Annotated in this window: 51 protein-coding genes and 1 pseudogene (2 of these 52 cut by a window edge); 42 read left to right on the forward strand and 10 right to left on the reverse strand. The window is 34.0% G+C overall.

Annotated elements, in window-relative coordinates:
* The 19 genes from recO to CBF37_RS00390 all read left to right on the forward strand — a co-directional run.
* A protein-coding gene (gene recO, locus CBF37_RS00300; RefSeq protein WP_125982813.1) for a DNA repair protein RecO crosses the window boundary here: on the forward strand, positions 1–330 show its 3' end. It extends 471 nt beyond the left edge of the window; only the last 330 of its 801 coding nucleotides appear in the window; its start codon lies beyond the left edge, outside the window; the stop codon is at positions 328–330.
* 256 nt (positions 331–586) lie between these two features.
* Positions 587–1,486, forward strand: a complete 900-nt coding sequence (gene glyQ, locus CBF37_RS00305) for a glycine--tRNA ligase subunit alpha (RefSeq protein WP_125982814.1) — start codon at positions 587–589, stop codon at positions 1,484–1,486.
* A gap of 1 nt (position 1,487) precedes the next feature.
* Positions 1,488–3,560: a glycine--tRNA ligase subunit beta gene (gene glyS, locus CBF37_RS00310; protein ID WP_125982815.1), complete on the forward strand. Its 2,073-nt coding sequence runs from the start codon at positions 1,488–1,490 to the stop codon at positions 3,558–3,560.
* Between the two features lie 117 nt (positions 3,561–3,677).
* A complete protein-coding gene (locus tag CBF37_RS00315) occupies positions 3,678–4,835 on the forward strand; it encodes a PASTA domain-containing protein (protein ID WP_125982816.1) in 1,158 nt (385 codons plus the stop codon).
* 380 nt (positions 4,836–5,215) lie between these two features.
* Positions 5,216–5,419, forward strand: a complete 204-nt coding sequence (locus tag CBF37_RS00320) for a hypothetical protein (protein WP_165866586.1) — start codon at positions 5,216–5,218, stop codon at positions 5,417–5,419.
* 241 nt (positions 5,420–5,660) lie between these two features.
* The gene (locus CBF37_RS00325; protein ID WP_125982818.1) at positions 5,661–6,743 is read left to right on the forward strand and encodes an ABC transporter permease subunit; all 1,083 of its coding nucleotides are present in this window, start codon (positions 5,661–5,663) and stop codon (positions 6,741–6,743) included.
* Complete coding sequence (locus CBF37_RS00330) at positions 6,740–7,912, forward strand: hypothetical protein (RefSeq protein WP_125982819.1); 1,173 nt, start codon at positions 6,740–6,742, stop codon at positions 7,910–7,912. The genes CBF37_RS00325 and CBF37_RS00330 overlap by 4 nt, the downstream gene beginning before the upstream one ends.
* Before the next feature lie 2 nt (positions 7,913–7,914).
* Positions 7,915–8,799, forward strand: coding sequence for an ATP-binding cassette domain-containing protein (locus CBF37_RS00335; RefSeq protein ID WP_125982820.1), 885 nt, complete (start codon positions 7,915–7,917; stop codon positions 8,797–8,799).
* Between the two features lie 151 nt (positions 8,800–8,950).
* Positions 8,951–11,287, forward strand: a complete 2,337-nt coding sequence (locus tag CBF37_RS00340) for a cation-translocating P-type ATPase (RefSeq protein ID WP_125982821.1) — start codon at positions 8,951–8,953, stop codon at positions 11,285–11,287.
* A 117-nt stretch (positions 11,288–11,404) separates the two neighbouring features.
* The gene (gene dnaG / locus CBF37_RS00345; protein WP_125982822.1) at positions 11,405–13,240 is read left to right on the forward strand and encodes a DNA primase; all 1,836 of its coding nucleotides are present in this window, start codon (positions 11,405–11,407) and stop codon (positions 13,238–13,240) included.
* A 12-nt stretch (positions 13,241–13,252) separates the two neighbouring features.
* On the forward strand, positions 13,253–14,404 hold the full coding sequence (rpoD, locus tag CBF37_RS00350) for an RNA polymerase sigma factor RpoD (RefSeq protein ID WP_125982823.1): 1,152 nt from the start codon (positions 13,253–13,255) through the stop codon (positions 14,402–14,404).
* Between the two features lie 132 nt (positions 14,405–14,536).
* Positions 14,537–16,783, forward strand: a complete 2,247-nt coding sequence (gene pcrA, locus CBF37_RS00355; RefSeq protein WP_125982824.1) for a DNA helicase PcrA — start codon at positions 14,537–14,539, stop codon at positions 16,781–16,783.
* 12 nt (positions 16,784–16,795) lie between these two features.
* Complete coding sequence (ligA, locus tag CBF37_RS00360; RefSeq protein ID WP_125982825.1) at positions 16,796–18,817, forward strand: NAD-dependent DNA ligase LigA; 2,022 nt, start codon at positions 16,796–16,798, stop codon at positions 18,815–18,817.
* Between the two features lie 45 nt (positions 18,818–18,862).
* Complete coding sequence (gene gatC / locus CBF37_RS00365) at positions 18,863–19,168, forward strand: Asp-tRNA(Asn)/Glu-tRNA(Gln) amidotransferase subunit GatC (RefSeq protein ID WP_125982826.1); 306 nt, start codon at positions 18,863–18,865, stop codon at positions 19,166–19,168.
* Positions 19,168–20,637, forward strand: coding sequence for an Asp-tRNA(Asn)/Glu-tRNA(Gln) amidotransferase subunit GatA (gene gatA / locus CBF37_RS00370; protein WP_125982827.1), 1,470 nt, complete (start codon positions 19,168–19,170; stop codon positions 20,635–20,637). Before gatC ends, gatA begins: the two co-directional genes overlap by 1 nt.
* Positions 20,637–22,067 carry an Asp-tRNA(Asn)/Glu-tRNA(Gln) amidotransferase subunit GatB gene (gene gatB, locus CBF37_RS00375; protein WP_125982828.1) on the forward strand — a complete coding sequence of 477 codons (1,431 nt, stop codon included), beginning with the start codon at positions 20,637–20,639 and terminating at the stop codon, positions 22,065–22,067. Before gatA ends, gatB begins: the two co-directional genes overlap by 1 nt.
* 23 nt (positions 22,068–22,090) lie before the next feature.
* A complete protein-coding gene (locus CBF37_RS00380; RefSeq protein ID WP_125982829.1) occupies positions 22,091–23,119 on the forward strand; it encodes a diacylglycerol kinase in 1,029 nt (342 codons plus the stop codon).
* A 49-nt stretch (positions 23,120–23,168) separates the two neighbouring features.
* The gene (rlmD, locus tag CBF37_RS00385) at positions 23,169–24,548 is read left to right on the forward strand and encodes a 23S rRNA (uracil(1939)-C(5))-methyltransferase RlmD (protein WP_125982830.1); all 1,380 of its coding nucleotides are present in this window, start codon (positions 23,169–23,171) and stop codon (positions 24,546–24,548) included.
* 363 nt (positions 24,549–24,911) lie between these two features.
* Positions 24,912–25,910, forward strand: coding sequence for a choloylglycine hydrolase family protein (locus CBF37_RS00390; RefSeq protein ID WP_125982831.1), 999 nt, complete (start codon positions 24,912–24,914; stop codon positions 25,908–25,910).
* Between the two features lie 42 nt (positions 25,911–25,952).
* Here the strand turns inward: CBF37_RS00390 and CBF37_RS00395 are convergent, their stop codons facing one another.
* Entirely contained in the window at positions 25,953–26,657 is a 705-nt protein-coding gene (locus CBF37_RS00395; RefSeq protein ID WP_125982832.1) for a ferredoxin reductase domain-containing protein, read from the reverse strand.
* 337 nt (positions 26,658–26,994) lie between these two features.
* On the opposite strand from CBF37_RS00395, the gene gshAB reads away from it, so the two are divergent.
* Both gshAB and CBF37_RS00405 read left to right on the forward strand, forming a co-directional pair.
* Entirely contained in the window at positions 26,995–28,572 is a 1,578-nt protein-coding gene (gene gshAB, locus CBF37_RS00400; protein WP_165866587.1) for a bifunctional glutamate--cysteine ligase GshA/glutathione synthetase GshB, read from the forward strand.
* On the forward strand, positions 28,572–29,144 hold the full coding sequence (locus CBF37_RS00405; protein WP_125982834.1) for a nucleotidyltransferase family protein: 573 nt from the start codon (positions 28,572–28,574) through the stop codon (positions 29,142–29,144). The genes gshAB and CBF37_RS00405 overlap by 1 nt, the downstream gene beginning before the upstream one ends.
* A 46-nt stretch (positions 29,145–29,190) precedes the next feature.
* Here the strand turns inward: CBF37_RS00405 and CBF37_RS00410 are convergent, their stop codons facing one another.
* From CBF37_RS00410 to CBF37_RS00420, 3 genes are all read right to left on the reverse strand, one after another.
* On the reverse strand, positions 29,191–29,712 hold the full coding sequence (locus tag CBF37_RS00410; protein ID WP_125982835.1) for a hypothetical protein: 522 nt from the start codon (positions 29,710–29,712) through the stop codon (positions 29,191–29,193).
* Position 29,713: 1 nt separating this feature from the next.
* Positions 29,714–30,502, reverse strand: coding sequence for a hypothetical protein (locus CBF37_RS00415; RefSeq protein WP_125982836.1), 789 nt, complete (start codon positions 30,500–30,502; stop codon positions 29,714–29,716).
* 120 nt (positions 30,503–30,622) lie between these two features.
* Positions 30,623–32,764 carry an LTA synthase family protein gene (locus tag CBF37_RS00420; RefSeq protein ID WP_125982837.1) on the reverse strand — a complete coding sequence of 714 codons (2,142 nt, stop codon included), beginning with the start codon at positions 32,762–32,764 and terminating at the stop codon, positions 30,623–30,625.
* A gap of 212 nt (positions 32,765–32,976) precedes the next feature.
* Here CBF37_RS00420 and CBF37_RS00425 point away from each other — a divergent pair, with 212 nt between their 5' ends.
* From CBF37_RS00425 to CBF37_RS00440, 4 genes are all read left to right on the forward strand, one after another.
* The gene (locus tag CBF37_RS00425; RefSeq protein WP_125982838.1) at positions 32,977–34,158 is read left to right on the forward strand and encodes a class I SAM-dependent rRNA methyltransferase; all 1,182 of its coding nucleotides are present in this window, start codon (positions 32,977–32,979) and stop codon (positions 34,156–34,158) included.
* Between the two features lie 20 nt (positions 34,159–34,178).
* Positions 34,179–34,937, forward strand: coding sequence for a type I 3-dehydroquinate dehydratase (aroD, locus tag CBF37_RS00430; protein ID WP_125982839.1), 759 nt, complete (start codon positions 34,179–34,181; stop codon positions 34,935–34,937).
* 41 nt (positions 34,938–34,978) lie between these two features.
* Entirely contained in the window at positions 34,979–35,470 is a 492-nt protein-coding gene (ybaK, locus tag CBF37_RS00435; RefSeq protein ID WP_125982840.1) for a Cys-tRNA(Pro) deacylase, read from the forward strand.
* A gap of 270 nt (positions 35,471–35,740) precedes the next feature.
* Complete coding sequence (locus tag CBF37_RS00440; RefSeq protein ID WP_125982841.1) at positions 35,741–35,941, forward strand: hypothetical protein; 201 nt, start codon at positions 35,741–35,743, stop codon at positions 35,939–35,941.
* A 90-nt stretch (positions 35,942–36,031) separates the two neighbouring features.
* Here CBF37_RS00440 and CBF37_RS00445 read toward each other — a convergent pair whose 3' ends face one another.
* Together CBF37_RS00445 and CBF37_RS00450 are read right to left on the reverse strand one after the other, a co-directional pair.
* Positions 36,032–36,787 carry a class I SAM-dependent DNA methyltransferase gene (locus tag CBF37_RS00445; RefSeq protein ID WP_125982842.1) on the reverse strand — a complete coding sequence of 252 codons (756 nt, stop codon included), beginning with the start codon at positions 36,785–36,787 and terminating at the stop codon, positions 36,032–36,034.
* Positions 36,788–36,805: 18 nt separating this feature from the next.
* Positions 36,806–38,083 (reverse strand): BaiN/RdsA family NAD(P)/FAD-dependent oxidoreductase, encoded by a 1,278-nt coding sequence (locus CBF37_RS00450; protein WP_125982843.1) that lies wholly within the window; start codon positions 38,081–38,083, stop codon positions 36,806–36,808.
* Between the two features lie 179 nt (positions 38,084–38,262).
* Here CBF37_RS00450 and gdhA point away from each other — a divergent pair, with 179 nt between their 5' ends.
* Entirely contained in the window at positions 38,263–39,612 is a 1,350-nt protein-coding gene (gene gdhA, locus CBF37_RS00455) for an NADP-specific glutamate dehydrogenase (protein ID WP_125982844.1), read from the forward strand.
* 128 nt (positions 39,613–39,740) lie between these two features.
* Positions 39,741–41,087 carry a glucose-6-phosphate isomerase gene (locus tag CBF37_RS00460; RefSeq protein WP_125982845.1) on the forward strand — a complete coding sequence of 449 codons (1,347 nt, stop codon included), beginning with the start codon at positions 39,741–39,743 and terminating at the stop codon, positions 41,085–41,087.
* A 483-nt stretch (positions 41,088–41,570) separates the two neighbouring features.
* On the opposite strand, the gene CBF37_RS00465 is transcribed toward CBF37_RS00460, so the two are convergent.
* The gene (locus tag CBF37_RS00465; protein ID WP_125982846.1) at positions 41,571–42,005 is read right to left on the reverse strand and encodes a hypothetical protein; all 435 of its coding nucleotides are present in this window, start codon (positions 42,003–42,005) and stop codon (positions 41,571–41,573) included.
* A 236-nt stretch (positions 42,006–42,241) separates the two neighbouring features.
* On the opposite strand from CBF37_RS00465, the gene CBF37_RS00470 reads away from it, so the two are divergent.
* The 7 genes from CBF37_RS00470 to CBF37_RS00500 all read left to right on the forward strand — a co-directional run bounded on the left by CBF37_RS00470 (position 42,242) and on the right by CBF37_RS00500 (position 47,680).
* Positions 42,242–42,574 (forward strand): hypothetical protein, encoded by a 333-nt coding sequence (locus tag CBF37_RS00470; protein ID WP_125982847.1) that lies wholly within the window; start codon positions 42,242–42,244, stop codon positions 42,572–42,574.
* 85 nt (positions 42,575–42,659) lie between these two features.
* Positions 42,660–43,427 carry a hypothetical protein gene (locus tag CBF37_RS00475; protein ID WP_125982848.1) on the forward strand — a complete coding sequence of 256 codons (768 nt, stop codon included), beginning with the start codon at positions 42,660–42,662 and terminating at the stop codon, positions 43,425–43,427.
* 119 nt (positions 43,428–43,546) lie between these two features.
* A complete protein-coding gene (murC, locus tag CBF37_RS00480) occupies positions 43,547–44,884 on the forward strand; it encodes a UDP-N-acetylmuramate--L-alanine ligase (RefSeq protein WP_125982849.1) in 1,338 nt (445 codons plus the stop codon).
* Between the two features lie 39 nt (positions 44,885–44,923).
* Positions 44,924–45,394, forward strand: a complete 471-nt coding sequence (locus tag CBF37_RS00485) for a MaoC family dehydratase (RefSeq protein ID WP_125982850.1) — start codon at positions 44,924–44,926, stop codon at positions 45,392–45,394.
* A complete protein-coding gene (locus CBF37_RS00490) occupies positions 45,387–46,073 on the forward strand; it encodes a Bax inhibitor-1/YccA family protein (RefSeq protein ID WP_125982851.1) in 687 nt (228 codons plus the stop codon). Before CBF37_RS00485 ends, CBF37_RS00490 begins: the two co-directional genes overlap by 8 nt.
* Before the next feature lie 121 nt (positions 46,074–46,194).
* Positions 46,195–46,581, forward strand: coding sequence for a GntR family transcriptional regulator (locus tag CBF37_RS00495; RefSeq protein WP_165866588.1), 387 nt, complete (start codon positions 46,195–46,197; stop codon positions 46,579–46,581).
* A 1-nt stretch (position 46,582) separates the two neighbouring features.
* Entirely contained in the window at positions 46,583–47,680 is a 1,098-nt protein-coding gene (locus CBF37_RS00500) for a DUF5808 domain-containing protein (RefSeq protein WP_125982853.1), read from the forward strand.
* A gap of 72 nt (positions 47,681–47,752) precedes the next feature.
* On the opposite strand, the gene CBF37_RS00505 is transcribed toward CBF37_RS00500, so the two are convergent.
* On the reverse strand, positions 47,753–48,193 hold the full coding sequence (locus CBF37_RS00505; RefSeq protein WP_125982854.1) for a hypothetical protein: 441 nt from the start codon (positions 48,191–48,193) through the stop codon (positions 47,753–47,755).
* Between the two features lie 183 nt (positions 48,194–48,376).
* Here CBF37_RS00505 and polA point away from each other — a divergent pair, with 183 nt between their 5' ends.
* The 8 genes from polA (at position 48,377) to rpmF (ending at position 56,346) form a co-directional block, all read left to right on the forward strand.
* The gene (gene polA / locus CBF37_RS00510) at positions 48,377–51,028 is read left to right on the forward strand and encodes a DNA polymerase I (protein ID WP_125982855.1); all 2,652 of its coding nucleotides are present in this window, start codon (positions 48,377–48,379) and stop codon (positions 51,026–51,028) included.
* A 20-nt stretch (positions 51,029–51,048) separates the two neighbouring features.
* Positions 51,049–51,888, forward strand: a complete 840-nt coding sequence (mutM, locus tag CBF37_RS00515) for a DNA-formamidopyrimidine glycosylase (protein ID WP_125982856.1) — start codon at positions 51,049–51,051, stop codon at positions 51,886–51,888.
* A gap of 9 nt (positions 51,889–51,897) precedes the next feature.
* Positions 51,898–52,497 carry a dephospho-CoA kinase gene (gene coaE, locus CBF37_RS00520; protein WP_125982857.1) on the forward strand — a complete coding sequence of 200 codons (600 nt, stop codon included), beginning with the start codon at positions 51,898–51,900 and terminating at the stop codon, positions 52,495–52,497.
* 126 nt (positions 52,498–52,623) lie between these two features.
* Complete coding sequence (gene nrdR, locus CBF37_RS00525; RefSeq protein ID WP_125982858.1) at positions 52,624–53,082, forward strand: transcriptional regulator NrdR; 459 nt, start codon at positions 52,624–52,626, stop codon at positions 53,080–53,082.
* 18 nt (positions 53,083–53,100) lie between these two features.
* Positions 53,101–54,522 carry a replication initiation and membrane attachment family protein gene (locus CBF37_RS00530; protein ID WP_125982859.1) on the forward strand — a complete coding sequence of 474 codons (1,422 nt, stop codon included), beginning with the start codon at positions 53,101–53,103 and terminating at the stop codon, positions 54,520–54,522.
* A complete protein-coding gene (gene dnaI, locus CBF37_RS00535) occupies positions 54,522–55,451 on the forward strand; it encodes a primosomal protein DnaI (protein ID WP_125982860.1) in 930 nt (309 codons plus the stop codon). The genes CBF37_RS00530 and dnaI overlap by 1 nt, the downstream gene beginning before the upstream one ends.
* 93 nt (positions 55,452–55,544) lie before the next feature.
* Positions 55,545–56,108, forward strand: coding sequence for a YceD family protein (locus CBF37_RS00540; protein ID WP_125982861.1), 564 nt, complete (start codon positions 55,545–55,547; stop codon positions 56,106–56,108).
* Positions 56,109–56,166: 58 nt separating this feature from the next.
* Positions 56,167–56,346 carry a 50S ribosomal protein L32 gene (rpmF, locus tag CBF37_RS00545; protein ID WP_125982862.1) on the forward strand — a complete coding sequence of 60 codons (180 nt, stop codon included), beginning with the start codon at positions 56,167–56,169 and terminating at the stop codon, positions 56,344–56,346.
* 90 nt (positions 56,347–56,436) lie between these two features.
* Here rpmF and CBF37_RS00550 read toward each other — a convergent pair whose 3' ends face one another.
* Together CBF37_RS00550 and CBF37_RS11745 are read right to left on the reverse strand one after the other, a co-directional pair.
* Complete coding sequence (locus CBF37_RS00550) at positions 56,437–57,432, reverse strand: site-specific integrase (RefSeq protein ID WP_125982863.1); 996 nt, start codon at positions 57,430–57,432, stop codon at positions 56,437–56,439.
* A 227-nt stretch (positions 57,433–57,659) separates the two neighbouring features.
* A pseudogene (locus tag CBF37_RS11745) lies at positions 57,660–57,671 on the reverse strand (ribonucleoside-diphosphate reductase) (its annotated part continues 205 nt past the right edge of the window); the annotation flags it as partial.

Here is a 57,671-nt window from a genome sequence, read left to right on the forward strand (position 1 = left end):
TGTGGTGAAACACAGGGACCGTTTGACTACTCTGATTCATATCATGGTCTCTTATGTGAAAAAGATTGGTCTCGCGATGAGCGTCGTTCTCATTTTGATAGCCGTTCAGTTTATTTTATGCAGTTATTTTCTTCAATTCGCTACTCACAAATTAATAACATTAATCTTAGTGATGAGATAAAGCAAAAGATAAGACAGAATATAGATACTTTATATGAAGATTATGTTGGTATTCATCTAAAAAGTAAAAGATTTATTGATCAAATGAAGAATTGGGAAAATACAATGAAATTACCCGAAAAAAATAAAAGATTGACAAATCATCGCTAACTCTTTAATATGGACTTAATCATAATATTATTTATGCAGATAGAGAATGAGTAATCACTGTCGATTAATATCAGCGACACGGGATAGTGTAAGCCGTGATGAGAACGGTAGATGAAGGCACTCTGGAGTAAAATAAATGAAGCTGCCGAGTAACATCGGAAGTAGGGTGGAACCGCGATATTTTCGTCCCTATGTTTTGGTATAAGAGTATACTAAAACATAGGGACTTTTTGTATGAAATTTAGGAGGAAAAAAGATGAGTCAAAAGTTAACAGTGCAAGAAATGATTTTAGCCTTACAAAAATACTGGTCTGACCAAGGCTGCATGTTGATGCAAGCATATGATACGGAAAAGGGAGCGGGGACGATGAGTCCATATACTTTTTTAAGAGCAATCGGACCAGAGCCGTGGAACGCTGCATATGTTGAGCCTTCTCGTCGTCCAGCTGATGGACGTTATGGAGACAATCCCAATCGACTTTACCAACATCACCAGTTTCAAGTTGTTATGAAGCCCTCTCCTCTAAATATTCAAGAATTGTATTTAGAAAGTTTAAAAGTTTTGGGTATTGATCCGTTGAAACATGATATTCGTTTTGTTGAAGATAACTGGGAAAATCCATCAATGGGCTGTGCTGGATTAGGTTGGGAAGTTTGGCTTGACGGCATGGAGATTACTCAGTTTACTTATTTTCAACAAGTCGGCGGACTTGAGTGTCATCCGGTAACATCTGAATTAACCTATGGATTAGAACGTTTGGCATCATATATTCAAGATGTTGAAAGTGTATATGATTTAGAATGGACACATGGTGTTAAATACGGCGAAATTTTTGTTCAACCTGAATACGAACATTCAGTTTATTCTTTTGATGAGAGTGATCAAAGTATGTTGCTGAAGTTATTTAATATGTACGAAACAGAAGCAAAGCGATGTATTGAGAAAGGATTAGTCCATCCAGCATATGATTTTGTCTTGAAGTGCAGTCATACGTTTAACTTACTTGATGCACGAGGAGCTGTGTCAGTAACAGAACGCGCGGGGTATTTATCAAGAATCAGGAATATGGCAAGAGAGTTAGCAAAAACCTTTGTTGCTGAACGTGAAAAATTAGGATTTCCATTGTTACAAAATAAATCTAAGGAGGAAGCGTAATATGTCAAGACAGTATTTATTAGAATTAGGGTTAGAAGAAATTCCGGCTCATTTAGTTACTCCAAGCATGAATCAATTAGCTGAACGTGTTGACAACTTTCTAAGTGAAAACCGTTTGTCCTATGAATCAATGGACTCTTTTTCAACACCTCGACGTTTGGCAATAAGAGTAAATGGTTTAGCTGAAAAACAAGATGATATTTCTGAAAAATCAAAAGGACCAGCTAAGAAGATTGCTTTAGATAATGATGGAAACTGGTCAAAAGCTGCAATGGGCTTTGCCAAGGGACAAGGAGTTAGTCCAGATGCCTTGTTTTTTGAAGAACTAAAAGGGGTGGAATATGTTTATGCGAATAGACATGAGGTCGGCAAACTAGCTGAAGACATTCTGCCGAATATTGCTGAAGTTGTTTCAGCAATGACGTTTCCCGTTTCAATGCATTGGGCAAACTACAATTTTAAATTTATTCGACCAGTTCACTGGATCGTTTCATTACTTGATGATAAAGACATTCCAGTGACAGTTTTCGATGTAGCTAGCGGAAATCAGAGCCGCGGTCATCGTTTTCTTGGTCAAGACACAGTTATTAAAAATGCTGCCAGCTATGAACAAGCTCTGAAGGAACAATTTGTCCTTGTAGACCCTTCACAACGTAAAAGCCTAATCATTCAGCAAATCGGTACTATTGAAAAAGAAAATGGTTGGGTTATTCCTTTGGACGGTGAATTATTAGAAGAAGTAAATAATATTGTCGAATATCCGACAGCATTTGTTGGCAATTTTGATGAAAAATATCTAGTTATTCCTTCAGAAGTTTTAATAACTTCGATGAAAGAGCATCAACGATACTTTGAAGTATTAGATAAAGAGAATAACTTGCAAAATCATTTCGTTTCGGTTAGAAATGGAAATGCAGACTATATTGATAATGTTGCACGAGGTAATGAGAAAGTACTTCGGGCAAGATTGGAAGATGCTGAATTCTTCTATAACGAAGATTTAAAATTAAGTATCGAAACATGTGTTGAAAAATTAAAAAATGTAACTTTTCATGTTAAAATCGGTTCAATTTATGAGAAAATGCAACGAGTTGCCGCAATCAGCCGCTATATTGGTGAACAAGTTGGATTAAAGCAAGAAGAATTAGATGATTTGGCACGTGCAAGTGCTATTTATAAGTTTGACTTGATGACAAACATGGTAAATGAATTTCCTGAACTTCAAGGAATAATTGGTGAGAAGTACGCATTGATTCATGGTGAAAAACCGACAGTTGCTCAAGCAATACGTGAACATTATCTGCCTAATTCAAGTGATAGTGAATTACCGGTTTCTGACATTGGTTCAGTTTTAGCGATTTCTGACAAATTAGATAGTTTGTTAACATTTTTTGCTGTTGGCCTTGTACCTAAAGGATCGAATGATCCGTATGCATTACGTCGCCAAGCATACGGTATTATTCGTATTTTAGATAATAAACGTTGGGCATTTCCAATCGAGGCAGTTGAAGCTGATATTTATCAGCTGATTAATGACAATACCGAACTCTACGGAATTAAATTAACAAATAATTCAGAAGATATCAGTAAATTTATTAAATCACGTGTTAAACAATGGTTATTATCTAAAAAAATCAGACATGATATCATTGATTCTATTATTAATAGCGACCAAGATGATGTAACGGTTATGTTTGACGCGGCAAATATGTTGAAAGAAAAAGCTGAACAACCTCAATTTAAAGCTGCGATCGAGGCATTGACACGTGTGTTAAATTTGGCCTCAAAAAATCCAGAAACTGATTTTATTGTCAATGAAAGCTTATTTGACAATGATGCCGAACAGAAATTACATGATGCTATTGAGAAAATTAGAGAAGATCAAGAAATTCTAACGCTGAAACAACGTTTTGATCGTCTGCAAGAATTAACTCCATTAATTGAAGCCTATTTTGAAGATACAATGGTTATGACTGATGACGAAGCAGTGAAGAAAAATCGTCTAAATCAGTTATCTCAATTAGCTAAATTAACAACATCAATTGCTAAATTAGAAGAGTTAGTTACAAAATAAGTGATGAAACCTTGCTGATATTTTTAATATATTGGCAGGGCTCTTTTTTTCTATAGAGAGTTGCTCCAAAAAATGGTATCATTAGTATGGATATTTTGGTGAGAGGAGGCGAATAAGTTGACTTCTAAAAATGAATTAAATCAAATGGATATACCTAAAAAAAGAAGACGTAAAAAAAGAAAAAAACGTCAGCATACTGATAAGTATTTATCAAACACGGGAACGCACGGAAAAAACAACGGATCAAATCAGCCTTACTTTTATGTAAATGACCAAGGTCAATTGATTAAACGTGTCAAAAGAAAACGTCGTCGTGATGTTTATGCTAAACAATCGGCGTCCAAACCGATTAATTATAAACGGATGATACCTGTAATGATTATTGTTCTTTTATTATCTGTCGCAGTGTTCGCTTTGTTTATGAGTTTTGGCAAGAAAAATGTTGCAGCACCTGATTTTACAGATAAGCATATAGGAGCAGCAGAAAAATGGGCAAATGAAAAAAGAATTCCTTTGACAGTAAAAGAAGTAAAAGATACTACTAGTTCAGATAATGTTATTTTAGATCAAGAATTAGGCTCAAATCGTGACGGATTAACAGTTTTTGTTAACTCAAAAGATAAGAAAGATGCAAATTTAGTCAGGGTGCCTGATTTTAATAAAAAACCACTTGAGGATGTAAAAAAATGGGCAGAGGAAAATAAGATTCAATTAATCATTCAGTCGGTAGAATCAACAGTTGATGAAAACAAAGTTATTACTCAATCTGCTAAACCAGAAGACTTTATTGCTAAAGATACGGTTTTAACGGTGACTGTCTCAAAAAAGTCTGATACAGTGCTTATGCCTGATTTTGAACAATGGTCTTTAAATGATGTTAAAGAACGTAAATTTCCCTTTAATATAACAGTTAAAGAGGAGTACTCGGAATCTGTACCTTATGGTAAATTGATTAAACAATCAAAAAATAAAGGTGAATCAATTGATAAAGATAATATAAATGAAAATATTGCGGTTGTTTATTCTTTAGGCAAACCATTTTTAAAGGCTTATTTTGGTCAACCAGAAGGTGATATAGCAAAGTTTTTATTCGAAGATTATGAAAGTAAAGGTGTAAAAATTACTTATAAAACATATCCAATCGATTCAGCAGCTTTGAAAGGTACGATTATTGCGATGAGTTCTTTCAATCAGTATATACCGATGACCTACCAGGTTTCATTTGGTATAAGTACAGGATATGCACCACCACAAAAGCAATCTATTTGTGACTAAAAATATTTAGAGAAATCTAGGTGTTTTTAGTCTTTTTTGTTTAATATATGACATCTATGTAATTATTATGTAAATAAAATAACGAAAATAACTATAGTTTGTATTTGATAAAGAACGTTGTTTATAAAAATAATAAGGCAAGTATAATTTATTTAAAAACGTTAGTATTATGTCATTAATTGTAGATGTTTTTGACAGGAGAGATAGCTGGAGGTGTGTCCGCTTCAAGTTCCGTGGCTAAAAAAATGAAGAGTTGAAATGTCGGTTCAAAATCAATCAATTTTTTAATCTAAATAGCATATCTGGTTATGAACAAAATTAATCAATATCGCCTAGATTAAGGATTTCAATAATTTAAGATAACAAATTATTTGAGAAATTTGACACGAGTACATGAGGAAGAACTAGAAAGTGAACGCAGTTACCCTCGTCCCGGGAATAAATGTTTTAGTACAATTATTGAGGAATACGCTTTGTCTGAATATCAAACGATGGGTGAAAATATTTTGAGGTATTCTACAAATCAAGAAATCGATGAAGAATACGTCGCTGACAGGATGTTTAATGGTTGGAAAGATAGTTAGGGTCATAACGAGAATATGTTGAAAGCGAAATTTGATGAAGGAGCAGTTGCTGTTTATATAAATGGAAATGTGTATTATGGTGTTACTTTATTTTATACACCATTTCAATAAATTATTTAAAACAACTGATTTTAACATCAGTTGTTTTTTTATTTATAATTCATTCAGATAATGTTTTGTTAATTATTTTTTAATGATATACTAATCTAAAATAACCTATTTTGTTGATGGAGGTGACTTTGTGAGGAATGAATGGATTAAGGAATTTAAACAACCGATGAATTGGCTTTATATTGCGATATGTCTGATTCTTCCGATTATAATTTTTACGGGATTTTCAAAAGATTGGTTTGGTGGGTTTTATCGCCAAAGCAACGCAGATAGATTACAGGTCGATATCGCTTTAATGCAATTTGAAAAAGTAGACGTAAAATATGGTGATGATATATATCAGAATTTAGCTGAACAGGAATCACTCTTAGCTCGCCGTTACAATAGTATGCTTTTTAATCAGCCAGAAAAGTTTAAAGAAGTCTCTTATGAATTGGCCCAAAAAGAGTTGACTGCACGAGAATCAAAGAACTTCTTGGAGATTAAAGATTTTCAACCACCGTTGTATGAGGTTCAGAAAAATAATGCATTGTTTGAATATCTAGTAAAACATAATGCACCATATGTTGTGACACCACTGACGCAAGCGTCATTTTTAATAACGTGTTTATTGATTTTTGGATTGATTTGGTTTCCAATTTGCGCGGTCTTGACGTCAAAAGCACTTACTGATGAATTACAGCATAAAAGTCTGACTAAAACTCAGCCAAATAGTTTTTGGCAAAGAACAAGCCGAAAGCTTCTAAGTAAAATGACCATAATTATTTTTGGTTTAATGAGTTCAACCGCTATCAGCTTATTACTCGTTACTTTTTTTGGCGATGATACGAATGATTTTTCCTATAAAACTATTGTTCATTTTTTAAAATTTACGCTTATTGATAATTGGCAATGGTTAGTTATATATATTAGCTACTTAATAGTTATGTTCCTGTTTACGTTTGTTCTGTCGGTGTTTCTAAATCAAACAAGTAAAAGTTTTTCATTAACTTTGTTAATCGAACTTGCAGTATACTTCTTCATTATCTTAATCGGTGACTCAGGTAAACTTTCACCATTATTTTTTGGATACTACCTTGTTCCCTCTAAATTATTTGAAGGCCGGTTTATGCTGCCTATGATTAATCCACTAACAGGCTTTGCTTATCTAATGATTTTTACGATACTTTTAATTATGGTGATAAATATTGTCAGAAGGAGGAGCAATCGGTGACTTACTTTAAAAGCGAATGTTTAAATTTTTTTACAAACAAAAATAATATTGCTGTTTACATTATACTTTTGGCATTTTCTCTTTTTTATTGGTTGAGTATAGAAAAGCAATACGAATCCAAGGAAATATCTACAAAAAACGAGATACAAGCTAGGGTGGATGTCAGAGATAAGTTTTTAAAGAGTATTCCAGCTGATGAACCACGGGAATTAATGCATCCATCGGTTGTGGAAGTGCTGAATACTTGGCCGCCGATTGTGGAAGCAGAAAAAGCCAGATTAGATGCATTAAACAAGAAGGATTATGTAAAGTATGCTGCAGCAACTGTTGAATGGTATCAGCTTGAACCTAATTTTATCAATAAAAAGTATTTTATTTACGGGAATTATTATGCTGATTTGGATGCAACTTTTGGTCGTCACTCTAACGAACTTAGATTATCTAAAATAAGTCAAAATAATCGTCCAGTGACATTAAATGAAATCAATGATAAGACATCTGCTCAATCAATCGTACGCTCATTAAACTATTGGCTCCCTTTAATTATAATGTTAGCAACTTTATTTTTATCTATGGATTTACTTTCCAAAGATCGAGAACACAAAACAATTTACAGTTTGCTGCCCATATCAAATGTTAGAAGAATTATAATTAAGGGATTCGTTTGTTTTGTTGGCGTACTATTAAGTTGTATTCCTTTATCAATTGGATTTATCGGTATAGGGCTTCAAAACGGTTTTGGCAGTCTAGATTTTCCCGAAGTTATGTTGTATAAAAATTCTGCTGCTATTATTACTATTAAACAGTTCTTAGTATATGGGATGATGTATCTTCTTTTATGGATATTTATTTTAATCATGCTGAGTATCATTATAAACTTATTTATTAAAAACAATGTGTTGGCCCTTTTAGTGTTATTAACTATACCATTTGGAGAATTATTGTATAATCGTGTTGGATACGGTGATATTCACCCGTATATTTCTTGGTTGCCCACTACCTATACTAGAGTAGGCGAAGTCTTGAGCGGTTATCGAGGTATGTACCTCGTCAGTAAAATTGATTTACAGATGACTGGTCTCAAAGTCCTTTCGGTGACAGCGTGTTGTGTATTTATTATTTTGATTCTTTCGGCTTATAGCAAACCGATTGTGCGAATGGAGGATTAAGGATGCTGAAATTAACTGATATTACAATTGGATATGGTAGTAAGAAAATCATCACGAATGTCTCGGAAACATTTACGCCAGGAGAAGTGGTGGGATTAGTCGCACCGAACGGTACAGGCAAAAGCACTTTATTAAATGCAATTATGGGTCAAGTGTCTCTAAAACAAGGTCAGATTGAGTTTAAGCAATCGTTAACTTATAAAAATCAACACTCTCGACGTAAAATTTATCGATTGGTGTCAATGATGCCGGATCAGAATGATTTGTACCCGGAATTAACTGGATGGCGTCATTTAAAAATGTATCGCGGTATTTGGAAAGCTAAAGGAATTGATTTAAAGCAATTGGTAAAGCGTCTTAATATGAGTCATTATGTCTATCAAAAGGTCGGCAGCTATTCTTTAGGGATGAAACAGCGATTATGTTTTGCAATGCAAATAGCATGCGACACAGAAATAATGTTGATGGATGAAGTGATGAATGGGTTAGATCCGAACAATGTTGAATTAATATCGGGACTCATTGATGAGAAAAGGCAAGAAGGCAAGACAATAATTATCGCTTCTCATTTGCTTGAAAACTTATCAGAATATGCAGATCGTATTTTTTTTATAGACAATGCACAATTAGAACTTTTTAGAGATAAGCGAAGACAAGATGAGTCAATCTACTTAAAACTATCAACAGAGGATTTTGATACCCATGCTTTCAATGTTGATTTATCTAGTGTGCTTCGTATTGATCAGTTCGTTTTAATTGATGTGACTGATGCAGACTATCGGAAGCTTCTACTAGAAGAGTGTGAGCGGTATGATATTATTCTTTATACGATTCAACACATGGAACTGCAAGATGCGTATAAAATAAAATTCGAAAATCAGAACTGATAAAAGAGGCGTGCTGTTACTAGGCAGGCCTTTTTAGCATTTTTAAAACTTTTCAGAAAGATAAGATTCTGTTAAAATATGAAGTGTTTTTATTTATTTAAACGAACTGACACTATATAATAGACTAGATAGACTTTAAAATAAGGGAATGATGAGGAAGAAAATGGAAGATAAAATTCAAGGGCTGTCTCTAAAAGAGGTTGAGTCGAGAAAGACAGCTGGCCGACAAAATAATTATGAGGAAAATGTGGCCAAAACAAATAAAGAAATTATTCAAGATAATGTTATGACATTATTCAACTTTTTAAATTTAGCGATTGCCATTTGTTTAGCACTAGTTGGTGCATTCAGTAATTTATTTTTCATGGTTATTATTATCGTGAATTGTGCAATGGGTATTATTCAGGAAATTCGTGCACGGAATTTAGTCGCTAAGTTATCAATAATCAATGAGGAAAAAGTGACTGTTATCCGTGATGGTCAAGAGATGGACATAGCATCAACTGATATTGTATTGGATGATGTTGTTAAGCTATCTACTGGAGAACAAGTGCCGTCTGATATGGTTGTCATTTCTGGTCGTGTTGAGGCAAATGAATCGTTGCTGACTGGTGAATCTGATCTCATTAGAAAAGAAACTGATAGTGAATTATTGTCGGGAAGTTTTGTCTCAAGTGGTCAATGTCACGGAAAAGTAATACATGTGGGTAAAGACAATTATGCAACTAAAATTGCTGATGAAGCTAAAGTTCACAAGCCGATTACCTCTGAATTAGTATCTTCAATTCGTAAAGTATCAAAATTTACGAGTTATATCATTGTGCCTATTGGTGTGATTCTATTTTGTGAAGCTTTATTTTTAAGAGATTCTGATGTTAAATCTTCCGTAGTCACTTCAGCCGGTGCTCTTTTAGGTATGTTGCCAAAAGGGTTAGTACTTTTGATAAGTATTGCTTTAGCTACTGCAGTTGCTAAGTTGGCGAAGAAACAGGTTTTAGTACAGAATATGTATTCTGTAGAAACGTTGGCTCATGTGGATGTAATTTGTTTAGATAAAACTGGAACAATTACTGAAGGTAAAATGCGCGTTCAAAATGTCATTGGGATGCACGTTGAGTATGCAGATGAAATTGATGAGATTATGGGCAGTTATATGTCGCAATCGACAGATAATAATATTACAATGCATGCAATTCGTGAGTACTTTCCAACGGATACAAAATATACAAGCACAAATGTAGTGCCGTTCTCTTCTGATAGGAAATGGGGCGCTATGGTTTTAGACAATCTTGGAACTGTTGCAATGGGTGCGCCTGAAAGGTTATTTGGCAGCATGGAACTTCCTGAAGAAGTTGTTGCTGCACAAAAAGAAGGGTTACGAGTTCTGATGCTTGGTATCAGTCATTCGACAGATTTGTCTGAAACAGGTCTGCCTGAGTTATCACCATTAGCTGTAATAACAATAGATGATCCAATTCGTGAAAATGCCAATGAAACATTGGCTTACTTACGTGATGAAGGTGTAGATATCAAAGTGATTTCCGGTGATAATCCCGTTACAGTTTCCAATGTTGCACGTCGAGCGGGACTTGATGATTATGAATCATTTATCGACTTATCAAAAGTAACATCGGATGTTGAAGTGAAAAAAATGGTTAACGAATATAAAGTGTTTGGCCGTGTATCACCGCAGCAAAAGAAAATTTTAGTTGAAGAATTAAAACAACAAGGTCATGTAGTTGCAATGACTGGTGATGGTGTCAATGATATGCTTGCATTGAAAGAAGCAGACTGCAGTATTGCTATGGCTGAGGGTGACAGTGCAACACGTCAGCTGGCAAATATAGTCTTGTTGAATTCTGATTTCACTACACTTCCAAATGTATTATTTGAAGGTCGGCGTGTGGTAAATAATGTGACAAAAGTAGCCAGTATCTTCTTTATTAAGACAATTTATTCACTGATTTTATCTGTTATCTGTATGTTGACGGCCATGGCATTTCCTTTTATTCCAATTCAAATTACTTTACTTGATTTGGCGATTGAGGGTTATCCCGCTTTCTTCTTACAATTTGAAAATTCTAAAGAAAAAGTAACGACTAAATTTCTGCCAACAGCATTAAGACGCGCGCTGCCTAATGCGTTATTGGTAATTTTTAACATAATCACGATTATGATTATGGGAAATCTAAATGGATGGGCACAAATAGAAACAACAACATTAATGTATTATATGTTAATAGCAGTAAGCTCGATGGCAGTTGTAAAAGCATGTTTACCGTTCAATGCTCTGAGGATTTTCTTGGCAGGAACTACGGTGATTGGTACATATGTGGCTGCTATGCTGTTTAAGGGCTTATTGGAAATTGAACTGTTGCCAATGTCGTTAGTACCGACATTTATTATTTTGATTGTTATTACCTTTATTGGTAAGATTATTTTAGATCGGGTTTTAATAAGAAAAGAATATCGACAAAAGATAGCTTAATTTATTTTCAAATAAAACAAAATATGGTATACTTTATTTTGTAGAATTACGTCAAATGGTCGCTCTTGATATTATCTCGAGCGACTTTTATTGACTGTTTAAATAGGAGTGATGAGTTTGGCTCAATTGATTCCTGAAAATGTGATTGAATCAGTCCGTAATCAGACCAATATTGTTGACGTGATTGGTCAGTATGTCCAATTGAAAAAGTCTGGAAAGAACTATTTAGGCCTATGTCCTTTTCATGACGAAAAGACACCATCTTTTTCTGTGGCTGAGGACAAACAAATTTTTCATTGTTTCGGCTGCGGAAAAGGCGGAAATGTTTTTACATTTATGCAAGAAATTGAAGGATTATCTTTTCCTGAATCTGTTGCAAAAGTTGCTGATTTATCGAATGTCAATGTTGATTTTGATTTATCTTCGACTAAAGATACTTCACATGTTTCTAGTGAAAAGCGTGAGTTGATTTCATTACATGAACGCACAGCAGATTTATATCATCATATTTTATTAAATACAAAAATCGGTGAGAAAGCGTTAGATTACTTGTCGAAGCGTGGATTGGATGAGCAGACGATAAAAGAATTTAAAATCGGTTTTGCTCCGATGGAAAGGCAAGTACTTTCTAAAGTCTGTCAAAATGACCATATACCTGATGTAATCATGGCAAAAAGTGGGCTCTTTTTTGAAACAAATTCTGGTGATTGGCTTGATCGTTTCTATCAACGAATTATGTTTCCGATTACTGATGAAAGAGGTCAAACAATTGGTTTTTCAGGTCGCATTCTAGCTGATGATGCCTTTGACTTAAGTGATCAGCCAAAGTATCTAAACAGCCCTGAAACCGAACTGTTTAATAAGCGACATGTTCTATATCATTTTAGTGAAGCGCGGCAAAGTATTAGAAAAAAAAGTGAAATTGTATTGTTTGAGGGCTTCATGGATGTCATTGCGGCTTGGAACTCGGGTATCAAAAATGGCGTTGCTTCGATGGGGACTAGCTTAACAACTGAACAAGTGACTATGTTAGACCGTGTGGCTGAGGATGCAGTTATCTGTTATGACGGAGATAATGCCGGAGTAGAAGCAGGTATTCGGGCAATTGATTTGCTGACTAGTCAAAGTGCGTTGTCTCTTCAGTTAGTCTCAATTCCTTATAAAATGGATCCCGATGACTATCGACAAAAGTATGGTGAGTCTGCTTTAAAAGAGTTGATTCAAAATCATCGTCAGACTATTTTACAATTTAAATTAGATTATTTGAGACAGGATAAGGATTTATCAAACGAAGTCGATAAACTTAATTATATTGAATCAGCTCTGAATGAAATAGTAAAAAATGCATCGATAATCGAGTCTGATTTAATTTTAAGTAGTCTGTCAAATGAATTTGGGATAGCCAAGGAATCACTGCAGCTTGATTATAATAACAAACGTAAACAGTATCGTCATTCGAATCGAGAACACTATGCTGTGGAAACACGTCCTGCTATGACTATGACTATTCCTGAGAGAAATAAGGCTGATATTGTTGAAAAAGCTGAAATGCTATTGATTTATCGATTATTAAACGAGAAAAGCATGCTTAATTCTTTTCAGAATCAAACGGATTTTTCTTTTTTTCATGATTGTTATCAAGAACTTTTTACGCATGTATCTAGCTATATCAGACTGTATGGGTCAGCACCGATTGCTGATATCTTAAATTACTTAAAAGAAGACGAACTAAAACAAACATTAGTTGAAATTTCTATGCAGGATTTTAGTTCTGAAAGCACGGAACAGGAATTACTGGATTGTTTTGCTGTCATTCAGCGGGCAAAAATCCAAGAAGAAATTAATCAAGCTAAAGAGGAACAATGTCAAGCCATGCAAATGGGTGATAAGAATCTAGAATTTGAAAAAACAATTGCAATCGTTCAATTACAAAAGCAGTTGAAAAATATATAGGGGGCATTCTTTATGGGTATTGAAGGAGTAAATAACCAAGTAACTTACAAGAAAACAGTTGAGGCGTTTATTCGTCAAAATAAAGCCAAAGGTCAAGTGTTTTATGATGAGTTGACGGATACTATTGCTACTCCTTACGAATTAAATGCAGATCAAATGGATGCGTTAATTCAAAAAGTTGAGGATGCAGGTATTAGCGTCGTCGATGAAAACGGCGAACCAAGTGAACATAGTATGCGAGTGGTTAAAAAAACTGAAGAAGCTAAAGAATCGAAAAAAGCAACAAAAGCAACTAAAAAAGAAGAAGAAGAAGATTTACTAGCACCAGCCGGTGTTAAAATAAATGACCCTGTTCGGATGTACTTAAAAGAAATTGGCCGAGTACCATTACTGAACGCTGACGAAGAAGTTGCGTTGGCGCTTAGAATTAAGGAAGGCGATCCAGAAGCAAAACAAGAATTGGCAGAAGCCAATTTACGTTTGGTTGTTAGTATTGCAAAACGTTATGTTGGTCGTGGTATGCAATTTTTAGATTTAATTCAAGAAGGTAACATGGGCTTGATGAAAGCAGTTGAAAAGTTTGATCATGAAAAAGGTTTTAAATTTTCAACTTATGCGACATGGTGGATTCGCCAAGCTATCACACGTGCCATTGCCGATCAAGCCAGAACAATTCGTATTCCAGTTCATATGGTAGAAACGATTAATAAATTAATTCGAATTCAACGCCAACTATTACAAGACTTAGGACGCGAACCGACACCAGAAGAAATTGGAGCTGAAATGGATCTTCCACCTGAAAAAGTGCGTGAAATTTTAAAAATTGCTCAAGAGCCAGTGTCATTGGAAACACCGATTGGTGAAGAAGATGATTCGCATTTAGGCGATTTTATCGAAGATCAAGAAGCAACAAGTCCTGCGGATCATGCCGCATATGAGTTGCTTAAAGAACAGTTGGAGAGTGTGTTAGACACGTTGACTGATCGTGAAGAAAATGTTCTTCGTTTGAGATTCGGTTTAGACGATGGGCGAACTCGAACTTTAGAAGAAGTTGGTCGTGTATTTGGTGTAACTCGAGAACGTATTCGTCAAATTGAAGCAAAAGCTTTAAGAAAATTACGCCACCCTTCACGTTCTAAGCAGCTAAAAGATTTTTTAGAATAAAAATAACGTCAAGTCCCTTTGAAAGAATATCTTTTAAAGGGATTTTTTTAGTTTTTCGTTTGTAAGTAATATAAATATAGCAAGAATTTTGCTATAATAATAAAGATTGAATAAGAAAGGGTGTTCGCATTTATGTCGAATCAGCATAAATTAATTTCAGGGTTGAATCCAAAACAGCAAGAAGCTGTTTTAACAACAAACGGCCCTTTACTAATTATGGCAGGTGCAGGTAGTGGGAAGACGAGAGTATTGACTCATCGAATAGCTTACCTAATAGAAGAAAAAGATGTAAATCCTTGGAGTATTCTAGCGATTACGTTTACTAATAAGGCAGCAAAAGAAATGAAAGAACGTGTTTGCCGAATTATGGGGCAAGAGGGTGAGGATGTTTGGGTATCTACTTTTCACTCAATGTGTGTCAGAATGCTTCGTCGAGACATTGATATTATAGGCTATAGTCGCAACTTCACAATTTTGGACAGTTCTGACCAATTAACTTTGATAAAACGAATATTGAAAGAAGAAAATATTGATCCAAAAAAACATGATCCACGCAGTATTTTAGGGACAATCAGCAATGTAAAGAATGAGCTTTTAACACCGACAGATTACGAAGAACGATACTCGGGATATTATGAAGATATTGTTGCAAAATGCTATGTACGCTATCAAAAAGAACTTCGACACAATGAGTCGATGGATTTTGATGATTTAATTATGCTGACTATTAAGCTGTTTCAGAAAAGTCCGGAAACACTAGCGTATTATCAGACTAAATTTCAATATATTCATGTCGATGAGTACCAAGATACAAATCATGCACAATACACTTTAGTTAAATTGTTATCTAATCGTTTTAAAAACTTATGTGTGGTAGGCGATGCTGATCAAAGTATTTATGGTTGGCGCGGTGCTGATATGCAAAATATATTAAACTTTGAAAAAGACTATCCCGATGCGAAAGTCATCCTTTTGGAACAGAATTATCGATCAACAAAGAATATTTTAGCAGCTGCGAATAGTGTGATTGATAATAATACTGACCGACGTAAAAAAAATCTGTGGACGAATAATGATGAAGGCAACAAGATTATCTATTATCGTGCAGATACAGAAAGAATGGAAGGTCAGTTTATTGTTTCAAGTATTCAGCAGCTGGTTCGTGAAAACAAGAGACAGTATGGTGATATGTGTGTATTATACCGAACTAATGCGATGAGTCGAATTATTGAGGAAACATTGCTGAAATCGAATATTCCCTACAAAATGGTCGGTGGACATAAGTTCTACGACAGAAAAGAAATTAAAGATATTTTAGCATATTTAAAAGTGATTGCTAATGAGATGGATTCACTCAGTTTTGAACGAATTGTTAATGTTCCCAAACGAGGTATTGGAGTAGGAACTGTAGAAAAATTACGTGATTTTTCGGCAATTCATAATTGGTCATTATTGCATAGTGCGATTAATGTCGAATTGTCTAATATTGGCGGAAAGGCGCGTTTATCATTAGCTGGATTCGGGGCTATGATAGAGGATCTTAGTAAAATGATAGAGTTTCTATCTGTAACAGAATTAGTAGAACAAGTCCTTGAAAAAAGTGATTATCTTGAAGACTTGAAAAATCAAAATACGTTAGAGTCTCATTCGCGAATTGAAAACTTAGAAGAATTTTTAACAGTAACGCGTGAATTTGACAAAAAATTTGATAATGATGAATTTGATACTGAGGAAAATGAAGGAAATAATAAATTGACTCTTTTCTTAAATGATCTGGCATTGGTATCGGATCTGGATAATCTTGAAGAAGAAAATGGACAAGTTACACTAATGACGTTACATGCGGCTAAAGGTTTAGAGTTTCCTTTTGTTTTTCTTATTGGTATGGAAGATGGAATTTTTCCTTTATCCAGAGCAATGACTGAAGAGTCTGAGATGGAAGAAGAACGACGACTTGCATATGTAGGGATTACACGTGCTGAAGAGCAGTTGTACTTAACAAATGCATCAAGTCGAACACTATATGGACGGACACAATATAATCGGCCGTCACGCTTTCTTGAAGAAATCGATGATGATGTTTTAGAGCGTCAGGGCGTACAACGTCCTGCTGTACAGATGTCGAATAGAGCAGTTTCATCATCAGGCAGACGCTCGGACTATATTCAACCAGAAAAGAGTATGGTGTCAGCTAAGCAGCAAACAGGCGGCGAAAAAGATAGTTGGCAGGCTGGCGATAAAGCTGAGCATAAAATTTGGGGAGTTGGAACAGTTGTTAAAGTTTCCGGAGATGCGAAAGATACAGAATTAGATATCGCATTTCCTTCTCAAGGGATTAAACGTCTGTTGGCAGCTTTTGCACCAATCAAAAAGGTTTAGGGGAGTAGTGACATGCAAAAGCAAGATATATTGAATAAAATGGCAATTTTAAATGAACAGTTGAAGAGATGGGCAGTAGAGTACTATGAACAGGACGCGCCTAAAGCAACTGATAGTGAATATGATAAGACATATCATGAACTAGTTGAATTAGAAACTGAATATCCTGATTTGATTTCTCCAGATTCAATAACTCAGCAGGTTGGTGGAGACGTTTCAGCAGAATTTTCAAAAGTTGAACACCGTGTTCCGATGCTTAGTCTAAGCAATGCATTTAATAAAGATGATTTAGTCGCGTTTGATAAACGGATTAAAAAATTAACCAATTTACCAATAAACTACATGGTTGAACTTAAAATCGATGGTTTAGCTATTAATTTAAGATATGAAAATGGACAATTCGTTCAAGGCGCCACACGTGGAAATGGAATAGTTGGAGAAGATATTACACATAACTTAAAAACTGTAAAGTCAATTCCAATGAAATTATCACATCCGCTATCTGTTGAAATTCGCGGTGAGTGTTATATGCCAAAAAAATCTTTTATCGCATTAAATGAAGAACGTGATATTCAAGGGGAAAATGTTTTTGCAAATCCGAGAAATGCGGCAGCCGGAAGTTTACGCCAGCTGGATTCTAAAATAACGGCAAAAAGAAATTTGAGTACATTTATATACACAGTGGCAACGCCAGAACTTTTTAGAGCCACAACGCAGAGCGGTGCCCTTGATGAATTAGATGAATTAGGTCTTAAAACGAATCACGAAAGACAGCTTTGTGAAACGATTGAAGAAGTATGGGATTATATCGAAGCTTTCCGTGATCGCAGACATTTGTTGGATTATGAAATTGACGGTATCGTCGTTAAAGTAAATGACTTTAGAGCCCAAGAGGAAATCGGTTATACTGTGAAAGCACCAAAATGGGCGATTGCCTATAAATTTCCAGCAGAAGAAGCAGAAACTGTTATTCGTGACATTGAATGGACGGTTGGACGCACTGGAGTTGTAACCCCTACGGCCATTATGAATCCTGTGAGGCTGGCTGGAACCACGGTGTCTCGTGCCAGTCTGCATAATACAGATTTGATTGAAAAAAAGGATATCCGGTTGTTAGACCACGTTATGATTCATAAGGCGGGAGATATTATACCTGAAGTGACACGTGTACTTTTTGATAAACGTCATGCTGAAAGCCAACCTTACCAAATACTTACCCGTTGTCCAGTTTGTTATTCGGAACTCGAGAAGATTGAGTCTGAGGTCGCTTTACGTTGTATGAATCCAATGTGTCCAGCACAAATCAAAGAAGGCCTAAACCACTTTGTTTCACGCAATGCAATGAATATTGATGGGTTAGGTCCAAGATTATTAGAGCAAATGTACGATCTTTCTTTAATTAAGAATGTGGCAGATCTATACTATTTGACTTATGATCAACTATTAACGTTAGATAAAGTAAAAGATAAGTCGGCTAATAATCTTTTATCGGCAATTAGTTCAAGTAAGGAAAATTCTCTGGAAAGATTATTATTCGGTTTAGGGATTCAACATGTCGGAGCCAAAGCAGCTAAATTAATTTCAGAACATTTTTTAAGTATTGAAGCCATCATGAACGCCTCAAAAGACGAAATCAGTAGTATCGATTCAATTGGTCCGGTAATTGCTGATAGTATTGAAAAATATTTTGAAAAAGATGAAGCAAAAGAAATCATTAATGAATTACGCAGCGCCGGTATTAATTTAAGGTATTTAGGCCAGACAAGTGAAGATGTCCAAAGTATTGATTCCCCTTTTAAGGGGAAAACAATTGTTTTGACTGGTAAACTAGTGGATTATAATCGAAACGATGCGAAAGAAAAAATCGAGTCTTTAGGTGGCAAGGTAACCGGAAGTGTGTCGAAAAAAACAGATATCGTCGTGGCTGGTGAAGATGCCGGCAGTAAGCTAGAAAAAGCCCATAGTTTAGGCGTTTTAGTCTGGAACGAAAAACAAATGATTTCAGCCATTGAAAATAGTTCGAAAGTTGAATAAAATAGAAGGTATGTACTGTTATAAAAATGAAGGAGTGGTTAAGTAATGTCGATTACAAAAGATGAAATACAAAAAGTTGCTCAATTATCTAAATTAACATTTTCAGAAAATGATTTAGAAATGTATACTGAACAAATGGGAAAAATTATAAACATGGTAGAAACATTAGAAAATGTTGATACAGAGGGCGTACCTTTCACTTCTAACGTGACAGAAGAAATCTCAATTTTACGTGAAGATATCGCTTTGCCAGGTGAATCTCGTGAAGAATTGCTTAAAAACGTTCCTGAAACAGAAGATGGTTTTATTAAGGTTCCTGCGATTATTGATAACGGAGAGGTTGGGGCATAATGACAGATTTATATAAATTATCAGTTAAAGAATTAGCTCAAAAGATTCAAGCCAAAGACGTATCAGTGGCAGAAGTAGTTGCTGATTCTTTTTCAAGAATCAAGGCGACAGAGAATAATATCGATGCTTTTATAACATTGAATGAAGAAAAAGCAATGGAAATTGCTAAAGGATTGGATATTGAAGGTATATCTGTAGAATCACCATTAGCCGGTATTCCGATTGGTATTAAAGATAATATTGTAACGAAGGGCTTGCGCACCACTGCAGCTAGCAAAATGTTGTATAACTTTGATCCTGTCTATGATGCCGCAGTCATGTCAAAATTATACGAAGGTGGATTAGTACCAGTTGGTAAATTAAATATGGATGAATTTGCTATGGGATCATCAACTGAAACATCATATTTCAAAAAAACAAAAAATGCATGGAATGCTGATAAAGTTCCCGGAGGTTCATCTGGTGGATCTGCTGCAGCTGTTGCATCTGGTCAAATCCCTGCTTCTCTAGGAAGCGATACTGGAGGAAGTATTCGTCAGCCAGCTTCATTTAATGGTATTGTTGGTATGAAACCAACATATGGAAGAGTGTCACGTTTCGGATTAATTGCTTTTGCATCGAGTTTAGATCAAATTGGACCTATGACACGAACAGTAGAAGATAACGCTCTTATATTAAACCAAATAGCAGGTCATGATGTTAGAGACAGCACTTCTGCTAGGCATGCGATACCGGACTTTACCAGTCAAATCGGAAAAGACGTCAAAGGTATGACAATTGGTTTGCCTAAAGAATTTATGGGTGAAGGGGTACAACCAGAAGTAAAAAAAGCAGTTGAAAAAGCAGCTAAAACATTTGAAGCAATGGGTGCAACGATTAAAGAAATCAGTTTACCATACTCAAAATACGGCGTTGAAGTCTATTATATTATTGCTTCTTCTGAAGCTTCATCAAACTTACAGCGTTTTGACGGTATTCGTTATGGATTCCGTTCTGAAAATATTAAAAACTTAGATGATGTTTATGTGAATTCTCGTTCTGAAGGTTTTGGCGAGGAAGTAAAACGTCGTATAATGTTGGGATCTTTCTCATTAAGCTCTGGTTATTATGATGCTTATTTTAAAAAAGCTGGACAAGTCAGAACATTGATTATCAACGACTTTAAAAAAGCATTTAAAGATGTAGATTTAATATTAGGTCCTGTGTCGCCAACTGTTGCTTATGATTTTGGTTCAGATGCTGATGATCCAGTGACTGCTTATATGCGTGATATTTTAACGATTCCTGTAAACCTAGCTGGCTTGCCAGGTATGAGTATACCTTGTGGTTTTTCAGAGGGCTTACCAGTGGGACTTCAATTAATCGGGAATTATTTCCAAGAAGAAACGATGTATCAAGCTGCTTATGTATTTGAGCAAGCAACTGAGTTTCATAAAATGAAGCCAGTTATTTTAGGGGGTAACGCATAATGAATTTTGAAACAGTTATTGGTTTAGAGGTCCACGTTGAGTTGAAAACAGAATCTAAAATTTTCTCATCTTCTGCGGCTCACTTTGGTGCAGAACCAAATACGAATACAAACGTGGTTGATTTCAGCATGCCGGGTGTTTTACCTGTGATGAACAAACAAGCAATGGAGTTTGGTATGAAGGCCGCATTAGCATTGAACTGTCATATATCTCAAGAAACACATTTTGACCGTAAAAATTATTTTTACCCAGATAATCCTAAAGCATATCAAATTTCTCAATTCGATGAGCCGATTGGACATGACGGTTGGGTGGAAATTGAAGTCGAAGGCAAAAAGAAAAAAATTCGTATCGAGCGTGTTCACTTAGAAGAAGATGCTGGTAAGAATATTCACGGAACGGGTGGGTATTCATATGTCGATTTAAACCGTCAAGGAACCCCATTAATTGAGATAGTATCAGAAGCAGATATGCGTTCACCTGAAGAAGCCTACGCATATTTGGAAGCAGTTCGTTCGATTATTCAATTTACTGGAGTCAGTGATGTAAAGATGGAAGAAGGATCAATGCGCTGTGATGCTAATATCTCCTTACGTCCTTATGGTCAAGAAGAATTCGGTACTAAGACAGAACTAAAAAACTTGAATTCTTTGAGTTTCGTGAAACTAGGATTAGCTCATGAGGAGAAAAGACAAGCTCGTGTATTGCTTTCGGGTGGAGTGATTCAACAAGAAACTAGACGATATGATGAAGCAACAAAGAAAACATTGCTTATGCGTGTTAAAGAAGGGTCTGCTGATTATCGTTATTTCCCTGAACCTGATTTACCTCGTTTTGAAATTTCTGATGAGTGGGTAGAGTCAGTCAGAGCTAGTCTGCCCGAATTACCAGCAGAAAGACGTATCCGCTACACACAAGAATTAGGCTTGCCAGATTATGATGCAATGGTTTTAACTTTGTCACGTGAAATGTCTGATTTCTTCGATGCGACATTACAAAATGGAGCTGACGCAAAGCAAGCATCTAACTGGTTAATGGGTGAAGTATCGGCATATTTAAATAGTGAAAAACTTGAGTTGGAAGAAACAAAATTAACACCTGATAATTTAGCTGGTATGATTAAATTAATTGCTGATGGAACAATTAGCTCGAAAATTGCGAAAAAAGTCTTCCGTGAATTAATTACTAATGGTGGTTCTGCTAAAGAAGTTGTTGAGGCAAAAGGATTAGTTCAACTATCTGATCCAGCACAATTACTGCCGATCATCAATGATATTTTAGATAATAATGCACAATCAGTTGAAGATTTCAAGAATGGTAAGGACCGTGCGGTAGGTTTCCTTGTCGGACAAACGATGAAAGCCACTAAAGGGCAAGCAAATCCAGGAATCGTTAACCAATTATTGAATCAAGAACTTTCAAAAAGATAAGGTTCTTAAGTTAGGAGGAGACAATGAGAGCTCGACTAATATACAATCCGACATCAGGAAAGGAACAAATCAAGAAAAATGTTGCTGACATTCTCTCGATTATGGAACAGGCTGGCTATGAGGCCAGCGCCTTTCCCACAACACCAGAACCGCTCTCTGCGAAAAAAGAAGCAGAGAGAGCCGCTAAGGCAGGTTTTGATTTATTAGTAGCTGCTGGTGGTGACGGGACTATTAATGAAGTTATTAATGGTATCGCACCACTTGAAAAGCGACCTAAGATGGCGATTATTCCGGCTGGGACTACTAATGATTTTGCCCGTGCTTTACATGTTCCTCGAGATAATATGATTAGTGCGGCTGAAGTTATTTTAAAAAATCAAACCATAAAGACAGATATTGGTAAAGCAGAAGATACTTATTTTATGAATATAGCTGCAGCTGGTCATCTGACCGAATTAACATATGAAGTACCATCACATTTAAAAAGTGTTTTTGGTTACTTAGCATATTTAGTTAAGGGAGCTGAGATGCTTCCGCGTATTAAACCGATAAATGTTCGCTTAACTTATGATGGTGGTGTGTATGAAGGAGAGGCATCTATGTTTTTCCTTGGTTTGACCAATTCAATTGGCGGTTTTGAAAAAATATCACCTGATGCGCAATTGAATGATGGCATGTTTTCATTGATTATTGTTAAAACAGCTAATATTTTGGAAATTATGCGTTTAGTAGCATTAATGATTAATGGTGGTAAGCATATAAATGATCCTAAACTTGAATATATTAAAACATCAAAACTTCATGCAGAAACAATTGATAAAGATTTCAAGATGATGATTAACTTAGATGGTGAATATGGTGGCGATGTTCCCATGACTTTTATTAATTTAAAACAACATATTGAATTCTATGCAAATTTAGATGATCTACCTTACTCGGTTGAAGAAGATGAATTAGAAGATGCTTCAGATAAATTTATACAACAAGTTGAGATGTTGACAAATGAAGATATAGATGGTGATGGTGAAGTTAGTAAAGGAGACAAGGCGTAGTGCTTTGTCTTTATTTTTTATGGGGTGAATACCCATTGAAAGGATAATTATGAAAAATAATAATGTAAAAAATTTAGTGATAAAAAAGAATGACGTAGCTGTTGTTGAAATATCAGATTTAACTCATGATGGTATGGGTGTTGGGAAAATTGATGGATATCCATTATTTATTGAAAATGCTCTGCCTGGAGAGGTTGTTCAAATACAAGTTGTAAAGACGACTAAAAAATTCGGTTTTGGAAAAGTACTGGAGATTCGAGAAGCGAGTCAAAATCGTGTAGAGGATGTTCAAAATCATTTGATTCGGACGGGTATTGCACCTCTGCATCACATGACTTATGAAGCACAATTAACATTTAAAGAAAATCAAGTTGAGAATTGTTTGAAACGAATAGGTAAACTAACAGATGTTCAGGTATTACCGACAATCGGTATGGATCACCCGTTTGCATATCGTAATAAGGCTCAAATCCCAGTTCGAAAAATCGATAATCAGCTTGAGTTTGGATTTTTCCGTAAAAACAGTCATCATTTGGTTCCTGTTTCAGATTTTTTTATTCAAGAGCAAGAGATTGATGATGCTTTAGTTGTGTTGAAAAGTATTTTAAAGAAATATCAGGTAAAAGCATATGATGAAGAAAATGATACGGGAAATTTGAAAAATATTATGATTCGTCAAGGTCATTACTCAAAAGAAATGATGATTGTTTTTATTACTAAGAAAAAAAAGGTTTTCAAAATTGATGATATCTGTCAGCAGATTATCAAAGAATTGCCAAAAGTCAAATCAATTATGCAGAATATTCAACCAGATCAATTAAATAATATTTTTGGTGATGATACATTTTGTTTGTATGGTCAAGACTATATAACTGATACACTTCTAGGAAATACTTATAAAATATCGGCTAAATCTTTCTATCAGATTAATACAATTCAAACAGAGAAGCTTTATTCAAAGGCTTTTGAATTAGCTGATTTAAAACCGTCAGATGTAGTTATAGATGCATATTGCGGGATCGGAACTATTGGCTTATCAATTGCGAAGAAAGTTAAACAAGTTTATGGTGTTGAAGTTGTCAAAGATGCAATTACAGATGCTAAATTAAACGCTGAACTGAATCACATAAAAAATGCTGAATTTATCATTGGTAAAGCAGAACATGTTTTTGAAAAATGGAATGAAGATGGAATTCATGCTGACGTACTTTTTGTTGATCCACCAAGAAAAGGTCTAGATCCAAGTTTCATTGATGCATCAGTAGCAATGAAACCAGAAAAAATTGTCTACGTTTCTTGCAACCCTAGTACGCTGGCTCGTGATTTAGCAATATATGAAGAAAACGGCTATCATGCAAAAATTGTTCAACCTATTGATATGTTTCCTCAAACTGCACATATTGAGAGTGTCGTATTATTAAATAGATAATAATATTATGTAAACTATAAAAATGAAGAATAAACATTTAAAAAGTATTATTTAGCTTATAGTTTAAATTTAAATCTCCAAAAAATGGCATAATGTTTTCCAGATGCAAAAGTAGTCGGGTCGAGTAAGCTAAACGAGTATAAGACGATTTTTATTGAATCTTACCAATCATAATTGTTATAAATGACTGTTTATCTAAATAGATAGACAGTTTTTTTGTATTTTTATACCTATTTTTTGATAACTGTTATTATTTATTAATTATTTACTTAAAAAACCAATCTTTGTTTGACAGTATCTGTTCATAAAATATATACTAAATTATAGATAGAGAGCGATTTATAAATCTTAGGAGGTATAATAATGTGTACATCAATTAATTTAAAAACAAAGGATAATATAAATTTTCTTGCCAGAACAATGGACTTTTCATTTGAATTAGATGCAAACCCGGTATATATACCAAAGGGTTATCAATTTAAAAGTGATGTAAAAAGCGGGACAACGATTACGTCAACGTATTCATTTGTTGGAGCGGGACGTAAATTAAAAGATTATGTATTTGCGGATGGTGTGAACGAAAAGGGAATCGGCTGTTGTGCACTCTATTTTTCTGATTTAGCTGTTTACGCGGATCATGATGATACGGCTAAAATGAACCTAGCACCTCATGAAGTTGTTTTCTGGGCATTAAGTTCAATCGGTAGTTTAGACGAATTAGAAGAAAAGGTTAGTCAAATTAATATTGTCAATGAAGCAAGTCCTTTTTTAGGCTTTGTTACGCCACTTCATTGGATTTTTTCTGATGAAAATGGACGGTCAATTATTTTAGAAGTAATGAATAATAGTGTTCATTTTTATGAAGATGTAACTAATGTTTTTACAAATTCGCCTGAGTATACATGGCATCTAACGAATTTAAAGCATTTTTCTTATTTACAAACAACGTCACGTCCTATCGGGAATTTTGGTGCTTATAAACCTGGATCTGACGGTGCAGGAAGCGGGTTACTTGGTATGCCGGGGGATTATACATCAGAATCTAGGTTCGTTCGCAGTGCATTTATGAGAGAGCATATTGAAGAAACAACGGGCACTGAACAAGGATTAAATGCAATTTTTCATATTTTAGCGACTTGTGACATTCCTAAAGGAGTCAAAAAACATGATAATGGTGCATTAGATTATACTCAGTACAAAGCAGCAATGGATTTGACTAACAGAGATTATTATATGATGGATTATTATGATTCTTGTCCAGCAAAGATTTCTTTGGCAGAGTTAGATAAAAAAAATAGTCCTGATCCAATTGAGTTCCAGTTAAGCAAGAGGCAAACAGTAATTAATTTAACTAATCAATAAATAAAAAAGTCGCTTAAAGATATCATCTTTAAGCGACTTTTTTTAAATAAATTTTTCAAGTTGATGTGGATGTTTATCAAGGAAAATCTGATTACTTGATATATTTTGTTTATATAAAAGTGATATAGTATCAACGATAAAATTATCACTGCCCACAACATAAAAATCAGCTGAACTATTCTTCATTGCGAGTTCATTTACTTGCGTGTAATAAGCGGTACGATTATTAACCAAAAGGCTGGTTATCTCTTTTGGCAGTCTAGATTGTTGTAAGTTATTAAAGATTATATGATTAGTTGAATCAATTGCCAGTAAGGTAATCTGATTAATACCTGCTGGATTTGCTAAGTAATCCAATATAAGGGGACGGACTGTTGCTATGGCAACACCAGATATTAAAAAAACAACGTCGCGATGTTTGCGTCTTAAAGGTATATTAGAATGTGTTTTGAATAATGCTACTTGATCTCCAATCTTAAGTTTAGACAGTCTTTCTTTAAAAATAGATAAAGAATCTTTTTTAAATCGTGTAGTGATACCGATTGTATTTTCTGAAGGAAGAGTTGATATTGACATATGTCTAATAATCTCTTTATTCGGCAACTCACCTAAATTAAATCCTTCTAGAGCAAAGTGTGTGTGTGCTCCTGGTTCCCAATTAAAATTATCGGGAATTGCTAAATGAAATGTCTTTACTTCAGAGGTTTCATCAACGATATTTAGTATCGTAGGCCAGTAAATTTGCATAAAGTCTCCTTTTTTAATTATTTATCATTTGCGTACAATCTTACTATACTATAATTGATAATCATTCTCAATTATATTTTAATTATTTTTTTGACAGACTATTAAAAGACAATTATATTTTAATTATTTTTTTGACAGACTATTAAAAGACAATTATAGTTAATATAAAAATAAAAGGATTTAGTAAAATGGAAATAATAATAGCCACGATAAAAAAAATATAGTTAAGGATTTTTTAAATACTAGTTATAGTATTACTACAACTTATCAAATATTTAGTGAAGTTGACAATAATATTAGAATTGCAGAAGACGTGTTGTTTTGGCAATCACATGAAATGATCGAAGTAAATCTTCCAAGTAGTAAACTAACAATCACTATACCAAAATTGTCGATTCAAGAAAATCCGGATGATTATTTGCTAGCCATCCAGGATGTTGTCCATAAAGAATTAGGAATAAATAAAAAAATAGGGATAACTTCGGAAACTAAGCAGCAGTTTAATTTTTTTATTGATATGGAACTTCTCCAAAAATATACCGGAATAACTGATATCGGTTTTTTCAAGGGGCAGCTGTCTGAATCACTAAATAGTTTATTAGTTCGTCACATTCCTGAAATAACAGCTGAGCTAAAATTGCTGTCTAATAATGAATTAAGTATAAAATTTAGTAATATTTTACCTGATTCAACTGAAATGAGTGGTTTAAATCTTAAACAATTTCATATTTGTTACGAATTATTAATATTTACCTGTTTAAACAAAGAACAAAAATTCGGAGAGATAAATCAGAAAATTATTAAAAATCTTGCTGTTCAATGTGAGAAGTTATCAAGTGCTGACCTAAAAAATTCAGAAGTTGTTATCTTAGATAATTTATTTAACAAAGTTTGGCGTGATCCATTTGATTTAGTAGGCTTTTCTGACCTTGAGTTGTCAACTAAATTAATGTTAAGAGATGCTGTTAAGTTAGGTATATCATTTGAATTAATCGACCGGCAAGCTCAAATTGTTAAGTTAAGTTTGGGTGACCATATAGAATATGTAAAAAATACTAATATGACGAGCAAAGATTCTTATATAACACCAATTATTATGGAAAATAAGACAGCGACTAAAAGGGTTTTGCAACAACATAATTTCAATGTTCCAAAAGGCAAGGAGTTCAATAATATTGAGATGGCCAAGGATAGTTTTACGAATTTTGTGAACATCCCAATTGTTATAAAACCCAAAACAACAAACTTTGGTTTAGGAATCTCTATTTTTGAGGAAACATATACGCAAGATATGTTTGACGAAGCCTTAAAGATTGCATTTAAAGAAGACGACAGTATTTTAATTGAAGAATTTATATCTGGTACAGAGTATCGATTTTACGTGTTAGATGGACAAGTCGAAGGAATTACATTAAGAATTCCTGCCAACGTTGAGGGTGATGGAGTACACACAATTGAGGAGTTGGTTGCAATCAAAAATCAAGATCCATTACGAGGTACTCATTATCGAAAACCGTTGCAGTTGTTACATTTAGGTGCAGTAGAATTATTAATGTTAAAATCTCAAGGCAGTACACCATTAACTATTCCGAAAAGTAATGAGATTATATTCTTACGTGAAAACTCTAATGTTAGTACAGGAGGCGATTCAATCGATTTTACAGATAAAATGCCTAACTGTTATAAAGAAATTGCTGTTGAAGCTGTTCAAGCACTAGGAGCCTATGTTTCAGGGATAGACTTAATGATAGATGATTATCATAAGTATACAACGAAATTAGATAGTGGTTATGGTATCATTGAAGCAAATTTTAATCCGGCTATTCATATGCATATGTTTCCTTTTAAAGGAAAATCGAGACCTTTGGCTCAAAAGTTATTAAAAAAACTATTCCCAGAAATCGAGTCTAAGTGATGAAAACTCGACTTGATATTATTAATTATGTGAGGGACAATCGCGAGTTGATGGAGATTATACATATTATTGAGAATCTTGATTTAGAAGATTGCTGGCTATGTGCAGGGGCTGTACGTAACGTTATTTGGAATTATTTATCGGATAAAGTTCCAAAGTTTCATTTTTCATCTGATGTCGATATCATTTTTTTTGAAGAAGAAATCAACCATCAAAAGGTTAGGCAAATTGAGACTAATTTAAATAGAATTTATCCAAAATATAATTGGGAAGTAAGAAACCAAAAAGAAATGCATTTATTAAATCCCAACACTGTACCTTACAAGAATAGTTGTGATGCAGTATCTAAGTTCCCGGAAACATGCACTTCTATAGCAATCAGATTGAATAAAGATGGGGATGTTGAGTTGTTTGCACCATATGGAATTGAAGATTTAGTTAATTTCAGAATTTGTGCGACACCTTATTATTCGGAAAATAAAAAGCGTCGTCAATTATACAATTCACGAATTAGGTCTAAAAATTGGCAAGAGTATTGGCAACAATTAGAAATTCATTTTCAAGATGAATAAAACAGTACCGGCAACTATTAATTTAGATGCCGGCATTTTTGTATGATTAAGATAAAAAAATACATTGATCATAATATGGTGATTGTAGTAATTCTTTTGAAGATGTAACGATTAGAATAGTCGTTTGCTCTTTTGCTACAAAGTAATGCAAAACGGGCAACAAATCTTCTATAAATTTATTTGAAACAACATAATTAGCAAGTTGATTGATTAATATAGACTGTTTTAATGCGATAGCACGCATAATCTGTAGCACCATCTGTTGATTTTTTGAGACATCTTTTGCAAATTCAGTTAAAATTGAAGAAGGTAATTTAAATTTCTGACTATATTTACGAATAAAATATAGGACAGTTTCGCTATTCTTTTTTTTAATTCCTAATAAAAGATTATCTTGAATAGTCAAAAAAGGTATCATGTCTTGTATTGGTAAGCTGTATGTGTTTGTGGGTAAATATGCATTAATTTCTGTCGAAAAATTTTGATTATTATTATCTAATAAAACGACAAGACGATTCTTGATATCTTGATTTAGGTTAATAGATTGTTTTAAAAATGAATTTAGCATATTAAACACTCCCAGTATCTTTATGAATTAATAGATATGAAGCAATTCCTAATGTTAATGACCAAATACAGATAATTAGTAATAAACTGTATTGATGAAAAATATTGTTTAATGTCTCTCTAAAACTATGGTCACTCATTTGATTGAGAAAAATTGTATCTTCATTATATGGTAAAAGAGCACTTTTTTTATTGGAAATCTTTATTTCACGATTTTCTAAAATAGGCTGTTCATTTTCGGTATCTATCATCTGCTCAATTATGAGGTGCTGTTTACTAATTTGATATGTATTGAAAAATTGATTTATTTTAACAGTACCTTTAATAAACGGAGCTTGTAATAAACAGATTAAAAAAGTCAGAATCAAAAAACTTACAATTGAACTAACTAGTGTTTCGAAAATAAAGTATCCAATAATTTTAACTTTTGCTACACCGCTGTTCAGCATATAAATTATTTCAGATTTTCGTGTATTTGCAATAAAATAGCCAAGAAAGAAAATGGACATAAAGCTAAGTATAATAAGAAAAAAAAGAATTCTATTATAAAATTTTAAAAGGGCAATATTGTTCTGTGCTAATGTATGTTGAATATTTTGTTTGGTTGACTCTGATAATTCATTTAAGAAAGCCCATTTATCTTCAAGTATTTGATTGGAGTTTAATTGGACAAATCTTAATTGATAAATGAGGATCAACATAAAGAGCAACACAGTAAAGATTACAAAAAAAGCGATAGTTAACTTTTTATGATACTTCATTGAGAAGTATATTTGTTTAAGTGATATCATATTCTATTGCCTCCACATTAGAATTATACTGACAGATTGTGAACAATATATGAAAATAAAAGCATAAAAAAAAGAAAAAGCTTATTAGATTAATTTTAATCTAATAGGCTTAATAAATATTTATTTTTCAACGTTTGTACTTGATGAATTATTAATCTTAGCATCGGGATGATAGTCTAAGTATGTTTTGGTTTCGAACATGTCAATTGTTGATTTATTATCATGTTCACTATAAACACTAGTTGATTTGGCTCCTTTTTCTTGTTCGATTTTTTCCATTTTTTGCAGACCATTTTTATAGTCATATTTAGTTGGATCAACTGATTTCAGACCACTTTCAGTATAAAAACGCAATAAATCACCGTTTGTCAAAGCATCAGAAACTTTAAGTTGTGTCGAAGCTTTTTCACGAAGTCCATCTACTTCCTTAAGTTGTTCTTCTGTAGGATTTTCAACTAATTCACCAGTCTCATTCAGATAAATTGATTGACCGATAACTGTATATTTTGGTGTCACAAATGTTCCATTTCTAAAGGCAACAATTTGGTCTTTATCTTTAGAGAAATAATCTTGCCCTAGTTGCATATATTTGGAACTGTCAATACCTAATAAATGAAGCATGGTTGGCAACATATCAACTTGACCGCCGTATTCGTGATAAATTTTACCTTTGTCTTGACCTGGTATGTGATACATCAAAGGAACTCTTTGCATTTGAGCATCATCATATTCAGTCCATTCATCTTTTGATTTACCGACTAATTCAGCTAAATATTTATTACGTGAATTAGAAATACCATAGTGATCGCCATACATAATAACCATAGTATTATCATAAAGTCCAGATGATTTTAGATAATTAAAGAATTCTTCAATTGCTTTATCAAGATAATTAGCAGTTGCAAAATACCCGTTGATCGTGCTATCGGGGGTATTTGCATGTGGGAAGCCACCTTCATCACCTTTAAGTTGTGAATATGGATAATGGTTTGTCACTGAAATAAATTTAGTATAGAAAGGCTGTTGTAAGTGCTCTAAATATTGAACAGATTGTTGCATAAATGGTTTATCATGTAGCCCGTATTGGAAACTGTTATTTTCATTGACATCGTAGTAGCTTGAGTCAAAAAAGTAATCATAGCCTAGATGTTTATATGTTTCGTTACGATTCCAAAATGATCCGTTGTTACCATGGAAAACAGCACTTGTATAATTACCATTTTGTTTTAATATATTTGACGCAGCTTGGAATGTGTTTTTATCTCCTAGTTGTGTAAATAATGGACCTTGACCAAGTCCAAAGAATGAATTTTCTAATAAAGTTTCAGAATCGCTTGTTTTCCCAGACCCTACTTGATGGAAATTATTATCAAAACTGAAAGTTTCATTAGAATGATAAAGTTTATTCAAGAACGGCGTTACTTCATGTTCCACGCCATTTTCATCTTTCAATTTGTAATCGATTAAGAACTGTTGGAAGCTTTCTAAATGGATGTAAACAACGTTTTTACCCTTTGCAATACCAAACATGTCATCACTCGGTTTGGCATAGTGATCTTTAACGTAGTTTTCCACGTCCATTAAATCATTTTCACTAGCTTGAGCACGACGCTGGCTGGCATTATACGTTTGTACACCATCATAAACAGTAAAAGCGTTCATACCCAAATATTTAACGATATGATCACGTGAGAATGTTCTTTTTAATAATTCAGGTCGATCAGCTTCTGCTAATGTTAAGTTAATGGAGAACATTAAAATAGAAAAACTGGTCACAGCAACAGCAGTTCTTGCTTTGATTGGTCGTGGGTCGATTTTAATTACTTTAAAACCAAGCAAACCGATTAAAGTAATTAAATCAATCCAATAGATTACATCATACGGGCGGAACATTTTAGCAGCACTTTCACCTAGTCCAGAGCTAACTTTTCCAGCACCTAACATGGTGTTTACAGTTATAAAATCAGTAAACTCGCGGTAATAAACAACATTTGAAAACAACAAAAGTGTTGTAAAAAAATATATTGCGAGAAGCGCGATATATGATTTTTTTGGACTTCTAATATACAATGCGGCTGAAAAGAGGAAAATGGTTGTCGCAATAGGATTTATATACATAATAAATTGTTGAAATCCGTTTTCTATGCCTAAGTTAAATTCAGTTGTATAGGCAATTGCTGTTTTAATCCAGAATAGAACTGCCAATAACGCGAAAAATCCTAGTCTTGTATTCAACCAATTTTTTTTATAGTTATGTTTCAATTAATAAACTTCCTTTCTAAAGTAAGTCATCGTTCACGATAAAATGAACACACGAAACAATTTTACTGTTTAAAACCAAATGTGTCAATTTATTTATTGTTTAAGTGAATTTTTAGAAAAAGATTTGTAAACAAAACTTTTTTTAGTCTATATTTGGGTGATATAGTATAATATAAAGTATCAGACAGAAGAATTGAGGATTATTTGATAAAATGAAGAAAATTTTAATAAATGATAAAGCTAAGAAACGTTTTAAACAGGGGTATCCGTTAGTTCATCAAAATGATTTGGTGAATGATACTGATGCCATGTTAACAGAGTGGGTTGAATTTGTTACCTCAAGTGGTGAATTTATTGGGTATGGGTACTTGGGACAACAAAATAAAGGCAGTGGATGGATTGTTAGCTTTAATAAATCTTTACCTATTAATGAGGAAACTTTTCAACGTATCTTCAGTGATGCTTTTGTTCATAGACAATCGTTTTTTGAGAGTAAAGTTACGGATGCCTTTAGAATTTTTAACGGTGAAGGCGATGGACTGGGAGGTTTGACAATCGATTGGTATCAAGGTTTTCTTGTAGTTTCATGGTATAATGAAACTATCATCCAGAAAAAGGAACTGATTATTCATGAATTAACCAATATCCTTAATGAACAAGTTAAAGGTATTTATGAAAAAAATCGGTTTAATAATGATAAATATCCTGAAACACAGCATATCTATGGATTAACTGCGATAGAGCCGTTAATCGTTAAAGAAAATGGTGTTTTGTATGCTGTTTATTTAAATGAAGGTCTGATGACCGGAATCTTTTTAGATCAGAAAGACGTACGCAATCGATTGATTGAGGGATTGGCATGCGGCAAAAATTTACTGAATATGTTCAGTTACACTGGAGCTTTCTCTATTGCTGCATTGGCTGGTGGAGCGTCGCATACAACTAGTGTCGACTTAGCTAAACGTAGTATTGATAAAACAAGAGAAATGTTTATCATCAATGGAATAAATCCAGATTCTCAAGATATTATTGTTATGGATGTTTTTAATTATTTTAAGTATGCAACAAAAAAAGAAAAGACGTTTGATTGTATTGTTTTAGATCCGCCGAGTTTTGCCAGAAATAAGAAAAAAACCTTTTCTGTTGCGAAAAATTACAGTGAATTAGTTTTTGATGCTGTCCAAATTCTGGAAACCAACGGTGTCTTAATAGCATCAAGCAATGCCGCCAATGTGTCTGTCGAAAAATTTGAGCAAATGATTGAAAGTGGAATTAAGAAAAATCAGCGAAATTTTAAATTGCTTGATTTTTATCAACTGCCTAGCGACTTCAAGACAAGTCCAGCATTTAAAGAAGGTAACTATTTAAAAGTATTTATTTATGAAATATATTAAACTAAGTGGGGTCGGAAAGTATGTCTAATTTGAAAGTCAGAAATTTAAATTTTGGTGAAGGACAGCCTAAAGTTTGTGTATCATTAATTGCTAAAGATTTTAAAGAATTATTTTCAGAAGCTGCTCGTTTAAATAAATTAGAGTGTGATATTATCGAATGGCGTGCTGATTATTTTATGTACATAAATGATATTAAGTATATGCGTAAAGCTGCTTATTTTATCAGATATGCAATCGAAGATAAACCGCTTATTTTTACATTCAGAACATATGAAGAAGGTGGTGGTCAATCTGTTGATAATGAATATTATTTTGAGTTGAATCGATTAATGATTCAGACGGGATTAATAGACATGATCGATTTAGAGCTGGCTAAAATGTCTAGCCAAACATTGGATTTAATCTCGTACTCTCAAGCAAATAATGTGAAAGTTTTGCTAAGTAATCATAACTTTATCCGTACACCAAAAAAACAAATTATTAAAGACATTATTCAAGATATGTCAATGTTGGGTGCGGATATCTGTAAATTGGCTGTAACACCAAGTGATATGACAGATGTACTAACAATATTGTCTGCATCAAATGAAATTAAAACTGACCATCCAGCTATAAATTTTGTACTTATAGGAATGGGGGACGTAGGACAGTTAACGCGAATGACTGGGGAATTATTTGGCTCTATTATGACATTTGCTTCAAGCGGCACTAAGAGTTCGGCTTCCGGTCAGATGACAATCCCAAAATTACGACAAGCAATGAACTTAATGAGTGAGTAATAATTAAAATTTAAAACGAAAGAAAAGAAGTGACTAATCATATGTCTAAGAAAAAACAACCGCATAAAACCAATGCTGTCCGATTTTTAGAGCAGAAGAAAGTATCTTTTGAAACAGAAGAATATTCATGGACAGAAGAACATGTCGGAGCAAAAGATACTGCAAAAGAATTGGGAATCCCTGAAAACGAATTATTCAAAACTTTGGTAACAGTTGGTAATAAGACCGGTCCTGTTGTGGCAGTCATTCCAGGTAATAAGGAATTAGATTTGAAAAAGTTAGCAAAAATAAGCGGAAATAAAAAAATTGATATGCTGCCGATGAAAGAATTGGAACCGTTGACTGGTTACATACATGGCGGATGTTCTCCAGTAGGAATGAAAAAACAATTTCCAACATATTTTGCAATTGAAGGCAAGTCATTGCCGATTATTCGTTGTTCTGCCGGAATGAGAGGATTACAATTATCGATAAATCCGATAGAATTGGTAAAAATTGTGGGCGGACAATTTGCAGACGTTACCAATGATTAATTTTAAAACCGCAATTTTTTTCAGATAACGCTTTATTAACCGACCTGATGGTGTGCCTTTCATTATGACTGCAGATATCATTTGGGCGAATCAGTTAGAATTGGTTCGCCGGGTTATGATGATGGCCGCATAGCTGCTAAATTGATAGATACAGAAAATGTAATAACCCAGCTTATTAGTTTAAACGTTGGGTCGTTGAGCTTATTTCTTTAAATACGAAGAATAAAACCATCAAAAGATTTTAATAGCAGAATAGAAGCAGCATTAACTTTGAAAGAATTAGATGAGATTGCTAATGAGGTTAATCAATACATAAAATCAGATAGTTCAACAACAATTTCAATCAGTCAATCAACATCATCTGAAGCAGCAACTAGTTCAACAGCAAAACAGATTATTTTGACATCGACTGAAACTTCGATTCGTCAAGTTGCCGTAGCAGAATTAGGATTGGCTTTTTTCAAGAAATAGAAATAAGAAATAAACAATATTAAAAAGCGCAAGGTAATCATTTAAAGTGATTATCTTGCGCTTTTGTTTGTTAGAGATAAAGGTATCTTTTTATTTTGAACACTCAAAAGTGATTGTCTGATTACTATTTGCAGGAACAGATTGGTAATCATAATCTGCACTAATTATAATGGATTTAAAGCCAATCTTTTCTAAGAATAAAGTCAGTTCTGATAAACCGTACCAGCGTAACGTAAAATTTTGGAGTTCGGTTGCATCTAATTGTCCATTTGTCCACTTTTCATATTTAAGCAGTGTAACTATTTGCTGTTTTAACCAATCAATTTCTAGTGTTTTGTATTCCAATGTTATTCCTTCAGAATCATTTAATGGATAAATTGATGTTGTCGTTTCATTTAACTCAGGATAATAAGGTAGATCTATATCAAATATAAATTTCCCACCATCTTTTAATGAGTGGTAAAGATTTTTTAAAATAGATAACGCTATATTCTCAGATGGAAATAAATTAAAACTAGACGAAGGCATTATAATTGCAGCATATTTTTTGTCGAAATGGTAATTGGCTAAATCACCACAATAAAGTGTTGCTTTCAAGGAATTATGATCGATTTCTTTTCGACATATCGATAACATCTCTTCTGATAAATCTATACCGTCAATATCATAGCCACTTTTCAGCAAGGGGATAAGAACCCTTCCTGTACCACAACATGCCTCAAGTATAGGGCCTGACACATGTGTAAGTCTACTTTTATAATAGTCGATATCTCCATTTAAACTAAATCCCGTCGGTTTTGTTATTTGATAAACTTGCGCGGCTAAGGGGCCGTAATTTTTATACATCGTTATGCATCCTTTCATTTATTGATAATTAAAGTAACTAGAGATTGTAGCAGCATGAACACCAGCAGTATGTCCTGTTACAAATGCGGCTGTAATATTATATCCGCCGGTATAGCCGTTAATATCTAATAGTTCACCAGCAAAGAATAAACCATTGATTAATTTACTTTCCATTGTTTTAGGAGTAACTTCTTTCAGATTAATACCACCCCCAGTTACAAATGACTTATCTAAAGGGTAGGTGTCGTAAACCTTAAAATGAAAATTTTTAATAAGTTTTACAAAATCTTCAATTTGCTGTTCTGTTAACTGGTTTATTGGTAAGGAATCATCAATGCTTACCTGTTCCAGCAGAAATTCCAAAAAGCGTTCTGGAAGTATTGGCTTTAAGGCATTTTTTATTGCTTTTTTTGGTGTGTCTTTTTGTATTGAGTGAATCAAGTGAATTAAATGATTCTCTGTCTGAGATGGTAAGCTATCTAAACTCATGTCAACCTTCTTATTTCCTTTTGCTAGTTGCTGATTGATAAACATACTACATCTCAGAGCGGCTGGTCCTGATACGCCAAAATGGGTAAAAAGCATATCCATTTGATGCGTAACAATAGGCTTACCTTTTTCATTTAAAACAGACAGACGAATATTTCTAAGAGCAAGTCCTTGCAAGCGTTTATTTTTAATAAAAGGTTCATCTGATTTAATTGGTGATTCTGTTGGGTACAGTGGTGTTACGGTATGACCGAGCTGCTTTGCTAATTTATAGCCATCTCCAGTGGAACCAGTGTATTGATATGTTTTTCCGCCGGTAGCAAGTATCAAACAATGCGTGTTCAGTAAGTTACCATCATCTATTTCTACAGCAGATATCTGTTTATTATTTGTATTTATTTTTTTTACTTCAGTACCTAAAATAAAAGTAACACCTAACTTTAAAGCATGCTGAACTAATCCATCAACAATGGCTTTTGACGTATTAGCAACAGGAAACATCCGTCCGTGATCCTCCTCTTTGAGAGGAATATGATTACTCTCAAAAAAATTCATAATATCGTAGTTGTTGAATTGAGAAAAAGCACTATATAAAAATTTTCCATTACCCGGAATAAAGCTGATAATGTCTTCCGGTGGACGATTGTTAGTAACATTACAGCGACCACCACCAGTTAATCGTAATTTTTTTCCAGGACGTTTGTTTTTATCGATTACTGCGACTTTTGCTCCTTTTTCAGCAGCAGCAGCAGCAGCCATCAATCCACTTGTACCTGCACCAACTATGATTACATCAAACATTGTCATAGTGAAATCCTCCTTACATAATATGTTCAGTTTATCATAAAGTTATTTAAAAGGAATATCAAAAATAGAACATATTATGAGAAAAATATAAGTATTATTAAAAAAAGCTCATTTTATTACTGTTGTTTTTCAGTATTTTATGTATACTAATAGTAATTATACTGAAAGCGAGTGATTACATGGTAAATGTAAAAGAGTATTTACAGAATATTAAAGAAAAAACGCATCATAATTATGGGCATCAAGTAGAGTTCTTACAAGCAATCGATGAATTCTTAGAGACAATTTACCCGTTTTTAGAGGTTAATCCAATTTACGTAGAAAAGAATATTCTAGAAATGGTTCTGCTGCCAGAACGTTTGATTGAATTTCGTGTTCCTTGGATGAATGATAGTAATGAATGGAAAGTAAATACTGGTTACCGAGTTCAGTATAATTCAGCAATGGGGCCTTATAAAGGTGGGTTAAGGTTTCATCCATCTGTTAATCAAAGTATTATTAAATTTTTAGGATTTGAACAAATATTTAAAAATGCGTTGACATCTCTGCCAATTGGCGGTGGAAAAGGTGGTAGTGATTTTGATCCAAAAGGAAAATCTGACGGTGAAATTATGCGTTTCTGTCAAAGTTTTATGCAAGAACTTCAAAAACATATCGGGGCTGATACCGATGTTCCTGCGGGAGATATTGGTGTTGGTGGTCGTGAGATAGGCTATTTATTTGGTGAATTTAAACGATTAAATGGTTATCAGGCTGGGGTTCTAACTGGGAAGCCATTGGCGTATTGGGGTAGTTTAGCAAGAACTGAGGCGACCGGTTATGGTTTAGTTTACTTTGTACAACATTTATTGGCTGATTCAAAGGATTCATTCAAAGGTAAGAAAGTAATGGTGTCTGGAAGTGGTAATGTCGCTATTTACGCTATTCAAAAAGCACAATCTTTAGGTGCTTTAGTTTATGGTTGTTCTGATTCATCAGGATATGTTATTGATACAGACGGAATTGATGTAAATTTATTAAAAAAAATAAAAGAAGTTAAACGTGAAAGAATTTCAGTCTACGCAAATCAGCGTCCAAATGCCGTTTTTTATAAAAACGAAAATATTTGGAATCATGAAATGGAATATGACATAGCTTTACCTTGTGCTACTCAAAATGAAATTTACGAATTACAAGCGCAAAAGTTGATTGATAACGGTATAAAAATCGTTGCGGAGGGTGCAAATATGCCGACAACATTACCGGCGACGGAGCTATTGAGAAAAGAGGGGATAGTCTATTGTCCAGGTAAAGCATCTAATGCAGGAGGAGTAGCTGTTTCAGCTTTGGAAATGGCTCAGAATTCTCAGCGCCAGCCTTGGTCATTTGATCATGTAGATGCTGAGTTAGATAAGATTATGAAAAATATTTATGAAAACTGCCGAGACACTGCGATGGAGTATGCCGAACCGATGAACTTAATGGCCGGTGCAAATATTGCTGGTTTTGAACGTGTTGCCGCTGCAATGCTCAGTCAAGGATTAGTATAAAATAGTATCTATGAAAAAAAATCAGAATGTTACAGTAACATTCTGGTTTTTTTAATGATTAAATTCATAAAAAGTGGTAGAATACAGAGGAAATGTGTTCTTTTACACATAAAAATAGGAGGGTTACTATGTCACATATTAATTTTGATTATTCTAAAGTTAGTAAATTTATCGGTGAGCATGAACTAGGTTACATGCAAGCTGAAGTTACTGCAGCTCACAAACAATTACGTGAAGGAACTGGAGCGGGTAGCGATTTCTTAGGTTGGGTCGATCTACCAGCTAACTACGATAAAGAGGAATTTGCACGTATCAAAGCAGCAGCTGAAAAAATTCAGTCTGATTCTGAAATTCTTGTTGTTATTGGTATCGGAGGATCATATTTAGGAGCAAAAGCAGCGATTGATTTCTTAAATAACTCTTTCTATAATTTAATTGATAATGACGAAAGAAAAGCACCTCAAATTTTCTTTGCAGGTAATAGCATAAGTTCAACATATTTAGCTGATTTAATAAATGTTATTGGCGATAAAGATTTTTCTGTTAATGTTATTTCAAAATCGGGAACAACGACAGAACCAGCTATCGCTTTCCGTGTCTTCAAAGAATTATTAGTTAATAAATATGGTAAAGAAGAAGCCAATAAACGTATTTATGCAACTACAGATAAAGCTCGCGGAGCTGTTAAAACTGAAGCTGACGTTGAAGGTTGGCAAACCTTTGTCATTCCAGATGATATTGGTGGTCGTTTCTCAGTTCTTACGGCTGTTGGACTATTGCCAATTGCTGTTACAGGTGCTGATGTTGATGGTTTAATGGAAGGTGCAGCAGCGGCTCGTTTAGATTTTGCGAACGACGATTTGAAAACAAACCAAGCATATCAATATGCAGCTTTACGGAATATTTTATATCGTAAAGGAAAAGTAACCGAATTATTAATCAATTACGAACCAAGTTTGCAATATTTCTCTGAATGGTGGAAACAATTGTTCGGCGAATCTGAAGGTAAAGATCAAAAAGGTATTTATCCTTCAAGTGCTAACTTCTCAACTGACTTACACTCATTAGGTCAATACATTCAAGAAGGCCGCCGCAACATTTTTGAAACAGTTATTAAAGTTGATAAAGCGCGTCATGAATTAACGATTCCTGAAATGACTGAAGATTTAGATGGACTAGGCTATATTCAAGGAAAAACGATTGATTTTGTTAATACAAAAGCATTCCAAGGTACTTTATTAGCACATACAGATGGTGATGTACCTAATTTTGTTATTAATATTCCACAATTAGATGCGTATACTTTAGGCTACACAATGTACTTTTTTGAAATTGCAGTTGGTATCTCAGGTTACTTAAATGGTGTTAATCCATTTGATCAGCCAGGTGTTGAAGCATACAAAAAAAATATGTTTGCTTTATTAGGCAAACCAGGATTTGAAGATCTAGCTAAAGAACTAAACGAACGTCTGTAGAAATAAGTTACCAAATTATAAACTCAAGGTAAACAGTCTTTCCGTATTAATTTAACAGAGATTGATATGGAAAACTCGGACCTTGAGTTTTTTTATTTATTTTACATATTGTTGATTTGTTGATTAAATTTTACTACTACTAAATATTAATTATTCTTGCTTATTTAACAGCTCTTTTATAGTTATAATGATAACTAATCGAATTATCAGCATTATATTGACTCTCATAATGTCTGATCAGCCATAAAATTATACTTTTTATCCCACATTAAAAGAAATTATTTATTAAAAGAAAATATATCAGAAAGTACTTTTTAAAAGATTCATTCTTATAGTCGTGTTTTAAACGAAGTAGAATAACCGGTAACTTTCATATTCTACAATCCCATATTATATTACATAAGATTATATCTCAATTGTATAAACGTACGTTCTTTTTTTGGTAATAAAAAAGCTGATTAATTAATAATCAGCCAAAATTTATTATTTTTTAGGTTTTAAAACGAAGGGTTCTTTGTTATCACCATCAGTTGGTGTAAGAATAATATTATCTTTTTCGCGAGATAACTTAAAACGTTTTTTAAAACCTAATTCAGAATTTTTTAAAACCAACTCATCTTTTTCAATTTTATAGTTACTTTGGACAATTGTTGAATCACGTAATGTTTTTGCTAGTTCATCACTTAAGTCGTCCAAATTATCTTTATTGCTAGATTGTACCATATTTGTATCGGTATCATTTTTAATCGTTAGTTTATTATTTTTGAAGGATATAACAACTGGTACCTCTTCACCGTTCTCGTTTTCATAAGCTGTCCAATCATTTTTCGTGAGACTTTCTTTATCAATTTTTTGACTACAGCCGGCGAGCAAGATGATACCAACAAATGCGACTATAATCAACCTTATCTTTTTCATACTGTGACCCTCCTAAATTGTAAATATATCATTTTTGATAAATAGTACTTATTACTTATATTTTAAGACTTGTTGCACCAAAACGCAAAAGTTTATTTAAACATTTGTGATATATACGACTTATATTAGAAGATGATGATTAAAAGAGTTTTGATTGTGATAATAGAATAAAAGATTAACATTTTTTCAAAGATTTGATATAATCAACACATAATAACTGCTAGGAGGTGTAGCAAATGACAAAAAAAGAAACACAAAAAAATTACAAACCGGTTTTATATGTTTTATTAGCAGTTTATTTAATTGAATTAGTTTGGTTTTTTTACTCAAAAATTATTGTTAAATTAATTAATCATCAACCAATTGATGTAGCTTCTAAAGAATTGGCTATTATTTTAGGTATTGTTTTATTGGTAATATTGGTAATTTTTATGTTGAAAAAATCTCGAAAAGTTGGTAGTGTTTTAATTGCTGTACTTATTATCAGCGTTATAGGATTCTGTATTTTTGCACCACTTTTTGATGTATACATACCAGTAATATGGGAAATATTTCATAAGTTTTTTTAGTGTTTAGCTGATTTAAGTAGCTAAACTTTTTTTTAAAATACACTTATGATAAACTAAAAGTAGTTAACTTAAAGGAATGATACAAATGGTAAGGCAATCAGATAAGAGAAAATATTTTCGTTTTCCCGCTTATGATGATAACGAAGGTGTGAAAAGAAAAAGTCAGCGTAATCGTGAAATGTTTGATGGATTTCTTAATGATGGTTTTGATAATCGAAGGAAGCAACATCAGCAAATACAATCGGTAGAGATAGATAGAGTGGAAATGACGGATGAGCCTGATTACTTTGGTTCTGATCGCATGGAGAATCAAAAACAAGAATACAGCTCTGCACCTAGAAAATCTATTAGTACAGCAAAAACACCATTTCATGATAAACAAATTGTTTTACCTGATAAACAGATAGCCCGCAAAAACTATTCATCTGATAGTACTCAGGAGAGTCTTCAATCAGAGCAAGCGGATTTTTCAAATAAATTTATCGAAACGGACCGTCTGGGTATTGCACGATATAAAAAGCATACTCGTCCTGGAAGAAGTTTGGAGTCAAGTTATCATTTGCCAGGTGAAAATCCTGAGAAAATATTTACGCCTAAATATATTCCTGCTTCTACAATTAATGATAGCGTACCTGCTAATAATCATGATGAATTGAAAAACAAAGAACGTATTTCTGAAAGCTTAAAAGAAATAGCAGAATCCAATCGTTTGATCATGGAATTTGATAGTGATATGCTTGATGAAGATAATGAAATTTCAGATGAAAAGGCGAAACATCAACGTTTGGACAAATCACTTTCAGGTATTATTGCGAATGAAGATACATCATCCACAAATCAGTACTTTAATTAGACTTACATTGATTTAGGCAATGTAAGTTTTTTTATTGAAAAAAATAGTAAAATATATGATAATAGTGTGTGCGTATCATTGATTAGTGAAACACTAAGTTTAAAGAAAAGAGGATTTTTATGGATATTCATAAAAACAATACTTACCATTTTGTAGGTATCAAAGGATCGGGTATGAGTTCCCTTGCATTGTTGTTACATCAAAAGGGTTACAAAGTACAAGGTTCAGATGTAGCAGAATATTTTTTTACACAACATGAATTAGAAAAAGAAAATGTCCCAATTATGACATTTGATGAAAAAAATATTGATGGTGATTTGGTTATTATTGCAGGAAATGCGTTTCCTGATAGCCACGTAGAAATAAAAGCCGCTTTAAAAAAAGGATTACCTGTTATTCGCTACCATAAATTTTTAGGTGATTTTATTCAAGATTTTACAAGTGTTGCTGTAACTGGTTCACATGGCAAAACAAGTACAACAGGTATGCTGGCACATGTTTTATCGGGTGTTGCACCTACAAGTTATTTGATTGGTGACGGAACAGGTCATGGTGAACCAGATGCAACGTTCTTCGCCTTTGAAGCGTGCGAGTATCGACGTCATTTTCTATCGTATCAGCCTGATTATGCAATCATTACAAATATTGATTTTGATCATCCTGACTATTATAAAAGTATTGAAGATGTATTTGATGCTTTTCAAACATTTTCAGCGGGTGTGAAAAAGGGGATTGTTGCTTTTGGAGATGATGTTAATTTACGCCGCTTGGAATCAAAGGCTCCGATTTATTATTACGGAGTAACCGATAAAGATGATTTTCAGGCAGTGAATGTTCAACGAACAACAGAGGGCTCATCATTTGATGTCAAACATGATAAGAAAATAATTGGTCATTTTATGGTTCCTGCTTACGGGTTACATAATGTATTAAATGCATTAGGTGTTATTGCTATATCTTATTTAGAAGGCTTGGACATGCGTGAAGTTGCTTCAGAAATGGCCTCTTTTAATGGTGTTAAACGTCGTTTTAGTGAAAAAAAAGTAAATGATATGATAGTAGTTGATGATTATGCTCATCATCCTGCAGAAATAAAAGCGACTATTGATGCAGCACGACAAAAGTATCCTGATAAAGAAATTATAGCAGTCTTTCAACCACATACTTTTACACGTACAATTGCCTTGTTAGACGATTTTGCAAAATCACTGGATTTAGCTGATCGCATTTATCTATGTGATATTTTCGGTTCAGCCAGAGAAAATTCTGGTACGGTTAAGATTGAAGATTTAGGTGCTAAGATTAGTAAAGGCGGTGAGGTTCTTAAGGTAGAAAATTTATCTCCGTTATTAACATATCAAGATGCAGTCATTATTTTTATGGGTGCCGGAGATGTTCAAAAGTTTGAAATTGCCTATGAAAAATTACTGAGCAGTACACGTAAAAACAATATGTAAACCAATTAATTTACAAATAATTCAAGATGAAGGGGGCGTATGATGTTAAATTTCACCAACAAAATAGGTAAAACGATTAATGAATTAGCCGAAGGGCAATCAATTAGCATGACTGAAACGATTGAGGATCAGCAATTGCTTTTATATCTAGGCTTAACGAATGATGCGAATCCATTGTTTATTCAGCATGATTTTAGTCGTCATACGGAGTATGAACGTCCGATTGTACCGACAGTCATGTTGATGGGAATAATTTCAAGTACTGTTTCAAAACACTTACCTGGTCCGGGCTCAAATATTGTTAATTTTTCTTTTAATTTAGTTCAGCCAATCTATCATTATGAAACGTTAACATTTCATTTTGAAGTCATTAAAGTTGATAAAATGAAGGATGTTGTTACAATATCAATAGAAGCACATAATTACAATGAGCAGCGCGTTTTGGATAGTGTTGTCATGGTGCGCCCGCCTCAATTAATCGAAGAGGAAGTGACAGAGTTTAATGAATAATATGGATCAAACAAAAGCAAGAGGTTTATCATCGTTTTACAGCAAGGTCTACGGATTTTTAGGTTTAGGAATAGGAATAAGTGCAGTGACGGCTTTTCTAGCATCTACTATCTTTAAAGAAGCTATTTTTAGCTTGTTAGCTCAGAATAGTCTAGTCTTTTGGGGTATCTGGATTGCTCAGCTAGTTTTAGTCATCTACCTGAGCAAAGCAACTGCATCTAACAATGCTGCTAAATCTGTTGGTGGTTATATTGTTTATTCCGCACTGACTGGAATTACGTTATCTATTACACTCCAATTATATGATATCGGTACAATTACTTATGCTTTTATAACCTCAGCAGTTACATTTATTGTAATGTCAGTAGTTGGTGTTGTTATCAAAAAAGATTTGAGTGCGATTGGTCAAGCTCTATATAGTTTAGTCATCGGGATTATCATTGCGACATTATTAAATGTCTTCTTACTTAAAAGTTCACCAGTGGACTTTTTCATCTCGTTAGCTATGGTGGTTGTTTTCGCCGGTTTAACTGCTTATGATAATCAAAAAATCAAAGCTATTTATCTGCAAGCGGGCGATCAAGCTGTAACGGGCATCGCAGTTTATTGTGCATTAAGTTTATATTTAGATTTAATCAACTTATTCTATGCATTCTTAAGAATCTTCAGTCGCGATTAAATTGTCGTCAGAAATTAGGAACTCTCATTAATTTGAGAGTTTTTTTTATTTTCTGATTTGTTATACTTTACATATAACAATAAATGTTATAGTATACATATAACGAAAGGGGTTGAGACCATTGTTCATAAGGATTAATCCAGAATCAGAGACGGCGATTTTTCTGCAATTAATTTTTGAAATTAAACGATTGGTAGTTATAGGAGAACTAGAACAAGGGGATGAACTGCCAAGTGTCCGGTCTCTGTCCGGTGATTTAGGAATAAACATGCATACTGTCAATAAATCATATAAGTTGTTGACAGAAGAGGGAATTCTAGAAAAAACGACTAAAGGGTTTAGAGTTGGTTCAGCGGAACAGAGGCATCTATCCGGAGAACGAGAGCAAGACTTTGACGAACGTTTAAGACAGATTCTGATTGATGCAGCCGTCTTTAATGTAACGTATGAGGGATTTAGTCAAAAACAAGCGAAACTGACCGAAGAGATAATGAGAGGGGATAATTAGTATGGTGATAGGTATGATTATTATAACATTATTGATTTTTAATATGTCATTGGCAGCAACACCTTTGATAAATCGGCGAAGTAATTCATTTGGTGTTACGATACCATCAGGTTTGCAACAAAACAATTATGTTAACCGTATGAATCAAAATTTTGTTAAAAGAATACTGCTGACAAATATCCCGGTTTTTTTACCATTATTATTAATTATCAATAAGTCTTTGAATAATAAACGATATGAATTATTAGTAACTGTGTACTTACTATTTGGCATCAGTGTCTACTTACTAATTTTTATCATGTTATACATGAGTAATCGTAAGGCGTTGATTCAATTTATTGGAAGTAAAACTAAAGTTAAAACTACTAGTGATGTAGTTGTTGATTTGAATTTCCGAAAGAAAATTGTTGTTTTTCCGAATTGGCTGTTTATTCTGATTAACAGTCTCTTAATCGTATTCGGAATTATCTATACGCTGATTAACTATGATGAAATTCCGGCACAGATACCGATGCGGTTTGATGTTAGGATGGAACCAGTTATATTTATGAGTAAAACGTGGCTGCATCTGATGATGATACCTTTTATACAGATTTTTTTAATGCTTGTTTCTGTTATAACGAATCGGGCACTGATTAAATCTAAACAGCAATTATCTTTAAATCAGACAAAAACATATCAAAAGAATGATGTGGCATTTAGAAAAATTAATTCAATTAGTTTATTTGTTACGGTCGTCTTACTCCAACTGCTTTTCTTATTTATTCAAATTGCAACAATAACACCGAATTTTAATTACACAGTACTGCTGGTTGTGATAGCACTCGTGTTAATCAGTATCGTTGCGGTTAATTTGTATGTTGGTATTAAGTACCGTCAGAGCGGAGATGGCCTCACTCCAGACGTTAATTTTGATGTCACTAATGATGATGAATATTGGAAAGGCGGAATATTTTACTACAACCCGCAAGACCCGTCTGTTTGGCTTGAGAAGAAAGTTGGTACCGGTCTAACCCTAAATATGGCTAAATGGCAAGCGTGGGCACTATTGTTTGCGACAATTATTTTACCGATAGCCATGATGATTCTTTTAAAATAGTGTCATAAGAACAAGAACCCTCGAAGAACTTATTGATTTCTTCGAGGGTTTTACTGTGTGTGATATTTAGTTTTACACCTGATCAAATGACCAAATAGAACCAGCAATTAAAACAAGAATGTGACACAAAGGTAAAACAAGTGCACCCAAACCTACTTTATTTAAGTTGCCATAAATGGCGAATGCCATAGCTAAAATCAGCAAGGTATAACTGCGGTACTTTTTTAAGTAATCCATGAGCTTATTTTTCCCTGCCATATATAAGATGGTGTTAACTAGATATATAAAGAACAGTAGAAAGATTAAAAAGAATCTCATTTTAACGGTGAAGAATGTGTTAACTATGATTAACATGAGGATTGTAAAACTGAATGATAAATTCAAAATGACTGCTCGCGGCTGTTCTTGCTTGCCTTGCATTTTTTTATAAAAAGTCGTTTGTCCAATTTTTATACCGAGATAGAAAAAAATCGGCAGCAGCATAAGCTCCAAGAAAAAGTTTGTCATTGACAAAGTAACCACCGCCTTTAAATTTTAAGTAATGGTATCAGTTAATGGCAAAAAATTCAAAATTTATCTTTAGATCTAAGCAGATATGACAATAATTAAAGATATCGTTCGGCTTATAGATTTTCTTTTCGCAAATGTTTTTGTTTTTTGTTAAAATGAGTTGATAAGTATAGAAGAGGTGTCTAAATGGGAAAAAAGAAATTATTATTGGTCGATGGCAATAGTATCGCATTCCGCGGTTTTTTTGCGTTGTACCAATCACTTGAACGATTTAAGAATAAACAGGGGCTGCATACAAATGCACTTTATGCTGTTCATAATATGTTGGAAAACGTCTTGGCGGAAGAAAAACCGACACATGCACTAATTGCTTTTGATGCTGGCAAGACAACGTTTCGTCATGCCTTCTATGAAGAATATAAAGGCGGTCGTTCTAAAACACCTAGCGAATTTAAAGAACAGATGCCTTATTTACGTGACTTAGTCGAAGGGTTAGGTTTGAAACACTATGAATTAGCTAATTATGAAGCTGATGATATTATTGGCACATTGGCTAAATCAACAAATCCAGAAGAATTTGAAGTGGTCGTGCTGTCAGGAGATAAGGACCTAACACAGCTTGCGGATGATCATATAACAGTAAAAGTAACTGTCAAAGGCGTTAGTGAAATCGAAGTCTATACGCCTGAGCACATTAAGGAAAAGTATGGCTTGGCACCGATGCAGATTGTTGATATGAAAGGATTAGCGGGTGATCAATCGGATAATATTCCTGGTGTCACTAAAATCGGTGAAAAAACAGCGATAAAATTATTAACGGAATATAAGTCAGTTGAAGGTATTTACGAACGTATTGATGAGATAAAAAAGAGTAAAATGAAAGAAAATCTGATTAATGAAAAAGAGACAGCCTTCTTAAGTAAAAAATTAGCAACAATTGATATTGACAGTCCTTTGACAATATCGATTGAAGATTTGGTTTATAATGGTAAGGATTTAGAAAAGCTGGTCCCTTTCTATCAAGAGATGGATTTTAATTCATTTTTAGCTAAGTTGGATACCTCAAAAATCGATGTTCCGGTTGAAGATAAGGCTGAAATTGTCTATACAATAGTTGATAAAGCAGAACCGGAAATGTTTACCTCTGACATGTCGTTGTATATTGAAATGCTTGAAGCTAATTATCACGTGTCACCAGTTGTGGGTGTGTCTTGGGGAAATGCTTCGAAGGTATATGTCGCAACAGATGATTTGATTTTAGCAGATCCGAACTTTAAAGCTTGGATTGAAAATGCAACGATTACGAAGAAAACATTTGATATAAAACGTCATTACGTGGCTTTGCATCGTTATGGCATGTCGCTTACTGAAACGAAATTTGATGCTCTTTTAGCTGCGTATGTTGTTGATTCGACTAACAATAGTGAAGATGTCGCGGAAATTGCTGAACGCTTTGATTATTTTGATATTGATAAGGATGAGGTTGTCTACGGTAAGGGAGTAAAAAAAGGAGTCCCTGATGATGTCGCTGTTTTTGCTGAACATTTGGCTCGTAAAGTCAAAGCTATTGATTTTCTATACAGTAAATTAACAAAAGAATTAGAAGACAAAGAGCAGACTGATTTATTCTATGATACGGAGCTACCTGTTGCTAAAATTTTAGCAGATATGGAAATTCAAGGAATTAAAGTGAATGCTCAACGTTTAATTGATATGAAGGGTGAATTTGCCGAACGCTTGACTGAAATTGAGCGTGCTGTCTATGAAATTGCTGGAGAAGAATTTAACTTAAACTCACCAAAACAATTAGGTGTTATTTTGTTTGAAAAAATGAAATTGCCAGTCATTAAGAAAACTAAAACCGGTTATTCAACATCAGTCGATGTTCTTGAAAAGCTGCAAGGAGAGTCTCCGATTATCGAGCTGATTTTACAATATCGGCAACTAGCTAAAATTCAATCAACTTATGTGGAGGGCTTGTTAAAAGTTATCTTTGATGACCATAAAATCCATACACGCTATATTCAAACTTTGACGCAGACTGGGCGTTTGAGTTCAGTTGATCCGAATTTACAAAATATTCCGATTCGTTTAGAAGAAGGACGGAAAATTCGTCAGGCTTTCGTTCCACGACAAACCGGTTGGAAGTTATTCTCTTCCGATTATTCGCAAATTGAATTGCGAGTTCTTGCCCATATTTCGAACGATGAGCATTTGAAACAAGCCTTTTTAGATGGCGAAGATATTCATGCTGCAACTGCTATGCGTGTCTTTGGTATTGAGAGTCCAGAGGATGTCGATGGCAATATGCGTCGCCAAGCAAAGGCTGTCAACTTTGGTGTTGTTTATGGTATCAGCGACTATGGCTTATCACAAAATTTAGGTATTTCGCGCAAAGAAGCTAAACAATTTATTGATCGTTATTTCGAAAAATATCCTGGTGTTAAAGAGTACATGGAGAGTATTGTCAGAGATGCGAAAGAAAAAGGTTTTGTGGAAACTCTGTATCACCGCCGTCGTTATTTGCCAGATATTAACTCACGAAATTTTAATTTGCGTTCTTTTGCAGAACGGACCGCAATTAACACACCGATTCAAGGGAGTGCTGCTGATATATTGAAAATTGCGATGATTAAAATTCAAGAACGTTTGAAAGAAGAGAATATGGAAGCCACTATGTTGCTTCAAGTTCACGATGAGTTGGTCTTTGAAGCACCTGAAGCTGAAATACCGAAACTGCAGCAATTAGTCGAAGATACGATGGCACATGCTGTTGACCTTCATGTACCGTTAAAAGCCGACAGTAGTTACGGAGATACATGGTACGATGCAAAATAATAAAGAATAGGTGATAGATTATGCCTGAATTACCGGAAGTTGAAACAGTCCGCAAAGGTTTAAATAAATTAGTTAGAGGAAAAGAAATCCAGTCAGTTGAAGTTCGTTGGCCTAAAATTATTGAAAGACCGGCAGCAGAAGAATTTGTTCATGAATTAATTGGTGAGATAATTGAAGATGTTCAGCGTCGCGGTAAGTATTTGATTTTTAAATTGACTCACTATGATATGGTCTGTCATTTGCGGATGGAAGGTAAATTTGACTTTCATGCTGACCAAAAGGATGAAATCACGAAACACACACATGTTCTTTTTACTTTTAGTGATGGGTCAGAATTACTTTATCTTGATGTCAGAAAATTTGGTCGTTTTACGCTTTTAGAGAAGAATGAAGCCGTTCATTATAAAGGCATTCAAAAATTAGGGCCAGAGCCGGTTGAACCGGACTTTGATTTAACAACTTTTTCAAAGAAATTAAAACGTCATAGCAAAGCGATTAAGCCTTTATTATTGGATCAGACGCTTGTGACTGGACTAGGTAATATATATGTTGATGAGGCATTATTCCGAGCCAAAATTCATCCAGAAACACCAGCAGATGAGTTATCTGAGGCACAGATTAAAGAATTACATCAAGATATTATTGATGTTTTAGCTCGGGCAGTCGAAGCCGGCGGAACAACTATCAGAACATATAAAAATGCTCTTGGTAATGCCGGTACGTTTCAGGTGAAGTTGGTTGTTTATGGTAAAGAGGGCACACCGTGTCCGCGGTGTGGAACGGAAATTTTCAAAATTAAAGTTGCACAGCGTGGTACGCATTTTTGTCCGAATTGTCAAAAACCTATAATTAAGAAATGAGGAAGAGCAATGACTTATTTTCTTGGTTTAACTGGCAGTATCGCAACTGGAAAAAGCACGGTTAGCACGTATTTTAAAGAAAAGGGCATACCAATTATTGATGCCGATATTATCGCACGTGATGTCGTCGCTAAAGGAACACCGGGTCTTAAAGCAATTGTAAATAAGTTTGGTCATGATATTCTTTTACCGGACGGTGCGCTTAATCGTCAAGCATTAGGTGCCATCATTTTTAGAAATGATAATAAAAGGAAAGTGTTAAATAACTTGTTAAGCAGCTTTATTCGTACAGAAATCACAACGCAGATGAATGCTTATCGTAAAACAAATTGTGCCTTAGTCATTGTAGATATACCGCTTCTGTTTGAAGGAGGATATCAAGCTGATATGGATGCTGTAATGGTTGTTAGTATCAGTGAGGCTACGCAACGACAGCGTTTGATGGAGCGTAATGATCTGAATGAAATAGAGGCGAAGCAGCGAATCAATAGTCAATGGTCGATTGAAAAAAAGGAAGAACTAGCTGATTACATAATAGACAATAACGGTACTAAAGCTGAAACTTACAAACAAATTGACAAATGGTTGAGACAAGCTATTAGTATTTAAGAAAAGACAAAACCTGTCTTTTCTTTTTAGTTTCCGTTGTGTTTCATCTATACCAATAGATTACTGCATGTTATAATGTAACCAATCAAAAAAATATGTATAATTGAAAGATAGAGGTGACAAGTTATGCAATGTCCAAAATGTCATTACAACGGCTCGCGAGTTGTTGATAGTCGGCCTGCAGATGAAGGTCGTTCAATTCGAAGAAGAAGAGAGTGTGAAGAATGCGGTTTTCGATTTACGACATTTGAAAGAATCGAAGTAACACCGCTTTTAGTAATAAAGAAAAATGGTGCTCGAGAAGAGTTTAGTCGTGATAAAATACTTAGAGGTTTGATTCGATCTGCTGAAAAAAGGCCAGTTTCAATGGAGCAGATGGAGCAGGTTGTTGATCATGTAGAGAATCGCGTACGTAGTCAAGGTGAAAATGAAGTGTCAACAACGATGATTGGGGAATACGTCATGGAAGAGTTAGTCAGCCTTGACGAGATTTCATATATTCGATTTGCTAGTGTTTATCGTCAATTTAAGGATATGAGTGTTTTCTTAAAAGAATTGCAAGAGATTATAGATAAAGAAAAGTAAGAAAGAGAGCGGAATGATTTGCAAGATGCATGGAAAAAACTAAAACCAAAAGATAACTATCAAGTGTATCTTGTGTCAGCTTATAATGGTGAAGATTTTCGCACGCTGACAAGATTGTATCAACCAATAATAGGAATCGATGCGTTTGCTGTTTTGACATCATTTCTAAATGCGGACGAACATGATATCAGCACAATAAAACCACATAGTGAATTGCTGAATAGACTAGATATGAGCTTGCCTGATTTTTATCAAGCCCGTATTAAATTAGAAGCAGTCGGACTGTTGAAAACTTTTGTCAGGACACTTGACAACGGGTACCACTTTATATATTACGCAGAAGCACCAATTAAACCAGAAATTTTTTTACAGGATGATTTATTAAGTACTATGCTGATTGACAAGTTAGGAAAAGATGCTTTTGAATCATTATTTTCAGACTATCAATTGATGTCTGAGGAATTAAAAGATTATCAGGAAATTACACAGGCCTTTGTACAAGTATACCCAGATGCTACTGCAAAACTTTCCACATATGATGACATGTTGATAAGTAATCAACATGTTTTAACCCAACTGCCGGGAAAACAAGAAACAATTAAATTAACCACTAATTTCGATTGGCCGTTTTTCTTAAGTTTGACTGAATCACTAGGGTTAGACACGCAACAATTGCAAGTTGAATTAAAACGAACCATTGAGTCTTTCCATCAACTATACGGTATTGACGAGTTAGATATGTCACAATTTATAAAGTCTGCAGCTGATTATGTGACAAATCGAGTAGACGAGAAACGTCTGAAACAAGCAGTATATAAGCAGTATCAACAAAATAAAAAACAAAATAATTTTATCACTGAACATGAAAATAGTCGATTTATACCTGTAAATGTTGAACAATTATCGGCAGATGAACAAGTCGTTCGACGATATAATACGCTGAAACGAGAAGGATACACTGATCAAGAAATCAGTGTCATAAAATCTTGTGACTCCAGTCCTCCTATGTTGTTTTTAAAATCTATAAAAAAACAACGTGGAGGCTACGTATCAACCAATGAACAGTGGCTAATTGAAAACTTAAAAAACCAATCTAATTTACCTAATAGTGTTATTAATATGTTAATTCATTATATGTTGGTAATACAAAACAAGTCGTCTTTAAATCAAAATATCGCGAATAGTATTGCTAATGATTGGGCGCAGAATAAAATATTTTCGCCCGAGGCAGCTTTGACAAAAGTTAAACAGTATCAGAAAAAAACAGCTGTACCGAATAAGCAAGGTTATACAAAAAAAGAAAGTAAACGTAAAGAGACATTGCCGGATTGGGCAAAAAATGATAATCAAAAAGAGGAAACGCAAATTTCTGAACAAGAACAAGTCGCATTTGCTGAAAAAATCAAACGAATTCAAAGCAAAAAAGAAGGTGAAAGTTGATGGATAATATCAGTAAAGGATTAGAACAAGCGATGAATCAAGGAGAAAGAACTCAAAAATACGATAAAATTCGACAAGAAGTTTTGTCTGATCAGGCAGTTCAGCAATTTATTACTGAAAATCGTGATAAGTTAACGGATGATGACATAGCAAGAAGTATGTCCAAACTTTACGAATTTATTCAAGAAAATAAAAAGTTTAAGTTAAATGATCCAACCATGATTGCTCCCGGATATGAACCACAGCTTTTTTTAAATTTTCATTTTATTGATGTGACCTATGTGCCAACTAAAGATTTAATAAAACGTAAAGAGCAGCAAGAAATAAAAAATCGGGTTCGAGCTGTAAACATGCCAAAAGACATACAGCAAGCATCGATTACAGATTTTCAAATAACAAATGAAAGAAGAGAAGCTTTTACTCTAGTATTGGAATTTATCGAAGCGTATGAAGCAGAGCCTAGGAGTTTTCATCAGGGTCTTTATTTACAGGGGGCTTTTGGTGTCGGGAAGACATATTTATTAGGTGCTGTCGCAAATGCTCTTGCTGAAAAAGGATTTCGTACCACGTTAATTCATTTTCCAACTTTTGCTGTCGAAATGAAAAATTCAATTAAAACAGATAATGTCTTCGAAAAGTTAGAATCTGTGAAGAAAGCGCCTATATTGATGATTGATGATATTGGTGCAGATTCTATGAGTAGTTGGGTGAGAGATGATATACTTGGTGTTATTTTACAATACCGCATGCAAGAGCAGCTACCGACATTCTTCTCATCAAATTTCAATCTGGAGCAACTTGAAAATGAACATTTACGCGTAACTCAGCGTGGAGAAGACGAACCGCTAAAAGCTAAGCGAATTATGGAACGTGTGAGATATCTCGCTAAAGAAGTAAATATGATTGGAAAAAACAGACGTAATGGTTAGAGTGTTATGTCATTGAGAAAGTTATCTCATAAACTGATTGACAAAGGAAAAGCAGCCTAGTATAATTACTTTTGTTGCTTAAGGAGTGAAAAAATGAAGTGGTCATTAACAGAGCTGAATAAATTCAGAGGGACACAAATTGATTTTGATGAAACAGTTGATATTTTAGAATCATTAAAACGTCGCGAATCTTCAATAATAAGTATGACACCTGTACATGTTACTGGTTTTATCGATGTTGACCCTACGAGTTATATTGCTCATTATACAATGGAAACTATCCTTACTTTACCATCTACTAGGTCGCTAACACCAGTAGATTTACCCATGTCATTAACGATTGATGAAGTCTATATGACAGAGCAGCAGTTAGCATATCTTCCATCAGATATATCTGATGAAGAAAAGAGCTTGATTATGCCTTTGGAAAAAGATTTAATCGACTTACAAAACGCAGTAGAAGATTTTATTTTATTAAATTTACCACTGCAAGTGCTGACAGAAGAAGAAGAACATTCTAATGATATGCCAAAAGGTGAATTTTGGAATGTCATTTCTGAAGAAGACTACAGTGAAACCGTTAAGTCTGAATCAGAATCAACAGTTGATCCTCGTCTTGCAAAATTATCTGAATTATTAAATGAGGATAATAAGTAAGATTGGAATATATGTGTAATTTTATTGCACGTCTTATTGTTTAAGGAGGTGTATAGCAATGGCAGTACCAGCAAGAAGAACGTCAAAAGCGAAAAAAGCTAGACGTCGTACTCATTATAAATTATCAGTACCAGGTTTAACAGCTTGTAGCAACTGTGGTGAAATGAGAAAAAGCCATCACGTATGTCCAGCATGTGGTCACTACGATGGAAAAGACGTTATGACAAAAGAAGCATAAAACATTTTTAGAAATGTTAAAAACCTGCAGACTAACCATGGAAGTCTGCAGGTTTTTTTGTTTGTCTTAAAAACAGTTAGCATAGTTGTTTTACATATAAGTTAATTGGAGCCAACGATTCTTTAAATCAATTTCACCAATAAATTCATAGTAGCTTTTACCCATTGCCCAATTTACTTTATTCTGATTTTTGCTAAATAATAAGTAAAGTTTGTGTTCACAGGTATTGCGCAATAATTGAGGTGTTATATTAGTGGTTAAAGAAAAACGTTGCGAGTACTTTGTTAACATTAAACGAACCGTCTTTTGATGCATCTTTCCGCTGTGAAGCGACTCGAATAGAAAGAGTTCAACAGTATCTGTTTGAGCAGTCAGCAGACGGCTGTTAATAAAGTTTCGTAAGTAGCGTTGCGCTTGCATAGGAATAATAATGTGCTGTTCTCTATTTTTACGCCGAACGACAAAAATTTGATGATTTGATAGATCAATTAGAGAAATCAAAGCTAAATCCCTTGGAGCTGTTTTTTCTGCGTATTGCTGTGCCTGCCAAGAATCAATAGCATCAAGACTTTCTATACTATCTAAAAGTGTTACAACTGTATCATCCATTAGATATGTTTTTGAACGCCTTGTTGTTTGAATTAATTTTAATGAATGGTAAACGGGTGTTTCTGTTTTTTTTGTAATTTCAAGATACCTTGTCCAACGAAGCATAGTAGCTATTTTACGGTTAACACCTTGTTCTGTGTTTGTAAACAGTTGTGTAACTTCTTTGCCGGTTGTCGTCTTATAGGTTAAAGCATATCGTTTAATGTAATCGAAAAAATTTTCATAATGTTCAAATGGTAAGTTACACATACGGAAATCAGAAATTCGATTTTTCTTATCTTTTTTTTTCGTGTAAATGAGTAATAAGGATAAATCCTTTACGTATTCGTATACAGTTGCTGTAGAGACAGTTGCCAACATTTCTTGAATAAATGACAACATAGTTGGGGTAAAGTTTTGGGTGCGTTCGCGTATCTTTCGTCTAAGTTCAAATTCTTCATTCGGCTCATTAATTATTTGCTCACTGTGATCTGCCAATAAAAATGCCCCCTTTATTAAGTCCAGTATATCAAACAAGCAGATTACTTTCTAATATTTCAAAAAAACTTTTGATTAAGCAGGTTTCTTGAAGTATTAGAAATCATAGTCATCTTCAGTCATAGCTTCAGCATTTCCAAAGTTTGTTTGTCAATATCATCTTCAGATTCGTTCCAGTATATGGCTTTATAGTGTAAGCAGCTCATTATAAATTCTCCTTTTTATTGTTAAATCATACA

Origin of the sequence: Vagococcus vulneris (genome assembly GCF_003950515.1) — a bacterium.
GTDB lineage: Bacteria > Bacillota > Bacilli > Lactobacillales > Vagococcaceae > Vagococcus > Vagococcus vulneris.

Bases quoted from the DNA above. Each gene is read 5' to 3' on its own strand.
- glyQ (WP_125982814.1), top strand. From the start codon at position 587: ATGAGTCAAAAGTTAACAGTGCAAGAAATGATTTTAGCCTTACAAAAA.
- glyS (WP_125982815.1), top strand. From the start codon at position 1,488: ATGTCAAGACAGTATTTATTAGAATTAGGGTTAGAAGAAATTCCGGCT.
- CBF37_RS00335 (WP_125982820.1), top strand. From the start codon at position 7,915: ATGCTGAAATTAACTGATATTACAATTGGATATGGTAGTAAGAAAATC.
- CBF37_RS00340 (WP_125982821.1), top strand. From the start codon at position 8,951: ATGAGGAAGAAAATGGAAGATAAAATTCAAGGGCTGTCTCTAAAAGAG.
- rpoD (WP_125982823.1), top strand. From the start codon at position 13,253: ATGGGTATTGAAGGAGTAAATAACCAAGTAACTTACAAGAAAACAGTT.
- pcrA (WP_125982824.1), top strand. From the start codon at position 14,537: ATGTCGAATCAGCATAAATTAATTTCAGGGTTGAATCCAAAACAGCAA.
- ligA (WP_125982825.1), top strand. From the start codon at position 16,796: ATGCAAAAGCAAGATATATTGAATAAAATGGCAATTTTAAATGAACAG.
- gatC (WP_125982826.1), top strand. From the start codon at position 18,863: ATGTCGATTACAAAAGATGAAATACAAAAAGTTGCTCAATTATCTAAA.
- gatA (WP_125982827.1), top strand. From the start codon at position 19,168: ATGACAGATTTATATAAATTATCAGTTAAAGAATTAGCTCAAAAGATT.
- gatB (WP_125982828.1), top strand. From the start codon at position 20,637: ATGAATTTTGAAACAGTTATTGGTTTAGAGGTCCACGTTGAGTTGAAA.
- CBF37_RS00380 (WP_125982829.1), top strand. From the start codon at position 22,091: ATGAGAGCTCGACTAATATACAATCCGACATCAGGAAAGGAACAAATC.
- rlmD (WP_125982830.1), top strand. From the start codon at position 23,169: ATGAAAAATAATAATGTAAAAAATTTAGTGATAAAAAAGAATGACGTA.
- CBF37_RS00390 (WP_125982831.1), top strand. From the start codon at position 24,912: ATGTGTACATCAATTAATTTAAAAACAAAGGATAATATAAATTTTCTT.
- CBF37_RS00395 (WP_125982832.1), bottom strand. From the start codon at position 26,657: ATGCAAATTTACTGGCCTACGATACTAAATATCGTTGATGAAACCTCT.
- gshAB (WP_165866587.1), top strand. From the start codon at position 26,995: ATGATCGAAGTAAATCTTCCAAGTAGTAAACTAACAATCACTATACCA.
- CBF37_RS00405 (WP_125982834.1), top strand. From the start codon at position 28,572: ATGAAAACTCGACTTGATATTATTAATTATGTGAGGGACAATCGCGAG.
- CBF37_RS00410 (WP_125982835.1), bottom strand. From the start codon at position 29,712: ATGCTAAATTCATTTTTAAAACAATCTATTAACCTAAATCAAGATATC.
- CBF37_RS00415 (WP_125982836.1), bottom strand. From the start codon at position 30,502: ATGATATCACTTAAACAAATATACTTCTCAATGAAGTATCATAAAAAG.
- CBF37_RS00425 (WP_125982838.1), top strand. From the start codon at position 32,977: ATGAAGAAAATTTTAATAAATGATAAAGCTAAGAAACGTTTTAAACAG.
- aroD (WP_125982839.1), top strand. From the start codon at position 34,179: ATGTCTAATTTGAAAGTCAGAAATTTAAATTTTGGTGAAGGACAGCCT.
- ybaK (WP_125982840.1), top strand. From the start codon at position 34,979: ATGTCTAAGAAAAAACAACCGCATAAAACCAATGCTGTCCGATTTTTA.
- CBF37_RS00445 (WP_125982842.1), bottom strand. From the start codon at position 36,787: ATGTATAAAAATTACGGCCCCTTAGCCGCGCAAGTTTATCAAATAACA.
- CBF37_RS00450 (WP_125982843.1), bottom strand. From the start codon at position 38,083: ATGACAATGTTTGATGTAATCATAGTTGGTGCAGGTACAAGTGGATTG.
- gdhA (WP_125982844.1), top strand. From the start codon at position 38,263: ATGGTAAATGTAAAAGAGTATTTACAGAATATTAAAGAAAAAACGCAT.
- CBF37_RS00460 (WP_125982845.1), top strand. From the start codon at position 39,741: ATGTCACATATTAATTTTGATTATTCTAAAGTTAGTAAATTTATCGGT.
- CBF37_RS00465 (WP_125982846.1), bottom strand. From the start codon at position 42,005: ATGAAAAAGATAAGGTTGATTATAGTCGCATTTGTTGGTATCATCTTG.
- CBF37_RS00470 (WP_125982847.1), top strand. From the start codon at position 42,242: ATGACAAAAAAAGAAACACAAAAAAATTACAAACCGGTTTTATATGTT.
- CBF37_RS00475 (WP_125982848.1), top strand. From the start codon at position 42,660: ATGGTAAGGCAATCAGATAAGAGAAAATATTTTCGTTTTCCCGCTTAT.
- murC (WP_125982849.1), top strand. From the start codon at position 43,547: ATGGATATTCATAAAAACAATACTTACCATTTTGTAGGTATCAAAGGA.
- CBF37_RS00485 (WP_125982850.1), top strand. From the start codon at position 44,924: ATGATGTTAAATTTCACCAACAAAATAGGTAAAACGATTAATGAATTA.
- CBF37_RS00490 (WP_125982851.1), top strand. From the start codon at position 45,387: ATGAATAATATGGATCAAACAAAAGCAAGAGGTTTATCATCGTTTTAC.
- CBF37_RS00500 (WP_125982853.1), top strand. From the start codon at position 46,583: ATGGTGATAGGTATGATTATTATAACATTATTGATTTTTAATATGTCA.
- polA (WP_125982855.1), top strand. From the start codon at position 48,377: ATGGGAAAAAAGAAATTATTATTGGTCGATGGCAATAGTATCGCATTC.
- mutM (WP_125982856.1), top strand. From the start codon at position 51,049: ATGCCTGAATTACCGGAAGTTGAAACAGTCCGCAAAGGTTTAAATAAA.
- coaE (WP_125982857.1), top strand. From the start codon at position 51,898: ATGACTTATTTTCTTGGTTTAACTGGCAGTATCGCAACTGGAAAAAGC.
- nrdR (WP_125982858.1), top strand. From the start codon at position 52,624: ATGCAATGTCCAAAATGTCATTACAACGGCTCGCGAGTTGTTGATAGT.
- dnaI (WP_125982860.1), top strand. From the start codon at position 54,522: ATGGATAATATCAGTAAAGGATTAGAACAAGCGATGAATCAAGGAGAA.
- CBF37_RS00540 (WP_125982861.1), top strand. From the start codon at position 55,545: ATGAAGTGGTCATTAACAGAGCTGAATAAATTCAGAGGGACACAAATT.
- rpmF (WP_125982862.1), top strand. From the start codon at position 56,167: ATGGCAGTACCAGCAAGAAGAACGTCAAAAGCGAAAAAAGCTAGACGT.